The sequence below is a fragment of the uncultured Algibacter sp. genome (assembly GCF_947495675.1).
Lineage (GTDB): Bacteria > Bacteroidota > Bacteroidia > Flavobacteriales > Flavobacteriaceae > Algibacter_B.
On sequence record NZ_CANLZX010000002.1, the window covers coordinates 115,343 to 173,013 of the forward strand.

Here is a 57,671-nt window from a genome sequence, read left to right on the forward strand (position 1 = left end):
AATAGTCCTGAAGGTAAGAAAGATGATGGTGTTGTGGATTTTGAAATAGAGTACGTTAGAATTTGGCAAAAAAATTGATAATTAAACATTCAAATAAATATTAACAATTAAATTAAATATTATGAAAAAAATCTTTTTAGTGCTCGTATTAGTAATGTCAGTTTCTGCTTCTTTTGGCCAAAATAAATGGCATATTAGCCAAAATGATAAATTCGTTGCAGCGGCTGCTGTAGAATACAATTTGGACGAAGATCAACAAGAAGTACTACGTGAATCTAGAATGGAAATGGTTACGGCTTATCTTAATTCTAATAAAGATTTCAAAAATGGAGATATAACTAAAGATGAGAAAAAGGAAATTACCTCGAAAGCAAGTAAAGCCTTTAATACTACTATGACAAAGTTAACAGGTAAGTCTTATAAAGAATTGAAGCCATTTTTTGATAGAATGCGAGAAGAGCTTAAAAAATAGTTTAGGGCTTATTTTATTGATTTTAAGTAAATTATGCTCAAAAATTTTTTTAGTTTTTGTGATGAATTGTAATTTGCTTTTTTATTTTAAAAATTATAACTTATAATTATTGATGAGAAATTATATTTATATTCTAATAATTGCATTTAATGTTTCAGTTCAATTTATAAATGCCCAAAATGATTGGGAAAATGAATTGATGTTTGAACAAAATAAAATGCGATCTCGTGTTCCATCATATTCATATGAGACTCATGAAGATGCTTTATTAGGAAATAGAAATATTTCGAAAATGAAATTGCTAAATGGTTCATGGAAATTTAATTATGTTGAGAAATCAAGCTTAAGACCACAAGAATTCTTTGCAATAGATTTTGCTGGCGATGATAGTTTATGGAAAGACATACAAGTACCATCAAATTGGGAGTTAGAAGGTTATGGCCAACCAATTTATTCAAATATTATTTATCCATTTACACCAGATATTAAAAACGGTGGAAAGCGCAACTTTAATTATATGGGGCCACATCCACCTCAATTTCCTTTCATCGAAAAATATAGAGATAATCCAGTAGGAAGTTATTACAGAGATTTTAATGTTCCGACAGATTGGAAAAATCAATCCATAATCCTGCATTTTGGAGGCGTATCCTCGGCGTTTTATGTTTGGGTTAATGGAAAAAAAGTGGGCTATAGCCAAGGGAGTAGATTGGCTGCAGAGTTTGATGTTACTGATTACCTTATAGAAGGTGTAAATCGAGTGGCTGTCCAGGTATTTAGATGGAGCGATGGTAGCTATTTGGAAGATCAAGATATGTGGCGCCTAAGCGGGATTCATCGAGATGTTATGCTTTTGGCTCAACCAAAAATAGCGCTTAACGATATGTTTGTGCGAACTAAATTTGATGAAAATTTAGAAAACGCTAAACTAGAAATTCGTCCGCATTTATGGATGAAAGCTGACGAAGAGAAACTTAAAGACTGGAAAATTGTTGCCGAACTCTACGACGCCAATAAGCAGAAAGTTTTAAGTAAAGCTATGTCGTGCAACATTGAAGATGTACATTTCGAGCGTTGGCCGCAGCGCGACATAACTAAGTTTGCCTTTTTAGAAGCTACTATTAATAAGCCAAACAAATGGTCGGTAGAGCAGCCTTATCTCTACACTTTAGTTCTGGATGTTATCGATCCTAATGGAAAACTTATAGAATCCAGGAGCCAAAAAGTAGGCTTTAGAACCGTATCCTTTAGTAAAGAAAATGAACTGCTAATAAATGGAAAAGCGGTTAAAATAAAAGGCGTCAATCGTCATGATCATCATCCAATTAGAGGTAAGGCATTAACTAGAGAAGATTTAGAAGCCGATGTAAAGCAGTTAAAACAATTCAATTTTAATGCGGTTAGAACATCACACTATCCAAATGATCCATATTTCTACGATTTATGCGACAAATATGGCCTTTATGTTATGGATGAAGCAAATATTGAAACCCATCATTTAGGAAGTTACGCGCCTCAGCAACCAAGTTTGGCTATACCTATTTTAAGCCGTGTTATGCGTATGGTAGATCGGGATAAAAACCATCCTAGTATTATTTCATGGTCGTTAGGTAACGAAGCTGGAACAGGGCCTGCATTTGCTGCTGCCGCTAGTTGGGCAAAAGACTACGATTCATCGAGGTTTATTCATTACGAAGGTGCGCAAGGGCAACCTGATCATCCAGAATATAAAGAAGGGGAAGAAGGTCAAGACGTGTTTAGAGGTAAAGCCCACGCTAATCCGGACGATCCTTATTATGTTGATGTTTTAAGTAGAATGTATCCTGAGATTTATCAACTTAAAGCGATGTCTGAGAGCCAATATATTAACCGTCCAATTATTATGTGCGAGTACGCGCATGCTATGGGGAATTCCATAGGTGGTTTAGGTGAGTATTGGGATTTAATTAATTCTAAAAAGAATCTTATTGGCGGTTTTATTTGGGATATGAAAGACCAAGGTTTAGAAACTACAAATGCCAAAGGCGATACATTTTATGCTTATGGAGGCGATTTTGGCGATTATCCAAACGATAAAAACTTTTGTATAAACGGCGTGTTTGCACCAGATTTAAAACCCAACCCTCATGCTTGGGAAGTAAAATATATACATCAACCTTTCAACTTTAAGGGTATTGATGTCGAAAACGGAAAAGTATTAGTTACTAATCATTTAAACGAAACAAATCTGGATGCTTATGAGGTAAAATGGGAACTTTCTGAAAATGGAAAAGAGGTGCAATCCGGAACTTTAAACCAAGTTAATGTTGATCCGAGTACTTCATCCGAAATATCAATTCCTTTTAAAAAGTTACGATTTAAAGATAATGCGGATTATTGGTTAACAATATCTGTCCATGAAAAACAAAATAGACTTTGGGCAAAACAAGGTTTTGAAATAGCTAAAGATCAAATTCTTGTAAAATCTAGAACTACTTCTAATACGACTAAGTCTAATTCAAAATCAGATGTTTCAGTTTCAGAAAAGGAAAACGAGATTCATGTTTCCGGTAAAAATTTCTCAGCAAAAATCTCAAAATCAAAAGGAGAATTGGTTTCATTAATCAAAAATAATTCAGAACAAATAGTGGCTCCTTTAAGGCCTGATTTCTTTAGACCTCCAATAGATAATGATTTGCGTGGGGCAAGTAGTAGAGCGTTTCGAGCATCAAGGGCATACTGGGAGTTTTTAAACGATAAATTAAAAACAGATAACGTTGAAATTAAAGAAATAAGTAATAATGAGATTTCCGTGCTTATCTCTAGGACATATAAGGATGAAGTTGAGCTTCAACTAAATTATCATTTTTTAAGTGATGGAAAAGTTGTTGTTAAAATGGCAATGGATGCCAAAACAACTTTACCTAGTTTGGTAAAATTTGGTATGACTATGGGCGTACCAAAAAGTTTTACTGAAACAACTTATTACGGAAAAGGACCTTGGGAGAACTATATTGATAGAAAAAGAGGCGCCATTACAGATGAGTACAGCTTTAAAACAAACCAATTATTTACTAACTTTATTTTTCCACAGGAAAACGGGAATCGCTCCGAAGTAAAATGGTTAAAGCTTTCAGATAACAAGAAAAATCAATTTAAAATCCAAGGTTCGCCAGAATTTGGCTTTTCAATTTGGCCATATTCAGCAAAAAATATTCAAGAAGCAACACATCTTTTTAACTTAAAAGAACAAGGTTTTTATACTTTAAACCTTAACTTGTTACAAATGAGCGTTGGAGGAACACTTTCAGAAACATTACCTAAATATGTAATCCCATCAGGAAAATATCAATTTGAGTTTGTAATAGAATAAAATTGTTAAACACATAAGCATCAGCCTTTTCTAAACTATAGTTTTTGTTCATTTAAAAGTGTAAAACAGAAATCTACAATTTATAATAAACGAATCTTTTTTAGTTTTAAGTAAATAAGTCGTTTAATAGTATTTTGAGGTCTTTACTAACGAATTTATTGAAAAACAGGGTAATATGTAAATAGTTAAAGGTAAAATTATTTAGTTTTTTAGAGACGTCTATTGTTAATTTAGTGTTAATATAAAGCTAATGATATAGCTAAACAAAAACTCATTAATTAACTAAATCAAACTAAAACTAAATTTATGAAAAATTTTAAAGAGCTTGATTCACAAAGCCCTGACATTAAAGTGTCTAAATTTGTGTTGAACAAGTTATCAAGAAAAGCATTATTTATGCTTTTAAGTTGTTTTCTGGTTTTGTCACAAGGTTTTGCAATCAACAATAATTTTGATTCAAATGCTAATGACAATGCAACTGAAAACGAAACAGTATCAGCGCAAGAAATTACTATAACTGGAACTGTTTCTGATATTGGTGGACCTTTACCAGGAGTAAACATTCTTGTTAAAGGAACTTCAAATGGAACGCAAACTGATTTTGATGGAAATTATACTATTTCTGTTAATAATTCAAATGCTGTTTTAGTGTTTTCTTATATTGGTTATAAAAATCAAGAGGTAACAGTAGGAAATCAATCAACGGTAAATGTTACCCTGGAAGAAGATATTGCTGGTCTTGATGAAGTAGTTGTTGTTGGATATACAACAAGAAAACGTGGAGAATTAACAGGTTCGGTTAGTACTGTAAGTGCAAAAGAAATTGAGAATACTTCTAACAGAGATGTTGCTAAATCTTTAGCTGGTAGAACTACAGGTCTTATTGTTAATGACCGAGGTGGTTATCCTGGGTCTAACGATGTAAGTATTTTAGTTAGAGGTGTATCTACGCTAGGTAATAATAATCCTTTAATCTTAATTGATGGTGTTCAATCTGCTATTGGTACATTTAATCAATTAGCACCACAAGATATAGCATCTTTAAGTATTTTGAAAGATGGAGCTGCTGCCATATATGGTAACAGAGCAGCAAACGGAGTAATTATTGTTACAACTAAAAGAGGTAAAGCTGGTAAACCAAAAATTAACTTCTCTACATCTTACAGTTTGTCATCTTTTTCTGTTAAGCCTGAATTATTCAATTCTGAACAATACCTCATTTACGAAAATGAGATAGCTGAACGAAAAGGAGATCCATCGCCTTACTCACAAGAAGAAATTGATAATTACGCTGCAGGTGGAGATCCAATTAATTATCCTAATACAGATTGGGCAGACTTAACATTTGCTAATTCTTCTCCAGAAACTAGAAACTCGATATCAATATCTGGGGGTAACGAAAGAGTTAATTATTTTGTTAGCGGAGATATTATGAGTAGACAGGGTGTTTTTGCTTCTGGTGATTTAAAGTTTAAACAAACTCAAATAAGATCTAACATTGATATCAAAATGACTGATGATATTAAAATTGGAGTTGACTTATCTGGTAGATTTGCAAATAATCAAGAGCCAGGTGTAAATGCTAGCTTTATTTACAAGCACATCTATACAAATTTACCAACAGAAGTAGGTAGATACCCTAACGGATTATATGGATGGGGTGGAGAAAACGGCGCTAACCCTGCTGTGATGTCTAGTAATCAATCTGGTTTTGTAGATGGTCATACTAATGATTTAAGAGGTAGATTATCCTTGGATTGGAAGTTAGATGATATTACTGAAGGGTTGAGTCTTAATGCTTTTGTAGGTGTAAGAAAAACAACTACAGATGATAAATCTTGGTATACACCATGGACAATTTATAGGTTAGATGATACAACGGGAGATTATAATCCAGAAATTGGTTTTTCTCAAAGCGGTCAACAACGTATTCTAAGAGAAGATTTCTTTAAATTTGACGAAACATTACTTAATGCAACACTAAGATATAATAGAATATTTGGTAAACACTCTATTAATGGATTAATAGGTGCAGAACAACAGACTTCAGAAAACAGAAACTTTTGGGCACAAAAGCAAAACTTTCCAACACCAGATCATCCATTTTTATTTGCTGGTAGCTCAGAAGGTCAAGTATCTAATGGTTCAGCTGCAGAACGTGCTTTGTTAAGTTATTTTGGTAACGTTGTATATGATTATAACAAAAAGTACTTTGCTGAGTTAACAGTAAGACGCGATGGATCAAGTAACTTCCCAAGTGATAAAAGGTTTGATACATTTTATAGTATTGGTGGAACATGGGCTATAGGTAAAGAATCATTTTTAGAAAATGTTGAATGGTTAGATGCCTTAAATTTAAGATCCAGTTATGCTGTAATGGGTAATGATAGAATAGCTCCTTTCCAATTCTTAACACGTTATAGTTTTAGTAATACGAACCCAAACAATGCAAGACCTAATTATTACGTTTTTGGTGAATCTGGAGTAACTGAAGGTGGTTTTAGAAGTGCAAACGTACCAAATCCTCTTGTAACATGGGAAACAGCATATATGAATAATTTTGCTGTAAGTTTTGCTATGTTTGGTAATAGGTTATCTGGTGATATTAATTATTTTAACCAACGAAGAGAAGATATCTTAATTCCACGTTTTGGTGCAGTTGCAGATTTTACAGGTATTAGATTACCAGATCAAAACGCAGGTAGAGTAGATAGTCATGGATTAGAAATTACATTAGGTTGGGCAGATCAAATAAATGATGATTTTAGCTATAATTTAGGGTTTAATTTTACACAAGCTAAAAATGAAATTGTAAAATACCCACAACCAGATAATATAGCCGAAGCATTAAGATTAGAGGGAAGTCCAGTTGGATCTTATATTACATATCCAACGGCTGGTATTTTTACAGATCAGGCTCAAGTTGATGCAACTGCTGTAAAACTTCCTGGGACTGTTGAGGGAGAACCAATATATTTAGATACAAATGAAGATGGTGAAATTAATAATGGAGACCGAATAAGAAGAAATACATCAGTTACTCCTGAAATTCAATATGGTATTACTGGAGGCTTAAACTATAAAAACTGGAATTTTAATTTTTTATTACAAGGACAGGCTGAAGCTGAAGTGTTAGTGTTTTTCGATCAACCAGGTTCAAAACCTCAATATGTTTTTGATCAAAGGTGGACACCTAATAACCGAAATTCTAGATACCCTAGAGCTTTTGGTGCCGATGATGGCTACAGTAGTAATAGAAGTGGAGATCCAGAAAATTTTGAAGGAGCTGATTTATGGTTGCATGATGCGTCTTTTCTAAGATTAAAAGAAATAGAGTTAGGATACACCTTACCTAAAGATGTTGTAAAATTTGCAGATATTAAGATTTTTGCTAGAGGATTTAATCTATTAACAATGTTTTCTGATGTGTATAAATTAGGATTAGATCCTGAGGCAACTAGTCATAATAACTTTAGGGGTTCAACGTATCCATCTCAAAAAATGTTCACTTTTGGTCTTAATTTAACATTCTAAACAATAAAAAAATTATATAAAAATGAAAAAAATAAAAATAGTATACATGTTCATCGCAATAGGGCTGTTTTCAGCTACTAGTTGTGAGGATGTGCTAGATACAAATGCCTTAGATGCATTTGGAGAAGATTTAATTTATAGTGATCCTGATCAAGTAGAAAGATTAGTGTTTTCTGCTTACAACAGTACTGAAAGCTGGGGCTTAAATAAAACTATATGGTGGGCTAGAAGATACAATTTGGAGGTTGGTTCTTTTGAAGCGAAATTTAATTTTAGAGACCTTGATAGACTTCGTATTAGAGATGCAGGCTGGAATCCATTAAATATGGGAGACTTCAGAAACAAATGGAGAGATTATTATAGGTTTATTAGAGAAATTGATGAATTTTTAGCCAAAGTAGATGATAGTCAAGCTATGCAAGTAGATTCAGATAGGGTTAATGGTTTAAAAGCAGAAATGAAGTTTTTAAGAGCAAACCTATATGCAAAATTAATTAGATATCATGGAGGTGTGCCAGTTTTGGAGAACGCTTTGGGGTTAGATGATGATTTTAATATTCCAAGAAATTCTTATGAAGAATGTGTTGATTTTATTGTCAAAGAGTTAGATGAAGCTGCTGCCGTATTGCCAGATTCTCGTCCAGCACCTGAATTTGGTAGAGCTACTAGTATGGCTGCTTTAGCAGTTAAATCGCGTTTACTTCTTTATGCAGCAAGTAAATTACATGACCCTAGTACGCAACCAAGTGGTCCATTATATGATTATACAAAAGCTACTAAATGGCAAGATGCCTCAGATGCGGCTAAAGTTATAATTGATATGGTTGGTGGCAGAGATCTAATTGCTGTTAATAATGATAAAGATTATCAAAATTTATTTTTAGCACCCAACAATGATATTATTTTTGCGAGACCTTTTGGTGAATTTTACGATTTTGGCTTAGATGTTAATTCTTTACCTAATCAAACACATGCACCAAGTGGTTATGGTGGATGGGGATTAGCCTCTCCAACACATAATTTTGCATTAGAATTTAATATGGCAGATGGTACAACTACTAGTGGTGCTACATTTGATCCTGCAAACCCTAACGATAATCGTGAAATGAGATATTATGCAGATCTTAACTTTCAAGGTGCTGATTTCAGAGGGCGTCCTGTTGATTATGCTTTATCAGTAGATCCAAATGCTGATGGTTTAGATTCTCCAAATGGTTCTAGTGTCGGTAGTTCAGGGAATGATTTACACTCATCAAAAACAGGTTATAATGTTAGAAAATTTCAAGACGAAAGTGTGGGCTTAACTGATTTATCTCCTTCTCGACCTTATATTCTGTATAGACTGGCAGAAATCTATTTAAACTATGCTGAAGCACAAGCAGAAATGGGTAATGATGGAGAAGCTAGAATTTACTTAAATAAAGTATCTAATAGAGCTTTGCAGCCAGATATTACGTCAAGTGGCGATGAATTGAAGGAAGCAATTAAGAGAGAAAGGAGAATAGAACTTGCTTTTGAAGGTCATAATTTCTTTGATGAAAGAAGATGGATGAATCCTGGTAATTTAGGTTTTGATATTAAAGGATTAAAATGGACAAAAGATGCTGGAGGGAATTTAACAAACGAAGAATATACAGTTGTTACAAGACCTTGGTTTGATAAGCATTACTATTTACCAATACCTCAACAAGAAATTGATAAAGCTCCTGCTCTTTTGCAAAATGCAAATTATGAATAATTATCAATAACTATTTTAATAATAATACTTAAACACCGAAGCATTGCTTCGGTGTTTTTTTATATAAAACATTTAATTGACACATACTTTTTTGGGTTTTAATACATATAATAAAGATAAATCTTGATTAGATAGGTAGTTTCGAATAGTCATCAAAAAGGAATAATATGGTAATATAGGCTTCATCTAGGGTAATTTATAATCTTAATAAAAATAGTAAATCTTGTATTTTAGTGTCAAATTTTAAGAGTATGTCTATATATTTTGGGCATCTATATTTTAGATAGTTAACGGAGAATTTTAAAATAAAATATTTAGTATGGTAATTGAAAAAATAGAAACATTTATACTTAAAGATAAGCTTTCTAAAAGTTTTTTCTTTTCACAATGGGAATACTCTGAAAGATGTATATGTGTAGTGAAGGTAACGGCATCAGATGGAACTTATGGATGGGGAGAAGGTTATGGACCTGCAGCGGTTTTGGAGGCAGGTATTAAGTTGTTAGAGCCCATGGTACTTGGTCATAATCCATTAGAAAATGAAGTGATATGGAATAACATGTATCGTAAAACTTTAGATTTTGCACGTCGTGGTACCTTGGTTGCTTCTATTAGCGCTATTGATATTGCTATATGGGATTTGAAAGGGAAAATATTGGGCTTACCAATTTCAACATTACTAGGTGGTGCACATAGAGATAAAGTAAAGCCCTATGCAACAGGGTTATATTTTACAGATCATAACAATCCTTCAAAAGACTTTGAAGAAGAAGCTGGACGATATGTTGCACAAGGATTTAAGGCAATTAAAATGAAAGTTGGTTTAGGTCTTAAAGAGGATTATGCAAACGTTAAAAAAATGCGTGATACCATTGGAGATGACATTGAATTAATGGTAGACTCTAATCATGCTTATACATTTAGAGAAGCCGTTGCTTTAGCTAAAATGATAGAACCGTTTAATATTAGTTGGTTTGAAGAGCCTTTATCACCAGAGTTTTATGCGCAGTATAGTGAGCTTAGAACAAAAACTACTATCCCGATTTCTGGAGGTGAATGTGAGTATTTGCGTTTTGGGTTTCACCAGTTATTAAGAAATAAATCAGTAGATATTATTCAACCCGATATTTGTGCATGCGGTGGCTTAACTGAGGCTAAGCGTATTGCTGCATTAGCAAGTACTTATGGAGTTGATTTAATTCCGCATACATGGGGAACAGCAATAGGACTTCATGTCGCGCTTCATTTTATTTCGAATTTAGAATCTGTACCAGGAAGAATGATGAAGCCGGACTTTTTTATGGAATACGATCAGACTGAAAATGGACTTCGTGATAAGTTATCTTATCCATTAATTGAGATGAAAGATGGTATGATAGACGTACCTAATAGACCTGGGCTGGGAATCGATATTGATGAGAAAGTATTAGAAAGGTATACAGTTTCTAAAACAATATTAAAGAAAAGTATTATTTAATAAAGCAACAAGTTGGGCAATTTGTAATATTGAAAATAATAATAAATACAAGTAAATGAAAACAGAAAATTTCGGATATAAAAAATTATATATTGATGGTAAATTGGTTGATGCGGTAAGCGGAGAAAGAGAAGATGTTATTTGTCCTGCTACAGGCGAAGTTATTGCTCAAGTAGCAAATGCCGGTAAAGAAGATGCAGAAAAAGCTTTAGTGTCAGCTCAAAAGGGTTTCAAATATTGGTCAAAATTGTCTTTAGCAGAAAGAACAGAATGGATGCTTAAACTTAGATCCGCAGTTTTGGAAAAAGAGCATGAATTAAGAACTGCTATGGTTCATGAAATGGGTAAAAATTATGAAGGTGCATATGAAGATATTGAAGCTGTAATAAATGCCTTAGAGTGGTATCCAGCTGCAATGAAAAACTTAAGAGAAGAACAAATTCCAGATTACGAGAACACGCATACGCATAAAATGATTTCGAAACCAGCTGGAGTCGCGGTAGCGTATTTAGCTTGGAATTTTCCTTTACTAAATGTAGGTTTTAAATTAGGGCCAGCTTTAGCCTCTGGATGTTCTATAATTATTAAGCCTTCAGCATTATCTCCATTATCTACTTATATGATTGGTGAGATTTTGCATGAAATTGATTTTCCAGCCGGAGTTGTTAATATTTTATCAGGACCGAGTTCTACTGTTGCGCATACCATGACAACAAGTACAATACCTGCAGTATTAACCATGATTGGGTCTACTGCTACTGGGCAACGCGTTATTGCAGACAGTACGACATCTATAAAAAAATTAGGAATGGAACTAGGTGGAAATGCACCTTTTATTGTTTTTGAAGATGCCGATTTTGATAAAGCTTTAGAGTTAGCTGTAGTTTTAAACTTCTGGAATTCAGGACAAATTTGTGTAGCCGCAAATAGAGTTATGGTCCATAAAAATATTTACGATAAATTCTTAAAAGCATTCATAAAAAGAACATCAGAATTACAATTAGGTTTTGGAATTAAAGAAAATCCAGACGTATTTATGGGACCTGTGGTTACAAAATCTGATAGAGATAGAATGTTCAAATTAGTTGAAGATGCTGTTAGTAAAGGAGCAACTTTAGAATATGGAGGAAAAATACCAGAAGGATTTCCTGAAGAAGGTAATTGGATAGAACCAACAGTAGTTTCTGGAGTTACAACAAATATGGATTTATTTAAAAAAGAAACATTTGGTCCGGTAGCGGGGATTATGAGTTTTGATACAGATGACGAAGCGCTTGAATTGGCTAACAATACCGAATATGGATTAGCTTCTTATATATTTACAAACAATCATAAAAGAATTGAGCGCTTTACTGAAGAATTAGAGTTTGGTGAAATTCAAATAAACGGTGTTAAATATGCTATCTATTTACCTCATGGAGGTATCAAAAACAGTGGTATTGGACATGATTGTTCTCACTTGGCGTTAGAAGATTATTTAGTAAAAAAACGTATTTCAACAGCTATTTAATCTATGAAAAATAAAATAAAAGAAAGTCTTCAAAAGGGCGATACAATTTATGGTCCTTTTTGTAAAATTCAAGATCCATCTATAGTAGAAATTGCTGCTTTAAGTAACTTCGATTTCATAATTATTGATATGGAACACGGACCGTTTAGTATTGAATCCGCACAAAATATGATTCGTGCTGCAGAAGCTAGAGGAATTACACCCGTTGTTCGAGTTACAGAAAACAATGAAACACTTATTTTAAGAGTTTTAGATATCGGAGCAAAATGTATACAAGTACCACAAATATGTACTAAGGCGGACGCAGAAAGGGTTGTTAAGGCAACTAAGTTTTTTCCGCAAGGGGAACGCGGTATGTGTAGATATGTTCGTGCTGCAGAATATACTAATATTAGTCCAGTAGATCATTTTGGAAAAGCAAATGACGATGTGATATCTATTATTCATATAGAAGGAATGGAAGGTATTGATAACCTAGAAGAGATATTATCCGTAGAAGGAATTGATATCATATTTTTAGGCCCTTACGATTTATCACAGTCATGTGGTGTTCCAGGGCAAGTGCATCACGAGAAAGTAGTAGGAGCAATGAAAGACGCTGTAAAACTGGCAAGAAAATACGGGAAAGCTGTAGGTACGTTTACAGAATCTGTCGAAAATGCAAAAAAATGGAAAGATATTGGTGTTCAATACATCTCATACGCAGTAGATGTGGGGCTAATCATGAATACATTTAAAGATATTACCCAACGGTTACATAGTTGATAATTAGTACCTAAAAAACTAAACTATATTTTTATGGATTATTTTCCTTTATTACTGGTTATTTTTGCTAGTGTATTTCAGGGTTCTTTTGGTCTAGGAATGAAATTTATGCCACCACTAAAATGGGAAGCTTGGTGGTTGGTTCATAGTACTTTTGCTCTAATTATTATTCCAAGCGTTTGGGCGTATTTAGTAGTGCCAGATTTATTTGGTGTTGTAACTTCAGCATCGCCCGAAGCAACAATCAAAGCCATGATTTTTGGAGCTCTTTGGGGTATTGGTGGTATTATGTTTGGTAAAAGTGTACCGTATATTGGGCTTTCTCTTACTTATGGAATTGTTATGGGGGTATGCTCTGCAGCCGGTGGATTAATTCCTTTGTTTTCAATTGATAACGCAACACAATTACCTGAGTTTCCATATATTATTGGAGGTGTTATAATTATGCTAGTAGGTGTTGCAATTACAGCTTATGCTGGTGTATTGAAAGATAAAAAACAAGGAGAAACTCAACAAAAAATCAATTTAAAAGTAGGATTGATCATTGCCATTTTAAGTGGTTTGCTTTCTGCGGCTTTAGCTATTGGATTTGCTGAGGGAAAAAGTATTGGAGCAATTGCGGAACAAGCAGGGGCGATTTCCAGAAATGGTAGTTTAGCAATCTGGGTAGTTGTATTGTGGGGAGGATTCATTGTTAATGCAGGATATTCAATTTTCTTATTAGCTAAGAATAATACTTGGAGTTCTTTTTCTACACCAAAAGCAAGAAAAGCGTACATGTGGTCAATTGGAGCTGCATTGTTATGGTTTGGTGCTTTAGGAATATACGGGCAAGGGGCTACATTAATGGGGAAAATAGGAGATGCTATTGCATGGCCTATAATGTTAGGTCTTTCATTAATAGTTGGAAATATTTGGGCTTATCTCAATAAGGAGTGGGACGGTGCAAAAAAACCATTCAATATCATGATATTGGGAGTGTTGTTTATTATTGTGGCTGTAATAGTTATGAGTATTAAACCTTAATTAAACTTAGTGTTTAATTAGTAGTAATCTCATAGGACCTCTAGACTTTTTAAGTAATAACATTTAATACATCAAAATAATATTAGAATATGAATAACTTTCAAATATATAAATCGATAATTATTTGTTGTTTTCTTTTTATACAATCATCTTTTGCGCAGCAAAAGGGCATAATAAACAACGCTAATAGTAATTTCGTAAAATTAAAAAGTATTGATATTGGTGATTGCAAATGGACTGAAGGTTTTTGGGCAGATAAGTTTAAAGTTTGCGAAGAATCAATGTTACCCTATATGGGTGAAGTTCTATGTGGCGATGTTGGTCATGGATTAAATAATTTTAAAAGAGCCGCTGGGTTACAAGAAGGCCCTCATAAAGGATTTGGATGGCACGATGGTGATTTTTATAAATATTTAGAAGCATGTATGTATGTGTATGCTCAAAACGGTGACAAAAACTTGTTAAACGATGTGGATAGCTATATAGCGATTATAGGAAAAGCGCAATTGGAAGATGGGTATTTACAAACACAAATTCAATTAAATGACAGTAAAAACCCATACGAAAACCGTAGAAACCATGAGATGTACAATAGTGGTCACTTATTGACGAGTGCATGTGTTCATAATAGAATAACTGGTCAAAGGAATTTTTTAGATATAGCTATTAAACATGCAAACTTATTGTATACTATTTTTATGCCTGAAGATGATCATTATGGTCGTTTCGGTTTTAATCAAACTCAAATCATGGGATTGGTTGAATTATATCGTACTACCAAAGACAAAAGGTACTTGAAGTTGGCAGAAAAGTTTATTAATAACAGAGGCAAGTATAAAGTAGAAGAAACACCAGGTACAAAAGGGTATCCCATTGGCGATATGGTTCAAGAGCGGACTCCATTACGAAAATCTGAGGAAGCTGTTGGTCATGCCGTACTTGCATTGTACTATTATGCAGGAGCCGCTGATGTAGCTTCTGAAACTGGGGAGCAAGCATTGATTGAAGCTTTAGATAGACTTTGGGAAAATGTAACTGAAAAGAAAATGTATGTTACCGGAGCCGTAGGTCAAGCACATTATGGTAGATCGACAAATAAAGATAAAATAGAGGAAGGGTTTATTGATGAATACATGATGCCTAATACTACGGCTTATAATGAAACTTGTGCAAATATTTGTAATTCTATGTTTAGTTACCGAATGTTGGGTTTAAAAGGACAATCAAAATATGGAGATATTATGGAATTGGTATTGTATAATAGTGCACTTTCAGGGATTAGTATTGAAGGTAAAGATTATTATTATTCCAATCCATTGCGTAAAGTGGAAGGTGCAATAAATTATAAAAAAATGAATACTGAGTTTCCTGTTAGGCAACCTTATTTAGAATGTTTTTGTTGTCCTCCAAATTTAGTCCGTACCATAGCAAAAGTGTCAGGATGGGCATATAGTCTTTCGTCTAACGGAATTGCTGTAAATCTATATGGTGGAAATGCATTAGAGACTAAATTGTTAGATGGTTCTAAGATTAAATTAAAACAAGAAACACAGTATCCATGGGAAGGTTCAGTAAAAATTACTGTTGATGACTGTAAAAATAAACCTTTTGAAATGTTGTTTCGAATTCCTCGTTGGGCTGAAGGAACTAAAATATTAGTGAATGGAAAAAATACTGAAACCGAAATAAAACCAGGAAATTTTGCAAAAATTGAACGAACTTGGAAAAAAGGAGATGTTATAAGAATAGAAATGCCCATGGAAGTTACTTTTGTAGAAGGGCATCCACGTATTGAAGAAGCACGTAATCAAATTGCAGTTAAAAGAGGACCTGTAGTTTATTGTGTTGAGTCTCCTGATTTACCTGAAAAATCAGAAATTTTGAATGTTTATATCAAGGGGGATACACGATTAGAAAGCGAGTACAAGCCTAATTTTTTGGGAGGAGTATCAACTATTTCTGCAGATTTATTGTTACGTAAAAATGAAGAAAAAGATATGTATAGAACAGTAAGCAAACCTGTTTTCGAAACTTTTAAATCTCAGCTTGTGCCTTATTTTACTTGGAGCAATCGAGGTGAATCAGAAATGACTGTTTTCTTACCAATTATTTGGAACTAAAAAAGCGCAAGTATATAATTTTAACATTATTTATCTAACTAAATATTATGGGATCATATAAAAGGAATGCTTATAAATATGCAACAATAGTAGCAATTGGAGGTTTTGTATTTGGTTTAGACGCCGCTTTAATTTCTGGGGCTTTTAAATTTATTACAGCTGAATTTAATTTAAACGAGTGGCAAGTAGGAGCTTTAGGGTTTGGACCAGGAATTGGTGTTTTAATAGCTTTACCATTAGCAGCTTGGTCTAGTAATAAATTTGGGCGAAAAGCGACTTTGAAGGTAATTGCAGCAATGTACTTAATATCTGCTTTAGGCTCAGCATTTGCACCTTCGTTCTCCACACTTTTTGTTGCGCGTTTACTCGGTGGTTTGGCATTTAGTTCGATTACTCTAGCAGCAATGTATATTGGTGAAATTGCTCCTGCAGAATGGCGAGGTAAGTTAGTATCAATGACGCAGATTAACATCGTAATTGGTCTTACTGCTGCTTATTTTATAAATTATTGGATTCTACAAACTACTAATTCTGATGCAGAGTGGGTAACAACCTTTGGACTTAAAGAGTATACTTGGAGATGGATGTTGGGTATTGAAATTATACCGGCATTGATATGGTTTGGATTACTTTATTTAGTACCTCGCAGCCCTGCTTGGTTAGTATATAAAGGGAAGTTTGATGAAGCTAAAAAAACTTTAACTAAGGTTATTCCGGAAAATGAGATTGAGGAACATGTTGAGGAAATGAAACTAAGTGTTCAAGAAAGTAATCAAGATAGATCTGTAGGAACTCAAATGAAGGAAATTTTTAGTAAAAAGATGACTATCGTTACAATAGTTGCATTTACTATGGCTATAGTGCAACAATCAACTGGTATTAATGCCGTTTTAACCTATGCGCCAACCGTTATGGAACAGTTAGGTTTAGGTGAACAAGCAGCATTTCAACAGGCCATTTGGATTGGTCTGGTAAGTATTATTTTTACTATTTTATCTTTAGTTTTAATAGACAAACTAGGAAGACGCCCAATGATGATTTCTGGATTAGTTTGGGTAATTTTAAGTTTGGGAATTTGTGCTTATGGATTTGGCTCTGCTAAATATGAAGTTACAAATGAAGCCATTGCAGAAATGAAAGACATCCCTAATGTTGATAAATTATCAGCCTTAGTGGGGAAAGAATTCGCAACTGATATAGAGTTTAAGGAGGCAGTTAAAGGTGTTATGGGAGATATTTCAGCTAGAGATAATTCTAGCGTGTTTCTACAGAAATCAGCGGTACTTAATGCAACTTTAATTCTTATAGGTATTTTAAGTTTTATAGCTGCATTTCATTTTTCGGTAGGACCAATTATGTGGGTATTACTATCAGAAATTTTTCCAATTTCCGTAAGAGGAATTGCAATACCATTTTTCGCACTCCTTTCTAGTACAATTAGTGCGTTAACACAGTTTCTATTTCCGTGGCAACTTGCAAACATGGGAGCAAGTTCAATATTTTTATTTTATGCGGGAATCGTTTTTCTAGGTTTAATTGTTTTATTTAAGTTTTTACCTGAAACAAAAAATTTAACCATTGAGGAGATTCAACTAAAACTTCAGAAAAAATAGAACTTTTAATCGTATAGACATATATAAGTTGGAAGGTTGTATTTGTTTTACACATCATTCGAATAATCTAGTTTAGTATATACCCGAGATTTAGAGATGGGTAAATATGTTTATTAACTGGGTATTTATAGTTTATAAAGAATTTTGAATTAATTCTAATTTTACCTTAATCAAATTAAAAGTTTGTTGCTCTAGTGTCAGATATGTTTTAAATTTAACTTACTCAGTTTAAAATTCGTTGAATTCAGTAAAACTGTAAGTTTAGAAGAAGACAAATATATGTAATAGCACTAGAATGATCCTTAGAATTAGAAGTGACAAATTTTTTATAGATGATTTAGCTATTAAAATAAAAATTTATATCAACTATCTATTTTATTAGGGTAAATCGTAGCACAGTTAAAGCTATATTTTATCTAACTTAATTAGATTAATTTACTAATGTTTATGAGAACAATTAAATTTCTTTTTATCATTTTGATGGTTGTTGCATGTCAACCAATGGCAAAAGCACAGAAAAAACCAAATATTATCTTTTTGTTTTCTGATGATGCAGGTTATGCCGATTTCGGATTTCAAGGAAGTAAGGTGATGATAACTCCTAATTTAGATAAGCTTTCTGATGAAGGTGTTAGATTTACCGAAGGTTACGTTACCGATGCTGTTTGTGGTCCATCTAGAGCGGGGCTAATAACTGGTAAATACCAACAAAAATTTGGATATCAGGAAATTAATGTGCCCGGATTTATGAGCGAGAATTCTAAGTATTTGGGGGATGACATGGGACTACCGTTAGATCAAAAAACAATTGCAGATTATTTGAAAAAACTTGGATATACAAATGCCATGTATGGTAAATGGCATTTAGGTAATGCAGATCGTTTTCATCCTTTAAATAGAGGGTTTGATGAATTTTATGGATTTAGAGGTGGTGCAAGAAGCTATTTTAGGTATGAAAATTTCGAAGGGGTCCATGCCGATAATAAAATGGAACGAAATTTTGAAAATTTTGAAGAGCCAAATGGCTATGCAACTGATGTTTTTGCTGATGAAGCAGTCTCTTTTATTGAACGAAACAAGAACAATCCTTTCTTTATTTATTTAGCATTTAACGCTGTTCATACGCCAATGGAGGCAACTGAAGAAGATTTAGCAAAATTTCCTAACTTAAAAGGTAAACGTAAAGAGGTAGCAGCAATGACATTAGCGCTTGATCGAGCTTGTGGAAGGGTATTAGATAAGCTAAAAGAATTAGGTATTGATGATAATACTATTATTGTATTTTCGAATGATAATGGTGGGCCCACCGATAAAAATGCCTCATTAAATTTACCCTTAAGTGGAACAAAATCAAACCATTTAGAAGGAGGATTAAGGGTTCCCTTTTTAATGAAATGGCCTCGTGAAATCAAGGCAGGCTCGATTTATAATTATCCTGTAAGCACTTTCGATTTGTTACCAACTTTTTACGCGGCTGCGGGAGGAGACACTGCCGATTTAGAAGATATTGATGGTGTTAATTTAATTCCTTTTGTTAATGGAACAAATAAGGCAAGACCCCATGAGGATTTGTTTTGGAAAAAAGAAGCTCGTGCTGTATATAGAAATAACGATTGGAAATTAATTCGTTATGCAGATAGGCCTGCAGAACTATATGATTTATCAAATGATTTTACTGAAGAAAATGATTTAGCATTGAAGTATCCTGAGCGTTTAAAAAAAATGTTTAAAAAATTATTCGAGTGGGAATTAACTTTGGAACGTCCATTATGGATGCTAAAACAAAAATTTGAAAAATATGATGTAGACAGAATGGATCGTTATAGAACTCCAGAATTAGTAAAGAAAGAAATGGAACAATACATTAATAAATAAAAGACTTTCCTTTTAAACACAATAGGTAGGTTTGTGTTGGGATAAATAATTAAAATAAAAGAATAAATTAATGAGTACAATTCATAATAAAGCAATAACGAATACTTCCGAAAGTCCATATGTAAAACTAAAAAGCATCAATTTTGGAGATTGTAAGTGGAATTCAGGTTTTTGGTCAGACAAAGTAAAATCTGCAGAAGAAAAAATGCTTCCTTATATGGGAGATGTTTTATGTGGTGACATAGGTCATGGATTGAATAATTTTAAAATTGCAGCAGGAGAAAAAGAAGGTGAGCACAAAGGGTTTTATTGGCATGATGGTGATTTCTTTAAGTTTATGGAGGCTAAAATGTACATATACGGTCTTACTAAAAACGAATCTCTATTAAAAGAGTTAGATGAATACATTGATATTATAGGAAGAGCTCAAGAAGAAGATGGTTATATTCATACTCATGTTCAGATAACAGAAGGTGTTGATAGATTTGAGAATAGAAAGTACCACGAGATGTACAATTTCGGACACTTGTTTATTGCTGGCTCCGTACATTATCGTATTACAGGACAACGTAACTTCTTAGATATTGCCATTAAACAAGCAGATTTATTATACAGTTATTTTATGCCAGATACTAAACACTATCAACGTTTTGGGTTTAATCAAACTCAAATTATGGGATTGGTAGAATTGTACCGAACTACTAAAGACAAGAGGTATTTAAATTTAGCTGAAAAGTTCATCAACAGAAGGGGGACATTTGAAATAAAACATGATTCTACCACAGTTGGTTATCCAATTGGTGATATGGTTCAAGAAAGAACACCATTAAGAGAATCTGAAGAGGCCGTAGGACATGCCGTATTAGCATTATACTATTATGCTGGTGCTGCAGATGTTTATGCGGAAACTGGTGAAAAGGCACTTATTGATGCGTTGGATAAATTATGGGAGAATGTTACCAATAAGAAAATGTATGTTACCGGTGCAGTAGGGCAGGCTCATTACGGAGCTTCTACTAATTTAGACATGATTGAAGAAGGTTTTATTGATGCTTATATGATGCCAAACATGACTGCATATAACGAAACTTGTGCTAACCTTTGTAATGCCATGTTTAGTAGTAGAATGATGGGGATTAATGGAGAATCAAGATATGCGGACATCATAGAATTAGTATTATACAATAGTGGGTTATCAGGTATTAGTTTAGAAGGAAAAGATTATTTCTACTCGAACCCTTTAAGAATGGTAAATAACTCACGAAATTATGATTCGCATGCAGATGTTACTGAAAGTCCAGTAAGACAACCATATTTAGAATGTTTTTGTTGTCCACCAAACTTGGTGAGAACTATTTGTAAAAGTTCAGGATGGGCTTACAATTTATCTGAAAATGGTGTGGCAGTTGTTTTATTTGGTGCGAATAATTTAGACACTAAAATGTTAGACGGGTCTATCCTAAAAATGTCACAAGACACAGAGTATCCTTGGAAAGGATTAGTAAAAATAACTCTTGACGAATGTAAAAATTCTGCATTCGAGATTAAAGTTCGAATTCCAAAATGGGCAGTAGGAAGTACTTTAAAGGTGAATGGAGAAGATATTGATGTTGAAGTTAATCCAGGAAATTTTGCAAACATAAATAGAATTTGGAAAGCTGGTGATACAATAACTTTAGATATGCCTATGGAGCCAACATTCATTGAAGGTCACAATAGAATTGAAGAGGTAAGAAATCAATTGGCAGTAAAAAGAGGTCCAATTGTTTACTGTTTAGAAACTCCAGATTTACCAGAAAACACTTCTATCTTGGATGCATATATTAAAGGAGAGACTAAATTAGAGGCGGTTCATAAATCCGATTTCTTAGGGGGTGTAACTGTAGTTGAGGCCGAACTTTTATTAAGAGAAGGTAAGACTGATGAGATGTATCAAACCGTTACAAAACCTATTTTTAATTCTTATAAAACGCAATTAGTACCTTATTATGCCTGGAGCAATCGTGGGCAGGCAGAAATGACCGTTTTTATGCCAGTAGTTTGGTAGAATGACGATAATATTTCTTTAGCTCAATCATTATAAACTTTATAATGATTGAGCTACTTTTTTAGGACATACTAATTAGAATATCATTTGGTACAGTAATTGACTGGTATATTTTCAGAATATATTTTAGTAAAAGAATAATGAATATAAAAAAGCTAAACTCAATCCTAGTTTTACTTTTAATAGTAGTTTCATTTAGTGCTTCAAGTCAAAATGCGCTAGAAGAAAGTATGAATAAAGGAAAAAGAATATATGCATCTAATTGCATAACATGCCATATGGCAAATGGGGAAGGTGTTTCAGGTGCTTTTCCTCCACTTGCTAAATCTGACTATTTGAGTAATATAGAAAAAACTATCGAAGTCATTTTAAATGGAGCCAGCGGAGAAATGAAAGTAAATGGTAAAAGTTATTACGGAACCATGGTTAGTTTTAGTATGTTAACTAATCAACAAATTGCTGATGTTATGAATTATATTCAAAATAGTTGGGGTAATGAATCAGAGGTTGTCGATGCTAAATTGGTGGAAAAAGTTAGAAATTAAATTTTATACCTTTTAGAATAAAAAAAGCGTTTGAATTATTATAATTCAAACGCTTTTTTTATCAATTTACTTTATTAAATCTTTTTCAAAAGAGTTAAACTAAACCATGATCTGATAGAGGTAAACTTCTATAACGTTTGCCCGTAGCTTTAAATATGGCATTAATTATTGCTGGTGCTATAACTGGAACACCTGGTTCCCCAACCCCTGTTGGATCGTCATTGCTTTCAACGATTTCCACGTGTATTTTAGGAACATCTGGCATTCTTAACATTTGATAGTCATGGAAATTACTTTGTTCAATAACGCCATTTTTAGCGGTAATTTTACCATAAAAAGCTAAAGACATTCCAAAGATGGCAGAACCTTCCATTTGTGCTTTTATGGTATCTCTATTGATAGCAGTACCACAATCAATCACTATATTTACTTGGTGTACTTTTAATTTGCCATCTACAACCGATACTTCCACAGCTGCAGCCACATGAGAATAAAAACTATAATGAACTGCTAACCCAATAGCATGACCATCAGGTAATTGTTTACTGTATCCCGCATTTGTAGCTGCAGTTTTGAGAACATGTTTTAATTTAGCAGTATCATATTTATATTGATCATTAGTCTCTTGAACTCGATCTTTACCTATTAAATTTAATCTAAATTCTAAAGGGTCTTTACCTGCTTCATAAGCCAGTTCATCTGCAAAAACATTAATGGCATATCCATGAGGAATATTAATTACCGAGCGATACCAACCTATTCTAACATGTGCATCAGCTTTTCCTGTCTCTATTTGCATATTAGGAATATCATAGGGTATATCCTTTGCGCTACTTGATTCCCAGGGCTGAGGTAAATTAGTGCCTGGTTTAAAAGTCGATCCAATACTAGGGAATGCAAAACGATGCAACCACCCAGTTACATTCCCATTAGAATCCAATGCTCCTTTTAGGTATTGAGCAGATACGGTATGATAGTAACTATGTTGAATATCATCTTCTCGTGACCAGACAACTTGTACAGGGCCTTTTATTGCTTTTGAAATTGCTGCAGCCTCAACAATAAAATCTGGCTTAGCTTTTCTTCCAAAACCACCACCTAATAAGGTTACATTAATGATTACTTTGGCTTCATCTAATTTTAAAAAGTTAGCAACTTCTCGCCTTGCAGCCTGAGGTGATTGAATAGGGGCCCAAACTTCACATGAATCCTCTTCTACAGAAACAACTGCATTTGGAACTTCCATGGGTGCGTGTGTTAAATGTGGTAATTGATAAGTGGCATCGACGAATTTATTAGCTTTTTTAAATGCATCATCAACGCTACCAATACTTTTTTCGACTTGTCCTGCTTTTTGAACATTAGCAGTAATAGTGCTCATAAATGATTCAGTATTATAGGATGCATTATCACCATCATCCCATTCTATTTTTAATGCATCTCTACCTTTTAAAGCTGCCCAAGTATTAGTCGCAATTACCGCAACACCGCCTAAAGAGCCGAATGCTTTTCTTAACAAAGGAACTTCAACAACATCAAGCACGCCTTTTACCATTAATGCATCCGTTTTGTCATAAGTTTTCACAGTACCAAATGTTACAGGGCAGCGTTTAATAGCTGCAAATTTCATATTAGGTACACGTTTGTCTAATCCAAATACGGCACTTCCGTTAGATAAATTTTCAACATCAATACTTGGTAAGTTTTTGCCTATATATTTAAAATCTTTAGGCGATTTTAGTATTACCTTTTTGGGGATTTCTAAATCTTTAGCAATATCTACTAAATCTCCAAATCCTATTTTTTTTCCACTTGTATGAATTATATAATGGTTTTCAGCAGTACATTCTGATTCTGGAACACCCCAATATTTAACTGCTGCAGTTATAAGAACAGCTTTTACAGTAGCTCCCATTTGGCGCATCTTTTGGTACAAGATTCTTACACTCCTTGAACCATCAGTATTTTGATTTCCATATTTGGAATCACCGGTTGCCTGTTTAACAATTACTCTATCCCAGTCTGCTTCCATTTCATCTGCAATAACCGATGTTAAAGACGTACGCACTCCTTGTCCCATTTCAGAACGAGAAGCCACTAGAATTAGACTGCCATCAGAATTCAATTGTACAAATAAGTTAGGATTGAATTCAGAAACCAGTTCTGTTTCGGAATTACATTTTGAGAAGGAATAAATCGTTGATGCTAAAACTAATCCACCTGAAGCTAAACCAATTCCTTTTATAAAACCTCTTCTGCTTATATTTTTAATTGGATCCATAATTAACTTTTATTTTTTTGTTCAACACAATGGTTAATAGCACCCTTTATTCTTGTATAAGTACCACAACGGCAAATATTACGAGACATATTCCCGTTAATTTCGTCTTCATTCGGATTAGGATTATTATTCAACATTGAAGTAGCCGTAATTAATTGTCCGGATTGACAAAAACCACATTGTGGTACATTTAATTCTGCCCAAGATTTTTGAAGTGCCTGAAGATTTTCTGTTTCCCCTTCAATAGTAATTATTTCTCTGCCTTCCATAGTCGAAACGGGCATTAAACATGAATTTACGGCGTTACCATCCATTAATACCATACAAGCACCACATAATCCTTTTCCGCATCCAAACTTTGTACCTGTAAATCCAATAATATCTCGTATTACCCACAGTAATGGCATGGTAGGGTCTACATCTACAGTATGTTCTTTTCCGTTAATTTTTAGTGTTATCATAATGACTTGTTGTGTTACTTATTATTTTATCCATTAAATTTTAAAGATATTCAATTTGCAATAAATTAAATATCTATGGTTACCCTCAATTAATCATAATTTACCTTAATTTTTGTACATAGTATCGTAATTTTAAAATTAAGATAATATAGTTATATGATGAGGTATTATAAGATATATGTTTTTATGAAATAATTCAGTTATTGGAGCCTATAAATAATGCATCAGAAAATTATAAAATTTAAACGAGTCATGAGTAATATTATATATAAATCTTATAAGTGTAAATGGGTTATTAAATTTATCATTATAATAATGGTTACAAGTATAGGAAACTCACAAAATAATGGCGCAATAGGATTTAACGAAGTCTTTAAAGAATTTCCAAGACAAGATAAAAATCTAAGAAAATGGGATGCACCTGTCGTTGCCGATTTAGATCAAGATGGTTATTTAGATTTATTAATAAACGATCATGGTTTTGGAATTCAAGTCTGCTGGAATAATAGAGGTGAATTTGCAAAACCTTATGATATTATCATGGGCGATTTACATGGTGTTTCAGTTGGTGATATTGATTTTGATGGAAATTTGGAAGTGATTATGTCTCGTGGAGGAGGATCTGGAAGTAATGCTCGTAACTCAAAAATGTATCGCATTGTAGGTAGAGAGTTTGTGCCTTTAGGAGACTTTAAGGAACCCTTAGCAATGATGCGTGGTAGAACTGTTGGTTTTGTAGATATTGATAATGATGGAGATTTAGATTTATTAAACTTTGCCTTTCCTGATGGTGAAAAAAAAGGTACATCCGAGAACTATATTTATAGAAATGATGGTAATGGAGAATTAATTCTAGATTCAACATTACCTGCAAGCAAAGTGGATGGTCAAAAAGTATTGATTACCGATTTTAATAACGACAACGTTTTTGATATTGTAATGTATGGTCATGGAAATGTTATTATGTATCAAGGCGGCGAAGGATTTACTTTTAAAGATGTGACTAAAAAGATATTGCCCAAGAATATAGATGAAGTAACAGGTGTTGCAGAAATTGATTATGATAACGATGGAGATTTTGATTTATACTTTACAAGAGGTTTAGAATTTAAAATTGGAGAAACTTTTTTTGATAAGGAATCAAAAACCCTTGGGTTTTACACTAAAAGAGGTGAATTGAAGTTAAATGATTTAGAAACTGGAGATATTCTAGAAATGGAAAACTTCCAGTCGCAATGGCCTAATAACGATACTTATTTTATTGGTGAAGCATCTTATGATTATGAATTTGAAGGTGAAACACATTCTGGAAAGGATATAAAGTTAGTGGTTAGTAATGCCTTAGGTTTTCCTGATAATCCAAATTACAAAGAAAAGAAAGGTTGGTATATAGGTTATGTTGGAAATCAAAAATGGAGAATTGGCGGTTTTCTATGGGCACCGGCAACGGGAATTGTTCATGGTGTTAAAGACTATCCTGATTATAAACATCCAGATGGACTTGAAGATATTTTATTAGAAAATAAAGGAAAGAAGTTTCAAGATGCAACAAAAAAAGCAAATCTAGTTTTTAAAGAACATTCAAATGCTGTAACTATTGCGGATTTTGATAACAATGGTTACAATGACATTTTAGTAGTACCAAGAGGAAATTTAATTAATGCAAATAAATCTATAATATATTTAAATAATGGCGAGTCAAACTTTGAAAGACTAGAGGAACACGACATTATTTCTACTGAATTAGGAGCTATAGGAATGGCAGTAGAAACTATTGATTACAATAATGATGGAAGGGTTGATGTTGTTTTAGGAAATGAACGTGGGAAGTGGCATTTGTTTAAAAACTCCCTTAATAAAGCAAAAAAAAACAATTTTATTGTTATAAAAATTGGTGCATCTCCTTCGAAAAAAGCGACAGCTTTAGGGGCATTAGTTACTGTAAATTATGGTAAAAATAAGCAGCAATTACGTGTGGGAACCACAGGGGCTCAATACTCATTGGGATTCAATAATTATGTACATTTTGGTTTTGGAGCATATAATCAACCTATTAAGGTAAAAGTAAAATGGACTAATGGTGAAACATTTGAAAAAACGATTACCAAATTAAATACAACCACTTTTATTGGGAAAAAATAGACTCTTGATTACTTTGATTCGCCTGAGTTTATTTATATGAATTAATAACATGATTATAATATTTTACCAGATTGGGTAATATTAGTTTATGTATTGGTAAAATTAATTTGTTTTAACCGACTATTATAGAATAGTTTGCACAATATATTTCTATTAACCTAAGACAACTTAATTTTGAGGCTAAAAACCAAAATAACCAAAAAACGCTATAACATTTTAGCCTTAATATTTGGAACGGTTGTAATTAATTATCTAGACAGAACTAATATATCAGTTGCTGCATCAGCTATAAGTGAATCGTTAGAATTGACAACCGTTCAAATGGGTTCCATTTTTTCAGTATTTGGAATTGCATATGCTGCGTTACAAATCCCGGGAGGTATCATAGTAGACAAGGTTAGGCTTAGATTTTTGTATGCACTTATGTTGTTTTTATGGTCGGTAGCAACATTATTTCAAGGCTTTATTAATTCGTTTAAGCTTTTATTAGGACTAAGAGTTAGTATTGGTGTTTTTGAAGCACCTTCTTACCCTGCAAATAATGCAATTGTTACAAAGTGGTTTCCTGAAACTGAGCGAGCTTCGGCAATTGCTGTATATACATCAGGTCAATTTATTGGTTTAGCCTTTTTATTCCCAGTATTAACATTAATTCAAGATAAAGTAGGGTGGAGAGGTTTATTAATAATTTCAGGTATTATAGGTATAATCTGGGCTTTTGTTTGGTATGCGCTTTATCGCGATCCAGATCAGCATAATACAGTTAGTGATGCAGAATTAAAACTGATTAAAGATGGTGGTGGTTTTTCTAACAAGATAAAAACCACTTCAGAAAAAAAAGAAAAGTTTAATTGGGATGACTTTTTTGAAGCTTTTAAACATAGAAAGTTGTGGGGTGTTTATTTAGGGCAATTTTGTATGGGTTCTATGTCTATATTTTTTTTAACGTGGTTTCCAACATATTTAGTTGAGTACCGTGGTTTAGATTTTATAAAGTCAGGATTTTTAGCATCCATTCCTTTTTTAGCTGCATTTTGCGGTGTGCTACTAGCTGGTTTTTCATCAGATTATTTAGTCAAAAAAGGTAAGACTCCAGAATTTGCAAGAAAAATGCCTGTATTGATAGGTTTATCGTTATCTACATTTATAATAGGCGCAAACTTTACTGATAGTACATTTTTAATTATTTTGTTTTTAACTATAGCCTTTTTTGGAAATGGACTTGCATCAATTATATGGGTATTTGTATCTCTAATAGCACCAAAACGAATAATTGGTCTTGTAGGAGGTGTTTTTAATTTAATAGGTGGCTTATCTGCAGTTATTGTACCGTATGTTATTGGTGTACTAGTGCAAGATGGAGACTTTAATCCAGCATTATTTTTCATTGGAGCGATAACGGTAATCGGTTTTCTCTCAATATTATTAGTTGTTGGAGAGGTTAAGCGTATTGAGTTGAAGGAAGAAGGAAGCAAAAAATAGATTTAGGCTTATGAAAATTTCAAATATAAAAGTATTTCCTGTAAACATTGCTGGCAGAAGTCAGCTTAATGTAAAAGTTGAAACTAATCAAGGTTTTTATGGTTGGGGTGCTTCTGGATTAACAGGTAGAGAATTAGCCGTTATTGGTGTTATTGACCATTATCGACCGCTATTAATCGGTAAAGATCCAAGGCAAATAGGATCTATATGGCAAGATTTATATCGAGGACAGTATTTTGAAGGAGGTCGTGTATTAACGGCAGCTATTTCAGCAATAGATATTGCTTTATATGATATTAAAGGAAAAGCTTTAGGTGTTCCTGTTTATGAGCTTCTGGGAGGAAAACAACGCGATTATGTTGAATGTTTCGCATCATTAAGATTCAGTAGTAAAGAAGAATTAATAGAACGCGCAAAAGTTTTGATAAAAGAAGGGTGGCGCATGTTGCGGTTAGCTCCTGCTGAATATGAGGAAGGAAAATACAGCTCTGCATTTGAACCCAGAGATTCCATTGCAACAATTGCAGACTGGGTTTCAGAATTAAGAAAAGAAGTAGGTACAAAAGTAACTATTGGTATAGATTATCATCACAGATTATCAGTTCCAGAAACCGTATCATTTATTCAAAAAATGCCAGTAGGAACACTAGATTTTATTGAAGAGCCTATTAGGGATGAGTCTCCAGAGGTTTATCAAGAATTGAGGAAAATGGTAAATGTACCATTTGCTATAGGAGAAGAATTTGCAAGTAAATGGCAGTTTATGCCATATATAGAAAAAAACATTACTCAGTATGCAAGAATAGATGTATGTAATGTTGGAGGAATTACCGAAGCGATTAAAGTTGCTAATATGGCAGAAGCACATTATATAGATTTGTTACCACACAATCCTATAGGACCAATTTGTACAGCCGCAACAATACACTTAGCTGCTGCTTGTCCAAATTTTACATGGTTAGAAGAAATGAATACACCAGTTGAAAATCCTGGATTGGATGATATTAACTATTATCCTGTGCAACCCAAATTAGAAGGAAACCATTATAAGATTTTAGATACTCCAGGTTTAGGCATTGAGTTTAATGAAGAATTAGCACTTAAAGAAGGGTTTAAACCAGTTGAAACGCCACGTTTAAAAAGGAAAGATGGTTCTTTTACTAACTGGTAATTAACTTAATTTAATTAAAAATGATGAATAAGTTGAAATCGGAACATAATAATAATGTGACTTTTCTATTGATTTTGATAATTTCAATATTTTCTTATAAAAATTTGGTTGCTCAAAAGAGACCAAATATCATCATTATGATGACAGATGATCAAGGTTATGGAGATATTGGTGCACATGGCAACCCCTATTTAAAAACACCCCATATTGAAACTATAGGCGAACAAGGAATAGAAATGACACATTTTTTTTCCTATCCTAATTGTTCGGCTTCAAGAGCAGCTTTATTAACCGGTAGATATCCATACCGGACGGGAGTTACTGCAGTAACACAAGTAGATCATTTCATGAATAATTCTGAAGTTACTATTGCAGAAATTTTAAAGGATAATGGTTATAGAACAGGAATATTTGGAAAATGGCACCTTGGGGATAATACACCAATGCGACCTTTAGATCAAGGATTTCAAGAAGTATTGGTGCATAAAGGAGGTGGAATTGGGCAAGCAGCAGGTCCCAAGGGAAACTCATATTTCGACCCTATTTTAGAACACAACGGAAATCCAAAAAAGTATGAAGGCTATTGTGATGATATTTTTACTAATGCAACGTTAGATTTTATAAGCCAAAAAGAAAAAAAACCATTTTTTGCTTATTTAGCAACGAATTTGCCTCATTTTCCACTTCAGGTACCTGATGCTAGAGCAGAACCTTATCGAAAAATGGGATTACATGAAGATAATGCTCTTACCTATGGTATGATTGATAATATAGATTACAACGTAGGTAGAGTGCTAGATAAATTAAAAACCTTAGGTATTGAAGATAATACCATCGTTATTTTTCTTTCTGATAATGGGCCTAGACATAGAAGAACCAAAAATGATTCATATCCAGGTCGTTGGGTTGCTAATTTAAGAGGCACTAAAACAAGTGTTTATGATGCTGGGATCCGAGTACCTTTTTATGTGAAATGGCCAGAAAAAATAAAAGCAGTTAGACAAACCGCAAATATGGGAGCTATCATCGATTTATATCCAACCTTATTAGATGCTGCGAATATTGATGCCCCGAAAGATGTTCATATTGATGGTGAATCATTATTACCACTTTGGACAAAAAATGTATCAGATAATTTAAAAGAACGTGATTTTGTTGTGCAAATGCATTATGGGCCAACACCATTTAAATACATGCATTTTGCATTGAGAACACCAAAATACAAATTAGTTAGTCCACATAATTTTCCACATGGTATTGTCCATCAACCCACCGATTTTGAGTTGAAAAATGTGCTAAAAAATTTAGAACTATATGATGTTGAAAACGATCCGAGTGAGCGTATTAATATTGCTAAAAATCATCCAAAAATTGTAGATGAAATGTTATCGCGTTACGAAAATTGGTTTGATGAGGTAACTGAAGAACGAGAAGCTAAGGGTGTTCAAAAAATTCATTTAGGTACTGCGGTACAACCTCATGTAACGTTATCTCGATTTGATTGGGGAGGACCACGTGTAATTTCTCGATTTGATTACGGAGGGCCCCGAGTAATAGAAGATAATCAATTGGGTTTTTGGGGCGTTAAAACTGAAGCCGGAAAATATAAAGTAATTTTTGATTTACCTGAAATAGAATCAGATTGTATTGCACATTTAAAGTATAATACTATACATCTCTCTCAGGCCATAAAAGTTGGACAAAAACAAGTTGTTTTTGAAACTGTTGAATTACCTGCTGGAGAAGGCAACTTTCATGCTTACATAAAAATGGATAGATTGCCTTTTGGGCCACATTTTGTAGATATAATAAAATTAAATTAGAACCTTAAAATGGATAATAATTGTAACGAGCCTAAAATTAAATTTGTATCAAACAGAATAATTTGTTTGCTATGTTTAGGAATAATATTTTTTTCTTTTAATGCCTATGCACAAACCCTTGAGGAAACAGCACAACAGAAAATTAATGAACTTAATACATTAATTGCAATTGCCGAAACTTCTGGAAAAGAAACTCTAAAGGAAAAACTTACCGTAAGAACAGCCGAAGTTTTTTTAGATTATGCCAATTGGGATGAGGCTAATATTTCAAGAAATGTAGCTTATTTTGGAGAGACTTGGCATTATAAAGATAACGCTTCTGAAATGGCAAATCTACTTCCAGATTTTGAGAGACAGGATATTATTACCATGTTAGATTCTGCATTGGTAACAATGAATAAAGTTATCAACGATGAATTGATAAGAAAGCCAACACCTAATGTTGATTGGGCTAGTATTACTCTTAACAACAATCAGTTGTTACATGAAGGTAAACCAGTTTTTTTAGCAGATTGGACCTGGAAACCAGAAATAAACCTATTACGAGAGTATCATGGTCAATTAGGAGATTTTTTTATAACACCTAGTTATGTAACTAATGATTCCGGATCGATAAGAGCCAGTAAACTAAATGAATTAAATAGCAAACCTACTGGGACAGCAGGATTTATTTTTATAAATAATAGAAATGTTCCACAATGGGCAATCGATAAATATGGGGCTGATTTTGTCATAAAGGACGAAAAAGGCGTTCGTTATACCGAGTATGATATAGACCATCCTGGAGCAAAAGAAATGATGGGTTTTTTAATTCAAGGAATGGTGCCACAAATGGCTGGAAAGAATTATAGTAGTTTAGGGTATATGATGTGCAACGAACCCCATTTTATAAATACCGTTGAAGCCAATGGCAATTTAAGTTGGGCTAGTAGCGGGGTTTCAGATTATACAATTGAAGCGTTTAAAGTCTGGTTACAGAATAAGCATTCAACTATCAGTAATCTTAATACTCTTTGGGGTACAAGTTTTTCGAATTTTGATGCTGTAACCATTACAATTCCAATATCTGTGACTCTGCAAGGCACAGCTAAATGGTACGATTGGATGTCTTTTAATATGGATAGAGTAACCAATTGGTACCAATATATGAAAGATGAAATTATTGCTTCAGATCCTAATGCTAAAGTACACCTTAAAATAATTCCAAAACATTGGACGGATAACGAAAGAACAAGAGGATTAGATGTCGAAGCGCTTACCCGAATGTCCGGTATTATTGGAAATGATGCAGGAGCGGTTCATAGAAGTGCGCCTTGGAACACGGAACCCTGGGAAGCTAAATACATTTTTGAATGGAGTGAAATGTCAATGGGACATGACTTCTTTAAATCTGTAAGCCCTAATAAAATTATGTTTAATACTGAAACTCATTTCTTATCAACAAAAGCGTCAATAAATTTATATTTGAACCCGATGCATTCTAGAGCAACTTATTGGTTAGCGCATACTCAGGGATTAAATGCAAGCCAAACTTGGTATTGGTCGAGACGAGAAGACGGTAGTCCAAGAAATGAAAATGACGCCGGTTATGCCGGTTCAAACAATCATCAACCAAGAGTGGTTAATGAAGTGCATGCCACTCTAATGGATTTAAACGCGCATTCCGAGGATATTACGGCATTTCAAGAGCAACGTAAACCTATTAGGATTTTTTACACTAAAGCCTCGTCCATAAACAAACCTAATCATATGGATGATGTTTTGGAGTTATATGAATCACTTTCATTTGAAGGTGTACCACTTGGATTTGTAACTAAAGATATTTTATTAAATGAAAGCTATAGTGATTGGGACGTTGTTCTAGTGCATAAAACTCAGTTTGTTACTGAAGCAGATAAAGAGGCGTTACAAACCTATATAAATGCAGGAGGCAAAGTTATAATGGATAACCTAAGTTTTGTTAAAGACGAATATGGGCGCAATATTTCCGGCTTATCGGGTAGCATCACCTTTGCTTCAGGGGCAGAAAACATTAAAAATTCAGCATTATCTGTTGTTGATAGTTTTGGAAATATGCCAAAAGTTGAATTAACAGAAACAAGTAGTGCTAGTTACCCACATTGTTTATGGAAAGTTGTTGAAAATGATGCGGGTAATCAAGTAGTGTCTATTATTAATGTAGGTAAGGTAGATGCACAAATTGAAATAAACCTTAAAAACCCTACTAATGGAACCGTAGTAAAAGACTTATTAAGAGGAGTAGGAATAACAAATACTAAAGTTTTAAAGCCATACGAGTTGCTTTTTGTAGAACTTAGAGATGCCAATGAACTAGGTGTAAATGATTTAGTTAATGATGAGGGAATTCGATTATTTCCTAATCCGACAACAGGATCAGTGAATTTTATTTTTCCAAAGATTATGGAACATACTACGGTTAAAGTCATGAGCTTGGATGGTAAAAATATTCATAGTTCAAAACATAGTAATATTCAGGAATTAAATCTAGATTTAAATTTTGTGTCATCAGGACTTTATTTTGTTGAAGTGACTGGTCAGGGTTTAAATAAAATTTTCAAGCTTATTAAAAAGTAGAATATATTTCATTCTATCAAATAATTTCATGATAATTTTAAACTAGTTAAAATATTGTATTAATGGGGTAAGAAATGAAAAGGAATGATTGATTTTTATTTCTTTATTTGAGGATTAAAATAAATTATAAAGGAATGAGAGTACTTAAAATTATTTTTCTATTAGCTGTTTTAGTAAGCTGCAAATCAAAGGTAGATTTAAAAGCTGAAGAAAAGAAAGCACCTAATATTCTATTTCTTGCCATTGATGATTTGAGACCAGAAATTGGTGCTTATGGATCGGATATTGCAATTACACCAAATCTAGACAAGTTAGCTGGTGATGGTTTATTATTTAATAAAGCATATTGTCAAGAACCAATTTGTAGTCCTTCTAGAGCAAGTTTAATGACAGGGGCTAGACCGGAAACGATAAATGTAATCGAGAACTTTACTTATTTTAGAGAAGCAAATCCTGATATCATTACCTTACCACAGCACTTTAAAAATAATGGATATGAGGCCACCCATACAGGTAAAATTTATCATAAACCAGGGTTTGCCGATGGAGAATTGTCATGGAGTAGAAAACCTGCTTATGATAAAATGACTGTAGAAAAGAGTAAAACACCTGGTGGATATGCGCTTCCAGAGAATCAAGAATTTTCTAAAAAAAGTACTGCAGAGGTTATAGCTAAATACGGTAAAAATGCACCTAGAAATGGTTTAGGTAAAGGCCCTGCATACGAGAAAGCAGATGTTCCCGATACTTTTTATGAAGATGGCTATAATGCAGAATTAGCAATTGCCACAATGAAAGATATGTTGGAGAAAAACCCAAACAAACCTTTCTTTCTGGGAATGGGTATGAAAAAACCTCATTTAAACTGGTTAGCACCTAAGAAATATTGGGATATGTATGATCCTGCAAAAATAAAATTGGCAACACAAACTGAAGGGCCAGAGGGTGGAGCAACTATGGGGTTACATCCTTCTTTTGAATTAAGAGCAAGATATGGGATTCCTAAGAAGGGACTTATTGATGATGAAATGGCAAGAACACTCAAGCATGCGTATTTGGCTTGTGTAAGTTATATTGATGCGCAAATTGGTAAAATGATTGATGCATTAGATGCTTCTGGAGTTAGGGACAATACTATAATAATTGTTTGGAGTGATCATGGATGGCATTTAGGCGATATGGGTATTTGGGGAAAAGCTACAAACTATGAAATAGGAACACGTGTACCTTTAATGATTTGGACACCAGATATGCCTAAAGGTAGTCGAGGTAAAACGACCGATGCCTTGGTTGAACTTGTGGATATGTATCCTACACTTTGTGAACTGGCAGGAATAGAATTACCTGACCATTTAGAAGGACAAAGTTTTGTGCCATTACTAGATAATCCTGAAAAGGAATGGAAATCTGCTGCTTTTAGTCAATTCCCAACACCAGCCTTAAGAGAATGGGCAGCAAATCCTTTATCTCAAGGTATGCGAGAAACTTATTTTGGACCATTAATTGAAGAAGTTGAAGGAAAAATAAAGGATCAATTAAAAGATAAATGGGATAGAGATTTGTTTGAGAATAATTTGATGGGGTATGGAATGCGCACCAAAGACTATAGATTGATTGTATGGAAAGATTATACAAAGCCAGAAAGTGAACCTGTTTTTATTGAGTTATATGATCATGTAAATGATCCTAAAGAAACTAAAAATGTTGCAGATGAAAATCCTGAATTAGTTAAGCAACTATTGGTTCAATTTAATAAAGGATGGAAAGGTAATCTTGCCAAATAACCAATGAATTACTTTTTGTAAACAATTTGATACTGATCTGTAATGAAATTAAGACTCCAGCTAATTATAAACAATATTTAAAATACTAAATACTATCTACTAAAATCTTTTAAAATGAAGAAACTAAAACAGACTTTTATAAACCAGTTGTTTTTTAGCCTAATCTTTTTAACATTATTAGCCTCATGTGGTGAAACTGAAAAGAAAACGCCAAAAGAAGAAGCTTTAAGTAAAATAGAAGAGCTAGAAACTATAATGAGTAAAGCCAAAAAAAAGTCAATAGATGTCACAAGAGAAGAAACAACCTTGTGGTTTTCTAAAGAGTTTGTAAAGTTTGCAGATTGGGACGAGGCTAACAAAGATGCCGTTGCCAAGTTATTTGGTTACGAACGCTACTATACTGCAAAGAAAGATTCATTTGCTGAAATTCTGCCTGATTTTGAACGAAGAAAAGTAGTTCAAATATTAGATAAGAGCATTGATGATTTAAATAAAGAGCTTAGTGGCGAAATAAAACGTCGCCCAGTCAATAAGGTAGATTGGCAAAATGCAAAAGCTGCAGATAATATGTTTGTAAGTAATGGTAAGCCATCATTTCCTTATGATTATTTTTCAAAAACAGTTGGACAACCATTAACTAATGAAGCTGTTTATAATGATCATTTAGGAGCCTTATATCATGGTGGAGAAAACCTATATCCTGTGGATCACGATCGTGCTATTAATTCGTTCTTACTTAACGAAGATGGTACGTTTAATGAAGAATTAATGAAGGAAGTCACTAGCATTCCAGATACTAATATTGGCTTTTTATATTATTGGTCAATGGGTATTCCTGAGTGGGTTGAAAAAAGAGAACCAGAAATAAGAAAAGGACGTTCCTTATTTACTGGGTTTGATATCGATAATCCTTTGGCAAGAGACGTTTGGGGCAAGATTATTCGTCATACAGGAGAATTAACGAAAGGTAAAAAAGTGACGGAATTAGGTTATGTGTTTGCTAATGAACCACATTGGTATTCAGAAAAAGACCATTGGACGTACAGATATAAAGAGATGAATGGTATTTCTTCTTATACACTAAACAAATTCAGAACTTGGTTAAAAGATAAGTACAACGGCAATATCAAAAGACTCAATTCAAATTGGGATACGTCATTTAGAAATTTCAATGCAATTAATATAGAAATTCCAATTGATACAGCATTGAGAGGTACACCAAAATGGTACGATTGGTGTCGTTATAATATGCATAGAACTACAGAATGGTTCACCTTTAATCAAGATAATTTACATGCTGTTAATCCTGAAGCAGATACGCATATAAAATTATTTCCGCGTACATTTTATGAAGATTCACGTTCACACGGCATGGATTTCGAAGCCTTAACGGAGTTAACTACTATGATAGGTCATGATGCCAAAGCCTTAGGAAGTCCGAGCATAAGGCCGCATATCAATTCCGATTGGTTTCAAGACTATGCATACAAATGGGATGGAATGGCAATTTTACACGATTTTGTAGAGTCAGTAAGTCCAGAAAAAATTAATGTAAACTCAGAATCTCACTTTCTATCATCTGGTATGTGGCGAGATTTAGATTCGCGTACAAGCTATGTTCGTAATGTGTATTGGTTAGCAACCTTAATGGGCATGGATGCTAATACAGGTTGGTTTTGGGCGCGTGATCCAGATGGTTCGCCTGAAGACCGATTAGAAGGTGAACTTAATTTCTTCGATCCTGGTTTAGGAGGCGCTTATGCAGGTTCAAACAATATGCAACCACATATTGCAAACGAAGTCACTCAAGTAATGCTAGACCTTAATACTTACTCAGAAGAGATTATTGCGCTGCGAGAGCAACCGCGTCCATTACGTTTCTTTTATTCTGAAACGTCTGCAATCAATACACCAACTTACATGACGCAATCAACAAAATTGTACAAGTCCTTATTTTTTGAAGGTCTTCCTTTAGGTTTTGTAACAAAGAATATTATTGAAAAACAAAATAATAAATCTTGGAAAACTGTAGTAGTGTATAAAACTAAATATGTAACTGATGCAGAATTTGCATCATTGCAATCGTATTTAGACAATGGAGGTAGCGTAATTGTAGATTCGTCTGAAAGTTTATCAATGAACGAATATGGTAAAAAACGTAACCAGAAGTTAACTGCCAGTAAAGGAAAATTAGTCGTTTTAGACAATGCTGATATTGCTGAAATTAAAAAATTAGCGCTAGCTGAAGTTGCTGGCCATATGCCAGATGTTATTATCGAATCTGATAATGGGAAAGACTTTAAAACAACTATCTCTCGTGTTGTAAAACAAAAAGATGGTTCTTATTTAGTAAACCTATTAAATGTTGGGCACAATGCTGCTAAGATTAAATTAGCTTTAAAGTCCGGTGCTTCAATGAAAATCAATAATTTGATGACGGGTAATAAGGTTGATAATAACTTTGATTTAGCTTCAGAAGAAGTGTTACTATTAGAGATAAAATAAATTTAATTCCTAAATTCAATAGCCTGTGAAAAAATCAATGTGGATTATTCTAGTATTGTTAATCACAAATTGTAAAGCTCAAAAAACTGCTCAAACTGAAGTATTTCAACCGCTTTCAACAACAAACTCGAAGGATTCTTGGGAGTTGGTTAATGAGCTTTCGGATGAATTTAATGGTAATGGAGTAGATTGGAAAAAATGGTATAAGACAGCTAATTTACCTAATACTACGGGTTGGAAATGGGATAATGAAGCTAATACTAATGTTAACAATGGTATTGCTGAATTAACTATGAGGCATAATGTCAATAATTTAAATGACGACGGAACTTATTTTAAATCCGGCATACTAAAATCAAAAGCAACCTTTACGACAGGATATGTTGAAGCCAGAATAAAAGGAGCTGTAATTGATGTGCTAGGTTCTAAAAATGGTTGGGGCGTGTGTCCTTCATTTTGGTTGTATAGTGATTTTGATAGAGATGTGGCTGATAATGAAACTATATATTGCGAAATTGATGTTGTTGAGTTGCAGCAGTTTGATTGGTTTAAAGGTCATCAAGATGATATAAAAGATTCGGATCATAATTTACATTTAGTAAAAAAAATTGACGGAAAGGGTGTTTGGTTTAGACCAAAGAAGCACGCAGAAGCACAATTGAATAAATATCGGTTAAATGATGACCCAAGTAAAAATTATCATATGTATGGCTGTGAAGTAAATACAGAAGAGATTATATGGTACATAGACGGTGTGAAAATAGCAAGCAAACCTAATACAGATTGGTATAGGCCAATGAATGTAACTGCTTCTTTAGGGTTAAGAAGACCTTTTGTTCAGTTTTCAAACAATGCTAATAGAGCAGTAAATCCTTTAGAAAATGAAGAGGCCAAAGCACAACTTTCTGGTATGCCAACAACAATGTCTATAGATTATATTAGAGTTTGGACTAAAAAAGAATAATTTTTCTAAGATAGATTATATAGAATTAATGAAGTTAGTAAGGTTTTTATCCCTTTCTAGCTTCATTTTTTTTCGTAACCTATGTCTTGCTACATGCACACTTCCTAATGATATTCCTAAAAGGTAAGCCATTTCTTTACCAGAGAAATTTAGTTTAATCAAGGCGCATAATTTTAAATCAGAAGAAGAAAGGTTAGGAACCTTTTTTTGAAGTCGTTCATAGAATCCAATATTTTGTTCTTTAAAGCGGGTATTAAAAGCATCCCATAAGCTCACAGAACTGCGTTCAATTGATTTTAATAATGATTGAGATTGTTTGTCATTATTAGATTCTTTTATATAATTACTCAAAGTTTTAATAACTTCCTCCTTTTCAATAAGTTGAAGTGTATTGGCTGTTAATTCTTTGTTTTTTACATTTATTAGTTCATTTGAATCGCGTTCTTTTCTTTGAAATTTTAAAGATCTCATTCTAGATCTAATCATAAATCCGGCAATCACTAATATTAATAGTATAACAAAAAGAATAATTCTAAAACTTAGAATGTTTTCTCTTTGCTTTGCTAATTCTAAGTTTTTCAGGTTAAGTTGTTCATTCTTTTTTCTTAGTTGTTCTCTAAATGGATTTACAATAGTTAAAAAACCTTTGTTTTTCTCATTTCTTGGGTCTAAATACGTATTGCCAATGGCATTAGATTTTTGTTCATATTCATAAGCTTTACTGTACTTACCTAGTTTGAATAGAACCTCGGCATATCTAGAATATAAAAAAGACCTATAAAATGTTGTTTCACCAAGTACACCGTTAATTTTCGTGAATTTTTCAAAATACCTTTCAGCTAAGTCAAGTTCGTTAGTTTTAAGATATATACAAGCTATTCTTCCGTAAACTATTAATAAAAAGTTTTTGTTTTTTTTTTTAAGTTCAGATGCAGGTTCAACTTTTTCAAGTTTATTGGCAATGCTATGTAAAAGTGCTAAAGCGTTATCTAAATTATTGTTCCATTCTTCTAAACTGGATTGTTTTTCATCTAGATATAGTTTTGTAATTACATCTGTTTTAAATTGTTTAGATAAAATGGAGCAAGTGTCTATATGAGCACTTAAATTATCTTGATCCATTATGCGTTGATTATGCATAACCAAATTATAATGAGATCGGTGTAATTCTAAATTACCTATACTTCTTTCGGAATATAATTTTTTATAAATCTCATGAGAATTCATAAAATAAGTACCCGATTCTTCATTTTGTTTAAATAGATAAGTTATAATTCCAAGTTCTTCTTGTGTCTTAGCTTGGTATAAGTCTTTTTCAAATGCTTCAGATAGTAATGATGCTTCACCTGCGTAACTAAAAGCTTTATCAAAATTTAATCTATAACGTTCAAAAGCACTTAAAGTAATAAGTGTTTTTAAAAGTAAAATAGTGTCCTTTTTTAAGGTAGCCTCTTTTTTTATAATCTCTAATTTTAGAGGGATGGAATCTTTTTGGGTTTTACTACTAATTAAACCTTCATAAAAATGAGTTTTAAATTGTTGTGATTGTAATTCGGTATGAGATATAATGTTAAGCAATAATATTAAAAATACAATTGCTTTATTTCTTTTTAATTTATTGATAATAAGTGTGTAATGCGTTTTTATGATTTTTTTTTAAAATGATATTGTTAAGCTAATATAATTAAATAATTCCTCAATGTTAAGTTTTTGTAATAGCATTTTTTAGGTGAAAAGCGAATTAAAATCTAATTTTAGGATGTTTCAAATAATATTTAGGTGTTATGAGTTTTAGTAAATGGCTTAGTTTGTTTTGCTTCATTTTGACAGTTGGGAATGTTGAGATTTGTAATTCTCAGACAGCAGAGAAGCCCAATATCTTACTTATAGTATTAGATGATCTAAATGACTACACCGGTTTTTTAGGAGGACATCTGCAGGTAAAAACACCAAATATGGACGCCTTAGCCAAAGAAGGTACTGTATTTACTAATGCTCATACCAATGCACCAATATGCGCACCATCCAGGGCAAGTTTCCTTACTGGAATTTATCCACATGTTTCACAAAATTTTTGGTTTACAGACTGGACAGAAAATGAGGTTTTAAAAAACTGTAAATCGCTCCCACTGTTTATGGGAGATAACGGATATTATACTCTTGGCACAGGAAAGTTAATGCATCATAGAGTAAAATCTGAATGGCACCAGTATGGAATACCAAACACCTTTGGGCCTTACGCTTTTAACGGAAAAAAAGTGGTTCCGCATCCTATAATGCCAAAAGAATATTCAACAGATAAAAATGATGGTCTTTTCACATCGTTAGCCAATGTTCCAAATATCCCTCAAGAGGGTAAGTTTCCTGGATATAATGGCTGGTTTGATGTAGCCAATCGTAAGCCTTTCAAATACGTAGATGAAAACAACCGAGATTTACTAAATGATGAGCAACATGCAAAATGGGCTGTAGAAAAGTTAAAGACCTTAGAGAAAACAGAATCAGATAAACCATTCTTTATGGCTATTGGTTTTGTGCGTCCTCATACTCCATTAGTTGCCCCACAAAAGTATTTTGACATGTATCCTTTAGAGACACTTAAAACACCTGTTATCAAGAAAAATGATACAGATGACACATATTATAGATCAACGTTTCGATGGACACCGCCATGGGCGAAACACTTAGAAGAATTAGCGGCTTCTTATCCAACACTTAATGATGGTTTAAAGAAATATTTACAAGCTTATTTAGCCTGTGTTAGTTTTGCAGACGCTCAAGTAGGAAAGGTGTTAACAGCCTTAAATAACAGTAAATTTAAAGACAACACTATCGTAATTTTAACGAGTGATCATGGATATAATCATGGTCAGAAGGATTTTTTATATAAGAATAATTTATGGGAAGAGAGCACGAGGGTTCCATTAATAGTTAAAGCTCCACAGATACAATCTAGTATTGGTAAACGAATTAATCACCCTGTTTCTTTAATAGATGTGTTTCCCACAATTGCCGATTTTTCTAATATCAAGTCAAGCAATTTAAAAACGGTAAACGGTAAACCTTTAAGCGGTTATAGCTTAAAACCATTTTTAGAAAATCCCGAACAGGATAATTGGAAAGGGCCCGATGTGGCTTTAACAGTCGTTAGAGGGAATTTTAAAAGCAATAAAGTGAACGAGCAAAGCTATTCTGTTCGGTCTAAGAAATATAGATATATCCGTTATGTAAATGGTAAAGAAGAACTTTATGATAATGAAAAGGATCCTTATGAGTGGGAAAATTTGGCAGCAGATAAAAAATATAAAATAATAAAGGAGAATCTGCATCAACAAATGAATTTTCTACTTAGCATTTAAAATACAACTTAACAAAAATGACAATAATGAAAAACTTACTAATTGTACTATTCAGCCTTATGCTGATGGTTTCATGCAAACAAAACCAAGAAAATGGAACAGATACCAACATTGCCTTAAATATTAGAACTAGTAAAGACTTGGATTTAAACCCAAGTAAAGGTGCAATAAATACGGCGCATAGTCCGCATGTAAAATTAAAGAGTTTAAATATTGGAGATTGTCAATGGACAGATGGATTTTGGGCAGATAAATTTAAAGTTGCTGAAGAGGTTATGGTGCCATATATGGGGGAAGTTCTTAAAGGCGATACTGGGCATGCTTTAAACAATTTTAAAATTGCTGCAGGTTTAAAAGAAGGTGAGCATAAAGGTATGAATTGGCATGATGGCGATTTTTACAAATGGATGGAAGCGGCAACCTACATTTATGCCATTAATAAGGACGAGAAGATTTTAGAAGAATTAGATGGGCTAATAGAAATAATTGGAAAATCTCAAAAAGAAAATGGGTACTTACAAACTCAAACACAACTAAAAAACATAGAGCCTTTTTCAGAAAGAAAGTATCATGAAATGTACAATAGCGGGCATTTGTATATAGCTGCCTGTATTTATTACAGAGTTACAGGTAAAACTAACTTTTTAGATATAGCCATAAAACATGCTGATAATCTTTATAGTATATTTCAACCTCAACCAAAAGAATTAGCACGTTTTGGCTTTAATCAAGTGCAAATAATGGGCTTGGTAGAGTTGTATAGAACCACAAAAGAAAAAAAGTATTTAGAATTAGCTGAGATTTTTATCAATATGAGAGGAAAGTCTAAGGTTGAACCACATGCAACAGTAAGACATCAACATATAGGGGATATGACTCAAGAAAGAACACCTTTACGAGAATCTGATGAAGCCGTTGGGCATGCTGTTTTAGCGCTTTATTATTACGCAGGAGCTGCCGATGTGTATGCGGAAACCGGAGAAAAAGCACTAATTGATGCTTTAGATAAGATTTGGGGAAATATTGTAGACAAAAAAATGTTTGTTACTGGAGCATGCGGACAAAAGCATGACGGAGGTTCTTCTAACAGAGATTTTGTTCATGAGGCATTTACTATAGATTATGAAATGCATAATGCACATGCTTATAATGAAACCTGTGCCAATTTATGTAACGCCATGTTTAACTATAGAATGTTAGGCGTAAAGGGAGAATCTAAGCATGCCGATATTATGGAGTTAGTTTTGTATAATAGCGCTTTATCAGGTATTAGCTTAAAAGGAGACACTTATTTTTACACCAATCCGTTACGAAGAACCGCAGACCATAAAATGGGTGTTACAGATTACCCAGACAGAACACCTTATATACCATGCTTTTGTTGTCCGCCAAATTTAGTAAGAACCATAGTGAAATCTTCGGCTTGGGCATATAGTTTAGCTGAAAATGGAATAGCCGTTAATTTATATGGAGGTAATAAATTAGATACCAAAATGGTTGATGGCTCTAATATTAAAGTAAAACAAGAAACTAATTACCCTTGGGATGGTAATATAAAAATAACAATCGACGAGTGTAAGGCAGAATCATTTGATTTTATGCTTAGAATTCCTAATTGGACCACCAGTTATAAGCTAAAAGTTAACGGGAAACCCGTTAATACAAATTCTAAACCAGGAACCTTTGCCATAGTTAATCGTGTATGGAAAAAAGGAGATGTAATATCACTTAACCTACCAATGGATGTTAAATTATTAGAAGGAAACCCATTAATTGAAGAAGTTAGAAACCAAGCCGCTATTAAAAGAGGGCCTATTGTTTATTGTTTGGAATCTCCAGATTTACCTAAAGACACTAGTATTTTAGATGCCTATTTGCCAATAGAATCAAAATTAACGGCTTCTTATAAACCTGATGTTTTAGGTGGTGTTACCACTATTACAGGAAATGTAAAACTTCGTAAGCAAGAAAAAAATGGTATGTACAGAGAACTTAAAAATATGAAATGGGAAAATCATAATGCTCAGTTTGTGCCATACTATGCATGGTCGAACAGAGGGGAGGCAGAAATGAGTGTTTGGTTGCCATTAATATTAAAATAGTTATTCAATGAAAATCCTTTTTTACTCCCTTTTAATATCAGTTTTTTTGGGTTGTCAAAACAAACCGCAAGAAAAGAGTAAGCCGCCCAACATCCTTTTTATAGGTATTGACGACTTACGTCCAGAGTTGGGTTGCTACGGCTCAGACATTGCGGTTAGTCCTAATTTAGACAAGTTAGCAAGTGATGGATTGCTTTTTGAAAATGCTTATTGTCAACAAGCCATTTGCGGACCATCAAGAGCAAGTTTATTAACGGGTATTCGTCCAGAAACCAGTGGCGTATTTCATAACTACATTAAATTTAGAGAAGTAAACCCCAATGTAGTAACACTTCCTCAACACTTTAAGAACAACGGCTATGAAACTGTATATACAGGTAAAATATTTCATCATGGAGATTTAGATGAAGAAAAATCTTGGAGTAGACTACCGGCATTAGATAGTATGACCGCCAAAGGCATTAAAAAACCCATTGGATTTGCATTAGTGAAGAACATTAAAGAGCGAGCAGAAACCAAAAAAGCCATGGTTAAAAAATATGGTAAAGTCGCCAAATATGGACTTGCTATGGGGCAAGCTTATGAAAGTGCTGATGTGCCAGACAACACTTATGGAGATGGTTACCATACTGAATTAGCTATTGCCACCATGAAAGAAATGATTGCTAAGGGAGATAAACCTTTCTTTTTAGGATTAGGATTTAACAAACCGCACCTTAATTGGGTGTCGCCAAAAAAATATTGGGATTTATATGATAGAGAAAAAATAAAGCTTTCTACACAAACCGAAAGTCCTGAAAATGGAGCAACTATGGGATTACACCCATCATTTGAATTGCGAGTTAGAAGCGGCATCCCTAAAAAAGGAGAAATAGATGATGAATTGGCTTTAACCTTAAAACATGCATATTTAGCCTGTGTGAGTTATGTAGATGCTCAAATTGGCAAAATGATTACCGCTCTTGAAGAAGCTGGTGTTAGAGACAACACTATTATCATAGTTTGGAGCGACCATGGTTGGCATTTAGGCGATATGGGAATTTGGGGTAAAGCAACCAACTATGAAATAGCAACTCGTGTACCGATGATGATTTGGACACCAGATATGCCTAAAGAAAGTCAAGGAAAAACTACTAATGCGTTAGTAGAATTAATTGACATGTATCCTACCCTAACAGAATTGGCTGGAATAGAAACCCCAACACACGTTGAAGGCACAAGCTTTAAAACATTAATAGAGAACCCTAATGCGGAATGGAAAACAGCTGCATTTAGTCAGTTTCCTTCTCCTGCTTTAAGAGAATGGGGAGCATTTCCTATTAGACCATCAATGCGAGAAACCTATTTTGGACCTTTGCTTAAAGAAGTTGAAGGAAAAATTAAAGCACAACAAGGAAAAAAATGGGATAGAGACTTATTTGAAAACAATTTAATGGGCTATGCTATGAGGACACAGCAACACAGATTTATTGTATGGAAAGATAGAACAAAGCCAAATACCGAACCTGTTTTTGTAGAATTATACGATCATAAAACAGACCCTTTTGAAACTAAAAACATTGCCAAAAACAATTCCAAATTAGTTGATGCTCTTATGGTTCAATTCAACAAAGGATGGAAAGGTAATACACCAAAAATTTAAACTACAACCAAACGCGTAATAAGATTATGAAAAGAAGAGAGTTTTTCAAAAAAGGAACAACAGCAGCAGTTGCTGCCGGTGTTATTCCAATAGTTAGTGCCTCATGTGCAGCCGGATCAAAAGAAATTGTTTATGATAGATCATCAGATCAATGGTATCATTTAGGAACTGGAAAATCAGGCTACAATTCAAGAAAGAAATCAGAAGATTATGATGTGGTTGTAATTGGTGGTGGTGCTGCAGGTATGTCTGCTGCTGTAGCTGCTGCAAGAAATGGTTCTAAAACCGTTTTAGTTCAAGACAGACCCGTTTTAGGCGGAAACGCTTCTAGTGAAATACGAGTGCATTTAAATGGTGTAAACCACCTAAGAGATGGACGTGCAGAAAGAGAAACTGGAATAATAGAAGAAATCTTATTACACAATCGTTTTGAGAACGAACAAGAATCGTATCCAGTTTGGGATCATGTTTTATATGATTTTGTTGTGCGCGAACCTAACCTTACGCTTATGATGAATACACAAGCGCTTCAAGCTGTAATGGATGGTAAGAAAATAAAGTCTGCCATGTGTTGGCAAGGTACAACAGAAACTATGTTTACCTTAAATGCCCCAATATTCATTGATTGTTCTGGCGATGGAGGTTTAGCCGCTTCTTCTGGTGCTGAATATAGAACAGGTCGTGAAGGTAAAGCAGAGTTCAACGAAAAATATGCTCCAGACGAGCCAGACGGATGGCAAATGGGAGCATCCTTATTAATGTCTTCTAAAGATATGGGGAAACCCATGAAATACAACCCACCATCTTATGCAATAAAATATACGCATGAAGGAGCCGACAAGCATAGAAAATTTCATGCCTTTCAAGATGGTATTTGGTGGATAGAAGTTGGTAGCGATGATGATATTATTGCCGATTTTGAAAAAAACAGACATAAGTTAATGGGCTATTTACATGGTGTTTGGGATTACATTAAAAATTCTGGAAAGTTCCCCGAAGCGGAAAACTTAGCGCTGGATTGGGTAGGTTCTTTCCCAGGAAGACGTGAGTCTAGACGCTTTATTGGAGATTATATTATATCAGAAAAAGATATGACCGAACATAAGCACTTTAAAGATGCAGTTGCTTTTGGCGGATGGTCTTTAGATGAGCATAACCCAGGAGGTATTGAAGACATCTCTGAACCACCTAGTTATTTTCATTATAAATTTGAAAAAATTTATGAATTCCCTTTCGCTAGCTTGTATTCAAAAAATGTTTCAAACTTAATGTTTGCTGGTCGTAATGTAAGTCAAACGCATATTGCATTATCATCTTCAAGAATTATGGCTACCTGTGCATTACAAGGTCAAGCGGTAGGTACAGCAGCAACTATTTGTAATAAACGAAATATTACACCAAGAGAAGTAAGACAAAACTATATTGATGAATTGCAAGAGCAATTATTAAGAGATGATGTGTTTATTCCTAATAGACCATCTAAAATGCCTAATAACTTAATAAAAAAGGCATCAACAATGTTTGCTTCTAATACATTATCTGGAGACATAAAAAATCTAATTAATGGTATTTCCAGAGATATTGATAGTAATATAAATCATTGGCAATCAGATGGTTTAGATGTTGAAATTCAATTTGAATGGGAAACTCCTATAAACCTCTCTAAGGTTGAGTTAAAGTGTGATACAAATTTGAAGAGAAACATTATGATGCGAAAGGATAGTAGAAACAATGAAAACTTTGCGAATTCAGTACCAAAAGAGTTATTAAAGTCTTTAAGCGTACATGGACGTGTAAATGGCTCTTGGGTTGAGTTAGGTAACATTGAAGATAACCGAACACGTTTAATCAAGTTTCATTTTGAATCTAAAAAAGTAACCGCAATTAAAATAAAAATGACTGAAACTTATGGCACAAAAAATGTTAAGTTATTTGAAGTAAGGTGCTACACTTAAATTTAATTAGATACTGAGAGACACATTTTATTAACTTACATTAACATAAAGAAAGATTCAAGGTTTTATTTTCACCATATATATGACAAATCTCTTTAAAATATTCTTTTGGATAGTAATACCCACGTTGTTTCTCAATAGTTTAAAAGAAAAGCAAAATGGTTATAAAACTATTTCTCATAAGATAGTTGTTAATCATCCCGGGGAAAAGGATTCTATTAAAACTATTCTTAATGAAATTCAAGATAAAAATGGTTTACCCATACAATATACCATGGATGTTTATTCGGTAATTTGTTTGGAGGGAGTTTGTAAAATAATACCAGTTAAATTATTTTGGAATAACATAGGAAATTACCAAAAATACGAATTAGCAGAAGGGGAAACACTTGAAAAATATGAAGCAGACTTATTTGAACCGGTGGATTACATAAAACTGCAAAGTGTTTTATCTGATAGTGATTCACCTTTTAAAGAGGTGTATTTAGATGAAATCTTAACAGTTCCTGATGTGCATGGTAATGAAGATGTTGATGCCGTTTCTGGTGCCACCGCTTTAGAATTAGATGAAAAAGATACAGTTCCTGGTGCAGCATTAACTTGTTTTACTTTGTGGCATTGGGCAAATGGTGATGTTGTTTCTAAAATTATACAGCAAACAGGAAAATCTGCTTCAACTGAGCAACTTCATGATTTTATTTTGGACGATAACAATACGTATTTCAATTTGGCCATTAGCGAATTAAAAAATAGAAGTTTATATTCGAAGTCTATAATTGAAGCCGTTATAAAGAAAGCGATAAAAGATCAGTCTGTACTTCGTACCACCTTTAATTTTTTGGAATCTGCAACTCCTGAAATTTATTTTTATGCAACAGAAAATATTTTAAATAACGGAGAATCTGCACAAAAAATAGCAGCAATTCAGTCTTTAAAAAAAACAAATTATAATATTAGCATCGAGTACTTAAATAAAAATAGCGTAATTCTTAGTGCACTTAATTCTTACCAGGAGGTGTCTCTTTTTTTAGGTTTAATGGAAGACAAAAATCCTAATTCTAAAATTGTAATTACGAACACACTACCACTTTTACAACGCGATTTTTTAATAGCAAGACGCGCTTATTGGTTTTTAAAGAACAAAGACCTAATTTCCGAGCATCAAGAAAAACTGAATATGTTTTATAAAGAGAATGTTAATCGTTTATAGAAATGTAATTCCAAAAGAGCTTCCCATTTGCTTATTACAGTCAAATTTTATGGAAAAATAAATTCTTTTAATAAGGGTAATTTTGAATTTGTATAAGATAAAATTAAGATCTGTTTTATTTTGATTAATACTTAATTTTATCATTAAATAATTGAAGGGTTTATATAATTTCCTTCTTCAATTAAAGTAAATAATAAATTAAGTAAAATGATTAAAAAGAACATTAAGAATATACTGGTTTTTTCAATAACGATAATTCTTGTGGCATGCTCAGGGGTTAAAAATAAATCTCAACAGGAAAGTACTACAGTTACTAAAGGTAAATCATCAAGACCTAACATTCTCTTCGTGCTTTGTGATGATTTAGGATACGCAGATGTTGGGTTTAATGGCTCTAAAGATATTATTACGCCATCACTTGATCAGTTGGCAAATTCTGGAACTGTTTTAACTTCTGCTTATGTAACACATGCGTTTTGCGGACCAAGTAGAGCTGGTTTGTTAACTGGAAGATATCCACATTCGTTTGGGTCTCAATTTAATTTACCAAAAAATAGTGAAGTAACGGTAGGGGAGGGAATTCCTTTAAGTGAAAAATTTATGTCAAAAATGCTTCAAGAATCTGGTTATTATACGGGAGCTGTGGGGAAGTGGCATTTAGGTGCAGTTCCGGGTTATCATCCTAATGATAGAGGTTTTGATGATTTTTATGGTTTTTTAGGTGGTGGACATGAGTATTTTCCAAGTGAGTTTATTGCGAAATATGAAAAACAAGTTGCGAACGGTGTTAAAAATATATGGGATTACTTAACGCCTTTAGAACATAATGGAAAAGAAGTTAGAGAAACTGAATATATAACCGATGCATTGTCTCGTGAGGCTATTCGTTTTGTAAATGATGCATCGAAAAAAGAACAACCCTTTTTTCTATATGTATCTTATAATGCCCCTCATACCCCTTTGCAAGCAAAAGAAGAGGACATGAAGGTATTTGATAATATTAAAGATAAAGATAGACGTACTTATGCTGGCATGGTTTACGCAGTAGATCGTGGTGTTGGTGAAATAGTAGATGCTTTAAAAGCAACAAATCAATATGAAAACACGTTAATTGTTTTTTTGAGTGATAATGGAGGAAGACCAGATAAGGGCGCTGATAACTCACCTTTAAAAGGAAGAAAGGGAGATACTTGGGAAGGTGGATTTAGGGTGCCTATGTTTTTTCATTGGCCAAATCAAGTAAAGGCTGGAAATCGTTATAATCATCCAGTTTCAGCTTTAGATTTTTACCCAACATTTGCAGGTTTAGCGGGTGTTACACTTCCAGAGGGTAATAAACTAGATGGTAAAGATATTTGGAATGATTTTTCTTCTGGTAAAACGGCAAGAAATGGGGGAATGATTTTTTCTATGCGTCACCGTAATGGATTTTCCGATGTTTCAGTAAGACAAGATGATTGGAAAGCTACAAAAGCTTATAAATTTGGTTGGAAACTCTATAATATTACAAATGATATTGGAGAAGAAAAAGATTTAAGTAGCCAGAATCCGGAAAAACTTAAAATGCTTGTTAATGCAGCAGAAGCATGGAGTAAAACACATACAGAACCTCGTTGGTTTGATCCAGAAAATTTGAGAGAAGTTTGGAAAGATAAGGAAATGGCCAAGTTTAAGGAGACTTTTAATATCAATAAATAAAAAGATTTTTTAACTTGGTTGAATGATACATGAACTTAAACAGATTGTAGAAGCAGCCATTTATAATCAATCCCTTGGCATAAAAAATGTTCTTGCTACAGTAGTTGATTTGGATGGCTCATCATACAGACGCCCTGGTGTACGCATGCTACTTTCTGATAATAATGAGATGGTTGGCGCTGTTAGTGGTGGTTGTGTCGAAAAAGAGGTTTTAAAGCGTGCCCAATTTGTTTTTGAAACAGGGAAGCCTAAAATTATGACTTATGATGGGCGCTACCGATTAGGTTGTGAAGGCGTCATGTACATTTTAATAGAGCCTTTTAATGTTTCGGATGAATTTATAAAAGTTTTCTATCAGAATTTAGAATTAAGAAAATCGCTTACTATTCAATCATACTATAAAAAGGAAGATGAGTGCGTTGGTAAGTTTTATTCTGAGATTTCTTTTGCAGAAAACAGGAAATTTACTTTTGTAATAGACAATAATCTAATCAGCCATTTAATAGATGATGTGAAAATATTTTCACAAACGCTTTCTCCATGTTTTAGATTAATTATTATTGGAGGTGAACACGATGCTGTAAAGCTCTGTAAAATGGGAGCTCTTTTAGGCTGGGATGTTGATGTGGTGACGTCATTGAAAGATCCTAAAAATCTTCAAGTTTTTCCAGGAGCTAAAACAGTAGAAGCTAATACACCTGAAACTTTTCTTGTTGACGATATAGATTCCGAATGTGCCGTTGTATTGATGACTCATAATTATGCACAAGACCTAAGGTATTTGTTACGATTAAAAAATAGTAAACTAAATTATATTGGCGTTTTAGGATCGGCTAAAAGGCGTGAGCAACTTCATGAAGATTTGTTAGATTATGCATCTGATTTGGAAAATGATTTTTTAGAAAAAATTCATAGCCCGGCAGGGTTAAATATTGGAGCAATAACTCCAGAAGAAATTGCACTATCTATTCTTTCTGAAATTTTAACAATTCACAGAAAAAAAGCCCCATTTTCTTTAAACTCAATTACGGGTAAAATACATTTAAAATCTGAGTAATATATCTATAGTCATATTAGCAGCAGGGGAAGCTTCTAGAATGGGTAGCATAAAACAACTATTGCCATATAATAATTCTACACTTTTAGAAATAACCATTCAAAATGCCTTAGCATCAAAAGCGAGAAAAGTTTATTGCGTACTAGGAGCAAATTCAGAAGCTATTAAAAGTCAACTAAAAAACTCTAGAGCAACTTTTATTAATAACCCGAATTGGAAAGATGGATTAAGTTCTAGCATAGTTACAGGTGTTTCATATTTAGAGTCCATAAAAGAAAAAACTAAAGCGATTTTAATAATGCTTTCGGATCAACCAAATGTAGATTCAGATTATATTGATGCTTTAATCAATTTGTATAGTAAGAATCAAGATAAAGTTATAGCATCTGATTATGGAGATAAAAAAGGGGTTCCAGCAATATTTCCAAAACTGTTTAATAAGCAGCTTATGAGATTAAAAGGGGATAAAGGCGCTAAGGATTTTTTGAATAATAAAGAAATTAATATTATTACCCTTGCTTCAAAAAATAGAGGTGTTTTAAAGGACATTGATACACTAGAAGATTATAATAAATTATTGGATAAATAAACCTGAAAACTTGTTATAAACTTTGAAATTATCTTCAGTAAAGGTTCTGTTTGTTTTTTTTGAATACAAATATAGAATCATTAGTAACTTCTATTTTAATTAATTTTTTATAGACTATTAAAGTGATATTTCATTGGGGTTTAAGCCTTTTGTTTATAAAAGGATAAATTTTGATATTCTAGAAGTGATTAATACTATAATTTGTTCTTATTATTTTTTAATTTTTAGACACGATAATTTTAAAATACCATATTTAAATTAACTATTGCTAATTAGGGAATGTTATTTTTAGTTAAATAATTTGTAGTTCAGGATAAATTAACGCTAACACTAGGTAAAATAGATTTATTAATACATGCCCTATGAGTTTAATTTTATAAAACTAAAATTAAACATCTAAACACATGATAAATAAATACGTAACAACTAAGAATATAATCCAAAAAATTGTATTTGTTTTTGTATTATTAATTAGCCTGAACAGTTTATCACAAACAAACTTTTACTCCGGAGCTTTAACTCAAGGTTCATGGGATAATTTAATCGCAGAGATTAATACAAAGAAAGTCTCGTTAGAATCAAAAATCACCCAAGCGCAAGGGCTTCCTTCTCCATTAGAAACAAGTTATGCAGAAGGAACCGTTGTTACAGTTGATGAGTTTCTAAAATATGCCGCTAGAGATAAACAAAATGCTATAGTATTACAAAATAAGTATGAAAACAACCCCTTTGCCTTTTGGAATGGTCTTTGGGAAAACCATATGTCAAGTCTGGGTTTTTATACCCCAACACCAGATTTCTCAGTTCACAATCCTTTTCAACAATTGCATGACTGTATTAAAATATTAGACCGTGCGATTAATGAGATTGACAACCAATTAGCGGGAAATATTGTTTTGGCAGAAACATTAGATTTTACAACATCGGGTTACCCAACGCTACCAGTAAATAATAGCTATTATATGAAAGATGGTAACGTTATTTTTCCAAGTACTTTTTGGGGTTTAAGAGATGATAATTTGGACGTGCTAGAAACCTTAGGTTATTTAGGAGAAGTGTTTCATAGTGCAGGACAGACTACAACAGGTACTTATAATGGTGACCCCAATGCTATTATTGCCACTCCTAGTTTTGTAAATGGAGCAAATGGAATGGCAGCAAGGTTATCAAATCAAGTAGGAAATAATCAAACACCTACCCAAATTCAAATGACACATACGAATCTTTCGAGTGCTATTAAAACCAAATATCCTGGAATAGGAGGTAACCCAAAGGCGTTTGTACATTACGATATAGATCATCCAGAAATAAGAAATATAAATGAGAGTATTATTGGAACTTTTGTACCTCAATTAGTTACTGCCGCATCTGGTAGTCCTTTAATTTATGTGCTTTCTAACGAGCCGCATTGGGATATTTCAGAAGGTCAAGCTTCAAATGGTGTTTCTGCAAACACTTATAATGCCTATGTGGAGCACTTAAAAACAGAGTATAATAATGATATAAATGCATTAAACTCTATTTATAACCCATTTAATAGCAACCAAAATTTCACCAATTTTGATGCCTTAAAATTAACATACACTATCCCTTTGAATAAAAGCACATGGCAAGGTACGCCAATATGGTACGATTGGATGCGCTTTAATATGAATCGTTCCAATAGATGGCATCAAGATTTAAAAGATATCGTTAGAGATAACGACCCTAGTGCTAAAGTATCTATAAAATTATTAGGAAGAGAACTTGAAGACCCAAGACGAGATGGCGGTATAGATCTAGAGACATTAATCGATTTACAAGACATTCTAGGGTTTGATAACCAGGTGGTTCCTAATGAAACGCATGGTAGAAATAATCGTTTTTATACCACTTGGCTAAATGACTATATTATGGATTGGAGGGAACAATCTATGATGTTAGACTTCTGCAAATCTTTATATCCCAATAAGCCAACCTTCGATTCAGAATGGCATGGACATTCAAGTAACGCATATAATAATCATGCTCTTGACGAAAGTTACACGAGAGCCGCATTATGGATGGCCTTTTCAAATGGCCTTAGCGTTATAAATAATTGGTGGTGGTATAGAGATAGTAATGGTGATTTGTTAGGAAAAACTGGTGCAACTGGAAATACCATGTTCTCTCCTCAGCATCAGGCTGTAGCTTTTGATGAATTTGGAAGAACTTTAAAGGAGTTAAATGCTCATAGCAATACTGTAGCTACTCTTATACCAGAAAAACGTGATTACCTTTTATATTACAGTAATGAAGCTGCAATACAAGACTGGAATTATGTACAGCACCTAGCAATTATTTATGAAGCCCTTAAACTTTTAAATGTTAAGGTTGGTTTTACTACAGAGAATAAAATAGATGTTTTAGGATATACGCCTAAAGCTATAATTATTCCACCTACTATGTTTATAAAAGATAGTAGTATGGAAGCTCTTAATAACTACGAGACAAACAACCCAACTGTAGACATCTTTCAAATAAATAGATTTAATGCGGCACAGCAGAATTTTATCAAAGATGAAAAAGGTGTGTCTGATGGTGCTAGAGATGAATCGTTTGTAAATAAAAGTACAACATTTACTACTGATATACCTACTTTGATTTCTCGATTAAGAGCACAATTAAGTTTCCCATCTCCTTCAATAGATTTCGATATTACTTTACCAGGCACTAGTACAGAAGCCTTTGGTGTATTTGCATCGCAAGGAAAGACACCAGATAACAAAAACGTCATTTCATTAATAAATGTGAGTTTAGAAGATAGAGAAATTCAGCTTGCTGAGAGTGCATTAAACTTATTAACTGGTGAAATAGTGAATGCAACACATGTTATGAAACCATATGATGTCCTTTTGATAACGGATGGTTCAACGCTTTCATCAAAAACTGCTGAAACTAATACTAAGCCGTATTTGTATTATCCAAATCCTGTGAGTGATATATTAACAATTAAAAACTCGTTTTACGGTGAATATAATATGTATAATATTACGGGTGCACATATTAAAACAATCGAGAGTGTAACCGATACAATAGAAATTCGAGTTGGTAATTTGAGTAGCGGTATCTACTTTTTAGAAATTCCAACGGCTAATGGCAAACAAATAGAAAAAATTATTATTAATAGATGATTAGAATGAACTAGTTTAAACTTTTTTTTACGAAATAATAAAAAGTTTAAACTAGTTTTCACACAATTTTAAAGGGAATTAGTGTCCAAATACTGTAGGTATTAGCATTGTGTTAACATTTATAATAAATAAACGTTAAGCGCCTTGCATTACCACTCCGCAAAAGTACCATCATCATTTCTCCATATAGGATTCGCCCAATTATGACCTATTTTTTGACCTTCTTTTAGAATGTCTTCATCAATTTCAACACCTAGACCAGGTTGGGTAAATAGGTCCATAAAACCATCTTTGACATCAAATATTTCAGGGTTTTTTACATAATCTAATAAATCAAATCCTTTATTGTAATGAATTCCTAAGCTACTTTCTTGTATTGTAGCATTGGCACATGAGAAATCTATATGTAGTGCAGAAGCAAGAGAAATGGGGCCTAAAGGACAATGTGGTGCGAGAGCAACATCATATGCTTCAGCCATTGATGCAATACGTTTCACTTCAGAGATTCCACCGGCATGACTCAAATCTGGCTGTATAATATCGACCACGCCTTGTTGTAGAACATCTTTAAAGTCCCATCTTGATAACATACGTTCTCCAGTTGCAATAGGGATACTGGTATAAGAATAAATATGCTTTAGTGCATCATTATTTTCACTTAAAACAGGCTCCTCAATAAACATTGGATCGTAAGGAGCAAGTTCGTCAATAAGTCTTTTAACCATTGGTTTGTGTACCCTGCCATGAAAATCTAAGCCAACATCTAATTCATAACCAAATTCTTCTCTAAGTAACCTCATATTATCAGCTACTTTTTTAATATCTTTAATAGAAGACACCCATCGCATAGGGCCCGTAGCATTCATTTTTACGGCACGATAGCCTTGATTCATTTTTTCTCGTGCTTGTTCAATAACCACTTTAGGATCGTCTCCACCAATCCAACAATACATTTTCATTCTTTGTCGTACCGCACCTCCTAAAAGTTCAAAGACTGGAACACCTAAATGTTTTCCTTTTATATCCCATAAGGCTTGATCAATTCCAGAAATGGCACTCATTAAAATGGTACCTCCTCTATAAAACCCGCCTCGATATAATACCTGCCAAATATCTTCAATATTATTTGCAGTTCGCCCAATTAAATACTGTTCAAGTTCTTTAACACAGGCGGCAACCGAGTCGGCTTTACCTTCAACAACAGGTTCTCCCCAACCAAATAATCCACCTTTGGTTGTTATTTTTACGAAGAGCCATCTAGGTGGAACTTTAAACAGTTCAACTTTAGTAATTTCTAATTGTTCCATTGAGATTTTTTTATAATATTAATAAATTTTCGTATTGTATTTTCTCTGTGATTTTCTCCAGATTTGTTTTTTTCTTCATTGGTAAGAGCGCTTCCTAATCCTACACCAGAAATTCCGGCAGCAATCCATTCTTCTATGTTTAATAAATTAATGCCCCCAACACCAAAAAAAGTGATTGAATCTAACGGGGCTTGTATAGATCTGAAATAGCTAATACCTATGTCGCCAGCTGGAAATAATTTAATAATATCTGCACCATGTTCTGCTGCCAGACAAATTTCGGATGGTGTAAGAGCACCCATAACTACAGGGATGCTG

The 57,671-nt window shown here is 33.4% G+C and carries 36 protein-coding genes (2 of these 36 running past the window's edge); 31 read left to right on the forward strand and 5 right to left on the reverse strand.

Annotated features, from left to right (window positions below; translation table 11 throughout):
- The 14 genes from Q0842_RS02185 to Q0842_RS02250 form a co-directional block, all read left to right on the forward strand.
- Positions 1-78 carry the 3' end of a family 16 glycosylhydrolase gene (locus Q0842_RS02185; protein ID WP_298493856.1) on the forward strand. 921 nt of this gene lie to the left of the window's left edge, so the window shows 78 of its 999 coding nt (coding positions 922-999); its start codon lies off the left edge, out of view; it ends in the stop codon at positions 76-78.
- A gap of 61 nt (positions 79-139) precedes the next feature.
- Positions 140-472 carry a hypothetical protein gene (locus Q0842_RS02190; RefSeq protein WP_298493858.1) on the forward strand — a complete coding sequence of 111 codons (333 nt, stop codon included), beginning with the start codon at positions 140-142 and terminating at the stop codon, positions 470-472.
- Between the two features lie 112 nt (positions 473-584).
- The gene (locus Q0842_RS02195) at positions 585-3,824 is read left to right on the forward strand and encodes a glycoside hydrolase family 2 TIM barrel-domain containing protein (RefSeq protein WP_298493860.1); all 3,240 of its coding nucleotides are present in this window, start codon (positions 585-587) and stop codon (positions 3,822-3,824) included.
- A 306-nt stretch (positions 3,825-4,130) separates the two neighbouring features.
- Positions 4,131-7,358 (forward strand): TonB-dependent receptor, encoded by a 3,228-nt coding sequence (locus tag Q0842_RS02200; RefSeq protein WP_298493862.1) that lies wholly within the window; start codon positions 4,131-4,133, stop codon positions 7,356-7,358.
- A 22-nt stretch (positions 7,359-7,380) separates the two neighbouring features.
- Positions 7,381-9,096, forward strand: coding sequence for a RagB/SusD family nutrient uptake outer membrane protein (locus tag Q0842_RS02205; protein WP_298493864.1), 1,716 nt, complete (start codon positions 7,381-7,383; stop codon positions 9,094-9,096).
- A gap of 319 nt (positions 9,097-9,415) precedes the next feature.
- Positions 9,416-10,573 (forward strand): mandelate racemase/muconate lactonizing enzyme family protein, encoded by a 1,158-nt coding sequence (locus Q0842_RS02210; RefSeq protein WP_298493866.1) that lies wholly within the window; start codon positions 9,416-9,418, stop codon positions 10,571-10,573.
- Between the two features lie 55 nt (positions 10,574-10,628).
- On the forward strand, positions 10,629-12,083 hold the full coding sequence (locus tag Q0842_RS02215; protein ID WP_298493869.1) for an NAD-dependent succinate-semialdehyde dehydrogenase: 1,455 nt from the start codon (positions 10,629-10,631) through the stop codon (positions 12,081-12,083).
- Positions 12,084-12,086: 3 nt separating this feature from the next.
- On the forward strand, positions 12,087-12,848 hold the full coding sequence (locus Q0842_RS02220; RefSeq protein ID WP_298493871.1) for an aldolase/citrate lyase family protein: 762 nt from the start codon (positions 12,087-12,089) through the stop codon (positions 12,846-12,848).
- Positions 12,849-12,881: 33 nt separating this feature from the next.
- Entirely contained in the window at positions 12,882-13,874 is a 993-nt protein-coding gene (locus tag Q0842_RS02225; protein WP_298493873.1) for an L-rhamnose/proton symporter RhaT, read from the forward strand.
- Between the two features lie 89 nt (positions 13,875-13,963).
- Positions 13,964-15,994, forward strand: coding sequence for a beta-L-arabinofuranosidase domain-containing protein (locus Q0842_RS02230; protein WP_298493875.1), 2,031 nt, complete (start codon positions 13,964-13,966; stop codon positions 15,992-15,994).
- A 47-nt stretch (positions 15,995-16,041) separates the two neighbouring features.
- Positions 16,042-17,607: an MFS transporter gene (locus tag Q0842_RS02235; RefSeq protein WP_298493877.1), complete on the forward strand. Its 1,566-nt coding sequence runs from the start codon at positions 16,042-16,044 to the stop codon at positions 17,605-17,607.
- Between the two features lie 447 nt (positions 17,608-18,054).
- Positions 18,055-19,482 carry a sulfatase-like hydrolase/transferase gene (locus Q0842_RS02240; protein ID WP_298493879.1) on the forward strand — a complete coding sequence of 476 codons (1,428 nt, stop codon included), beginning with the start codon at positions 18,055-18,057 and terminating at the stop codon, positions 19,480-19,482.
- 70 nt (positions 19,483-19,552) lie between these two features.
- Positions 19,553-21,529: a beta-L-arabinofuranosidase domain-containing protein gene (locus Q0842_RS02245; RefSeq protein ID WP_298493881.1), complete on the forward strand. Its 1,977-nt coding sequence runs from the start codon at positions 19,553-19,555 to the stop codon at positions 21,527-21,529.
- Between the two features lie 230 nt (positions 21,530-21,759).
- Positions 21,760-22,074, forward strand: a complete 315-nt coding sequence (locus tag Q0842_RS02250; protein ID WP_298494031.1) for a cytochrome c — start codon at positions 21,760-21,762, stop codon at positions 22,072-22,074.
- A gap of 94 nt (positions 22,075-22,168) precedes the next feature.
- On the opposite strand, the gene Q0842_RS02255 is transcribed toward Q0842_RS02250, so the two are convergent.
- A complete protein-coding gene (locus Q0842_RS02255; protein ID WP_298493883.1) occupies positions 22,169-24,355 on the reverse strand; it encodes a molybdopterin cofactor-binding domain-containing protein in 2,187 nt (728 codons plus the stop codon).
- A gap of 2 nt (positions 24,356-24,357) precedes the next feature.
- Positions 24,358-24,816, reverse strand: a complete 459-nt coding sequence (locus Q0842_RS02260; protein WP_298493885.1) for a (2Fe-2S)-binding protein — start codon at positions 24,814-24,816, stop codon at positions 24,358-24,360.
- Positions 24,817-25,068: 252 nt separating this feature from the next.
- Here Q0842_RS02260 and Q0842_RS02265 point away from each other — a divergent pair, with 252 nt between their 5' ends.
- From Q0842_RS02265 to Q0842_RS02300, 8 genes are all read left to right on the forward strand, one after another.
- Positions 25,069-26,958 (forward strand): CRTAC1 family protein, encoded by a 1,890-nt coding sequence (locus Q0842_RS02265; protein WP_298493887.1) that lies wholly within the window; start codon positions 25,069-25,071, stop codon positions 26,956-26,958.
- Between the two features lie 174 nt (positions 26,959-27,132).
- Positions 27,133-28,440 carry an MFS transporter gene (locus Q0842_RS02270; RefSeq protein WP_298493889.1) on the forward strand — a complete coding sequence of 436 codons (1,308 nt, stop codon included), beginning with the start codon at positions 27,133-27,135 and terminating at the stop codon, positions 28,438-28,440.
- 10 nt (positions 28,441-28,450) lie between these two features.
- Positions 28,451-29,611, forward strand: a complete 1,161-nt coding sequence (locus Q0842_RS02275; RefSeq protein ID WP_298493891.1) for a mandelate racemase/muconate lactonizing enzyme family protein — start codon at positions 28,451-28,453, stop codon at positions 29,609-29,611.
- A 23-nt stretch (positions 29,612-29,634) separates the two neighbouring features.
- Positions 29,635-31,434, forward strand: coding sequence for an arylsulfatase (locus Q0842_RS02280; protein WP_298494033.1), 1,800 nt, complete (start codon positions 29,635-29,637; stop codon positions 31,432-31,434).
- A gap of 9 nt (positions 31,435-31,443) precedes the next feature.
- On the forward strand, positions 31,444-34,029 hold the full coding sequence (locus Q0842_RS02285; RefSeq protein ID WP_298493893.1) for a T9SS type A sorting domain-containing protein: 2,586 nt from the start codon (positions 31,444-31,446) through the stop codon (positions 34,027-34,029).
- Between the two features lie 134 nt (positions 34,030-34,163).
- Positions 34,164-35,813: a sulfatase gene (locus Q0842_RS02290; RefSeq protein WP_298493894.1), complete on the forward strand. Its 1,650-nt coding sequence runs from the start codon at positions 34,164-34,166 to the stop codon at positions 35,811-35,813.
- Between the two features lie 114 nt (positions 35,814-35,927).
- Positions 35,928-38,318 carry a hypothetical protein gene (locus Q0842_RS02295; RefSeq protein ID WP_298493897.1) on the forward strand — a complete coding sequence of 797 codons (2,391 nt, stop codon included), beginning with the start codon at positions 35,928-35,930 and terminating at the stop codon, positions 38,316-38,318.
- Between the two features lie 25 nt (positions 38,319-38,343).
- Positions 38,344-39,282 (forward strand): family 16 glycosylhydrolase, encoded by a 939-nt coding sequence (locus tag Q0842_RS02300; protein WP_298493899.1) that lies wholly within the window; start codon positions 38,344-38,346, stop codon positions 39,280-39,282.
- 15 nt (positions 39,283-39,297) lie between these two features.
- Here the strand turns inward: Q0842_RS02300 and Q0842_RS02305 are convergent, their stop codons facing one another.
- Positions 39,298-40,860 (reverse strand): hypothetical protein, encoded by a 1,563-nt coding sequence (locus Q0842_RS02305; RefSeq protein WP_298493901.1) that lies wholly within the window; start codon positions 40,858-40,860, stop codon positions 39,298-39,300.
- 206 nt (positions 40,861-41,066) lie between these two features.
- Between Q0842_RS02305 and Q0842_RS02310 the strand changes: the two genes are divergently transcribed.
- The 9 genes from Q0842_RS02310 to Q0842_RS02350 all read left to right on the forward strand — a co-directional run bounded on the left by Q0842_RS02310 (position 41,067) and on the right by Q0842_RS02350 (position 56,046).
- The gene (locus tag Q0842_RS02310; RefSeq protein WP_298493903.1) at positions 41,067-42,641 is read left to right on the forward strand and encodes a sulfatase; all 1,575 of its coding nucleotides are present in this window, start codon (positions 41,067-41,069) and stop codon (positions 42,639-42,641) included.
- A 26-nt stretch (positions 42,642-42,667) separates the two neighbouring features.
- Positions 42,668-44,743, forward strand: coding sequence for a beta-L-arabinofuranosidase domain-containing protein (locus Q0842_RS02315; protein ID WP_298493905.1), 2,076 nt, complete (start codon positions 42,668-42,670; stop codon positions 44,741-44,743).
- Positions 44,744-44,750: 7 nt separating this feature from the next.
- Positions 44,751-46,385, forward strand: a complete 1,635-nt coding sequence (locus Q0842_RS02320; protein ID WP_298493907.1) for a sulfatase — start codon at positions 44,751-44,753, stop codon at positions 46,383-46,385.
- A 26-nt stretch (positions 46,386-46,411) separates the two neighbouring features.
- The gene (locus Q0842_RS02325) at positions 46,412-48,340 is read left to right on the forward strand and encodes an FAD-dependent oxidoreductase (RefSeq protein WP_298493909.1); all 1,929 of its coding nucleotides are present in this window, start codon (positions 46,412-46,414) and stop codon (positions 48,338-48,340) included.
- Positions 48,341-48,422: 82 nt separating this feature from the next.
- On the forward strand, positions 48,423-49,550 hold the full coding sequence (locus Q0842_RS02330) for a hypothetical protein (protein ID WP_298493911.1): 1,128 nt from the start codon (positions 48,423-48,425) through the stop codon (positions 49,548-49,550).
- Between the two features lie 207 nt (positions 49,551-49,757).
- Positions 49,758-51,248, forward strand: coding sequence for a sulfatase-like hydrolase/transferase (locus tag Q0842_RS02335; protein WP_298493914.1), 1,491 nt, complete (start codon positions 49,758-49,760; stop codon positions 51,246-51,248).
- Positions 51,249-51,270: 22 nt separating this feature from the next.
- A complete protein-coding gene (locus Q0842_RS02340; RefSeq protein WP_298493916.1) occupies positions 51,271-52,305 on the forward strand; it encodes an XdhC family protein in 1,035 nt (344 codons plus the stop codon).
- Positions 52,306-52,318: 13 nt separating this feature from the next.
- The gene (locus tag Q0842_RS02345) at positions 52,319-52,894 is read left to right on the forward strand and encodes a nucleotidyltransferase family protein (protein ID WP_298494035.1); all 576 of its coding nucleotides are present in this window, start codon (positions 52,319-52,321) and stop codon (positions 52,892-52,894) included.
- Positions 52,895-53,298: 404 nt separating this feature from the next.
- Positions 53,299-56,046 (forward strand): T9SS type A sorting domain-containing protein, encoded by a 2,748-nt coding sequence (locus Q0842_RS02350; RefSeq protein WP_298493918.1) that lies wholly within the window; start codon positions 53,299-53,301, stop codon positions 56,044-56,046.
- A 149-nt stretch (positions 56,047-56,195) separates the two neighbouring features.
- Here Q0842_RS02350 and dgoD read toward each other — a convergent pair whose 3' ends face one another.
- Positions 56,196-57,353, reverse strand: coding sequence for a galactonate dehydratase (gene dgoD / locus Q0842_RS02355; RefSeq protein WP_298493919.1), 1,158 nt, complete (start codon positions 57,351-57,353; stop codon positions 56,196-56,198).
- Positions 57,341-57,671, reverse strand: partial view of a bifunctional 4-hydroxy-2-oxoglutarate aldolase/2-dehydro-3-deoxy-phosphogluconate aldolase gene (locus tag Q0842_RS02360; protein WP_298493921.1) — the 3' portion only. It continues 320 nt past the right edge of the window; the window shows 331 of its 651 coding nt (coding positions 321-651); its start codon lies off the right edge, out of view; the stop codon is at positions 57,341-57,343. The genes dgoD and Q0842_RS02360 overlap by 13 nt, the downstream gene beginning before the upstream one ends.

Excerpts from the sequence above, each read along its gene's own strand:
- Q0842_RS02195 (WP_298493860.1), top strand. The coding sequence starts at position 585 with ATGAGAAATTATATTTATATTCTAATAATTGCATTTAATGTTTCAGTT.
- Q0842_RS02200 (WP_298493862.1), top strand. The coding sequence starts at position 4,131 with ATGAAAAATTTTAAAGAGCTTGATTCACAAAGCCCTGACATTAAAGTG.
- Q0842_RS02205 (WP_298493864.1), top strand. The coding sequence starts at position 7,381 with ATGAAAAAAATAAAAATAGTATACATGTTCATCGCAATAGGGCTGTTT.
- Q0842_RS02210 (WP_298493866.1), top strand. The coding sequence starts at position 9,416 with ATGGTAATTGAAAAAATAGAAACATTTATACTTAAAGATAAGCTTTCT.
- Q0842_RS02215 (WP_298493869.1), top strand. The coding sequence starts at position 10,629 with ATGAAAACAGAAAATTTCGGATATAAAAAATTATATATTGATGGTAAA.
- Q0842_RS02220 (WP_298493871.1), top strand. The coding sequence starts at position 12,087 with ATGAAAAATAAAATAAAAGAAAGTCTTCAAAAGGGCGATACAATTTAT.
- Q0842_RS02225 (WP_298493873.1), top strand. The coding sequence starts at position 12,882 with ATGGATTATTTTCCTTTATTACTGGTTATTTTTGCTAGTGTATTTCAG.
- Q0842_RS02230 (WP_298493875.1), top strand. The coding sequence starts at position 13,964 with ATGAATAACTTTCAAATATATAAATCGATAATTATTTGTTGTTTTCTT.
- Q0842_RS02235 (WP_298493877.1), top strand. The coding sequence starts at position 16,042 with ATGGGATCATATAAAAGGAATGCTTATAAATATGCAACAATAGTAGCA.
- Q0842_RS02240 (WP_298493879.1), top strand. The coding sequence starts at position 18,055 with ATGAGAACAATTAAATTTCTTTTTATCATTTTGATGGTTGTTGCATGT.
- Q0842_RS02245 (WP_298493881.1), top strand. The coding sequence starts at position 19,553 with ATGAGTACAATTCATAATAAAGCAATAACGAATACTTCCGAAAGTCCA.
- Q0842_RS02250 (WP_298494031.1), top strand. The coding sequence starts at position 21,760 with ATGAATAAAGGAAAAAGAATATATGCATCTAATTGCATAACATGCCAT.
- Q0842_RS02255 (WP_298493883.1), bottom strand. The coding sequence starts at position 24,355 with ATGGATCCAATTAAAAATATAAGCAGAAGAGGTTTTATAAAAGGAATT.
- Q0842_RS02260 (WP_298493885.1), bottom strand. The coding sequence starts at position 24,816 with ATGATAACACTAAAAATTAACGGAAAAGAACATACTGTAGATGTAGAC.
- Q0842_RS02265 (WP_298493887.1), top strand. The coding sequence starts at position 25,069 with ATGAGTAATATTATATATAAATCTTATAAGTGTAAATGGGTTATTAAA.
- Q0842_RS02275 (WP_298493891.1), top strand. The coding sequence starts at position 28,451 with ATGAAAATTTCAAATATAAAAGTATTTCCTGTAAACATTGCTGGCAGA.
- Q0842_RS02280 (WP_298494033.1), top strand. The coding sequence starts at position 29,635 with ATGAATAAGTTGAAATCGGAACATAATAATAATGTGACTTTTCTATTG.
- Q0842_RS02285 (WP_298493893.1), top strand. The coding sequence starts at position 31,444 with ATGGATAATAATTGTAACGAGCCTAAAATTAAATTTGTATCAAACAGA.
- Q0842_RS02290 (WP_298493894.1), top strand. The coding sequence starts at position 34,164 with ATGAGAGTACTTAAAATTATTTTTCTATTAGCTGTTTTAGTAAGCTGC.
- Q0842_RS02295 (WP_298493897.1), top strand. The coding sequence starts at position 35,928 with ATGAAGAAACTAAAACAGACTTTTATAAACCAGTTGTTTTTTAGCCTA.
- Q0842_RS02310 (WP_298493903.1), top strand. The coding sequence starts at position 41,067 with ATGAGTTTTAGTAAATGGCTTAGTTTGTTTTGCTTCATTTTGACAGTT.
- Q0842_RS02315 (WP_298493905.1), top strand. The coding sequence starts at position 42,668 with ATGAAAAACTTACTAATTGTACTATTCAGCCTTATGCTGATGGTTTCA.
- Q0842_RS02320 (WP_298493907.1), top strand. The coding sequence starts at position 44,751 with ATGAAAATCCTTTTTTACTCCCTTTTAATATCAGTTTTTTTGGGTTGT.
- Q0842_RS02325 (WP_298493909.1), top strand. The coding sequence starts at position 46,412 with ATGAAAAGAAGAGAGTTTTTCAAAAAAGGAACAACAGCAGCAGTTGCT.
- Q0842_RS02330 (WP_298493911.1), top strand. The coding sequence starts at position 48,423 with ATGACAAATCTCTTTAAAATATTCTTTTGGATAGTAATACCCACGTTG.
- Q0842_RS02335 (WP_298493914.1), top strand. The coding sequence starts at position 49,758 with ATGATTAAAAAGAACATTAAGAATATACTGGTTTTTTCAATAACGATA.
- Q0842_RS02340 (WP_298493916.1), top strand. The coding sequence starts at position 51,271 with ATGATACATGAACTTAAACAGATTGTAGAAGCAGCCATTTATAATCAA.
- Q0842_RS02350 (WP_298493918.1), top strand. The coding sequence starts at position 53,299 with ATGATAAATAAATACGTAACAACTAAGAATATAATCCAAAAAATTGTA.
- dgoD (WP_298493919.1), bottom strand. The coding sequence starts at position 57,353 with ATGGAACAATTAGAAATTACTAAAGTTGAACTGTTTAAAGTTCCACCT.